This window comes from Pseudomonas fluorescens (assembly GCF_000968015.1).
In the GTDB taxonomy this organism is placed as follows: Bacteria; Pseudomonadota; Gammaproteobacteria; order Pseudomonadales; family Pseudomonadaceae; genus Aquipseudomonas; species Aquipseudomonas fluorescens_W.
Genome location: NZ_LACH01000039.1, coordinates 1 through 57,671, shown reverse-complemented (window position 1 = coordinate 57,671; position 57,671 = coordinate 1). Strand labels below are relative to the sequence as shown.

Below are 57,671 nucleotides of genomic sequence, written 5' to 3'. Positions count from 1 at the left end.
AACGCCTGACAGCGATCGATGCCCTCGTGCAGTTGGCTGATCCTCAGTTATCAACGCTCGTGCAAGAGATGCAGGCACACTCTGAACGCTGGCCAGAACGGCTCATTCGTGGAGCCGTAATCGAGCTTTTCCCTGTCTATGTGGGGCCCGAAGTGCTGGTGCAATTGCTAGCCAGCCTACCGGTGCCGACGAATCCGGAAAGAGGGCGAATGGGCTATTTGACACGAACGATACAGGACGCCAGCCTCAGCGACGATGAACTCCGGCGGCTGTTTGATGCGATCTCGGCACTGCTCGATGAAAGCGTGGCTTGGTCAGAAGAAAAACACCACATCTACGTGTCCCGTCCTGATCTGATTCCAATGCTTGCGATTACAGGCCTGCGGCTCTCTACCTTGGGGCAGGGTACTCAAGAGGTGGTCGAAGGACTCGTTCTCGCCATGGCGTTAGCCTCATCGCTTCATCTTCGTGGCGAGTACTTCAAAACGATCGGATCGCTGTTTGCCAGTGCTCCCTCGCAAATAAGAGCGCTTGTTTTTTCCTGCGAAGACAACCTGCGGCAACGACTGAAATTTCAAAACGATCCGTGGCAGCGGCTATTCGCCTTGAATTCGTTTGGTGCCATATACCTCAATCACGCTCAGGACTCGGCCTGGATTCTTGAAGCCCTATCTGATAGCACGCGAGCTCTCGACAAGCGCCAACTGATGTTAGAAGCGTCCATTCGATACGCAGCTGACCCCACTCTGGAATGGGCGAACCATGTAGAAACGCTGAGACCCAGGGTAGGTGACAACTCGATACTGTTGGCACAGATAGATGAAGCATTACTGCCACGACCGAAATCGGTACAAGAAATGACGTTTGAGGCGCGCGATGCGCAACGCAAGCGCGCTGCAGAACAACGTGCCGAAGTCGACCGTCAGTACTGGATAGACTTTTGGCAGCGACTGATCAACGATCCAGAGGAGGTGTTGGACTCCTCTATCGGCGCGCGTACGTTGAAAGAGCTGTGGGACCTCATGGAGAGAGCCTCTGGATCAAACCAGACGTCTGGCTGGGACAGACGTTTTCTGGAACAGCACTTTGGCACCTCGGTTACCAATCATTTGCACGCCAGGATGCGTACGCTATGGCCGACACAATGTCCGACCTTACCCATGGATCGACCGCAAGACGAAGTCCAAGTTGTTCAGGTTCGTTGGCAACTTGGACTGACGGCGTTGTGGGCGGATGCCGAAGATCCGAATTGGGCAGTAAGAATCAGCGAAGCACAGGCACGAATTGCTGCACATTATATTCCACTGGAATATCAGGGCTGTCCCGGCTGGATAGAGCAACTCGCACACTCGTTTCCTGATGTCGTCCAGAGCATTATTCGCGTGCAGTTGCGGTGGGAGCTCGATAGAACTGCCGATCTTGGTGATTATCCCTGGTCATTAAACGTCATCAAAAACTCATCGACTGGTGTCACTCAGCTCTTCATTCCTGATTTGCAAATCTGGTTGAGCACCTATACACAGCCAACCGAGACCGACGACAGTGGTCTTGGTGTTTGGGGGCGGCCAAAGACGGTCTTGACGATACTCATGGACCACAGCATCGGCAACGACCGAGACGTGCTTCGCGCTACTGTTTTGGAAAAACTGCAGTTGGCCACCGTACCAGTGTTCGTTCACCTGTGGCTGTCTGCACTTTTCGCCTTGGACCCTGAAGCGGCTACCCTCGAATTGACACGACTTCTTCTACAAATAGTCCCGGCGGCCGAGGGACCCGGGGTCGACTTTTTTTCCAGTGTGTTTGGAGGCCGATGGAGCGGATGGCCTTTTGATCTGGGTTTCGAGCGTTTCACCATCAGTCAACGCGTACGGTTATTGAGACTTGCCTATCAGCATGTCCGTCCCAGCGATGATTTGCGGAGAGAGGGGTCGTACACGCCTACACCGCGAGACGATGCGCAGCAGGCGCGTAATACGCTCCTAAGTGCTGTGCTCACGCTAACAGGCCCCGAGGCCTGGGCCGCTAAAATGGAATTGGTGGTCGATCCGCTCTTTGCGCATTTCAGAGACAGGCTTGCACTCTTGGCCAAGCAGAAGGCAGCGGAGGAAATGGACAAGGCTGAGATGACTGAGGACGAAATTTCGCTTTTGGATAACATCGGCGAAACCCCTCCCAAGACGCGAGATGAAATGTTTGCCTTGATGCAGGACAGGTTGGACGATATTGATGATCTCCTGCTGCAGGATGCGTCGCCGCGTGAAGCTTGGGCGAATATCACTCTCGAAAAACTCATGCGCAGGGAAATTGCGCGGCGGTTGAAGGACACTGCGAACGGGCTTTACACCATTGATCAAGAGGGCGCGACCGCCGACGAAAAGGAGACGGACATCCGAATGCGTTCAACGTCTGGCCAGGAAGCGACTATTGAGTTAAAGGTCGGTGAACAAGGCTGGTCCGGTGCAGTGTTGCGGAGCACGTTGCGCGATCAGCTGTTAACCAAATACATGGCAGCTGACCGTTGCAAAACCGGTTGTCTGATGGTCACCGTGGCGTCTTCGCGTCAATGGCAGCACCCCGACACACACGCCATGATGAACCTTGAGCAATTGAGAACCTTGCTGGAGGAAGAAGCCGATAAAATTATGGAAGAAATGGGGCACGAAGTCAGGATTCTTGTGAAGGTCCTGGATCTTCGATCGCGACTAGGTACGGGATCGATCACATAAACCAGGGAAGAATAGAGTCTTTCTCATCACCGGGTGTACTGGCGCCACACCTTAAGCGCGACACTAAGGGGGAGGCCTACTTCGAGACACGCGTGTTCAGCTAATTAAAGCGAAAAAAGCAGAATGCCCTCGACGAAGGTAACGTTATGACAGAATGTGCAAATTGACCCCATTCACCAGGGATAGGTATGAGTTTTTTCGATCGTCTGTTCGCATTTCGCCAGAACGATGTACGCTCGCCTTTCGAGGATTTTCTCACTGAGCTGCTAGCCGAATGGCTGCGTCAGGTGACCCTGTCTGGCAGAATCACCGAGGTGCTGACCGGCTTATTCAAGCTGAAACCGGGTCAGTTAGGTAACCAAGTCGACCTTAATGACCTCGTCTGGGAAACGCAGCATGTCATTGGCCCCGGACACCGGGCAACAGGGAAACGACCGGACCTTATCGGGCGCGGCCAGGATTTTTTCCTAATCGTCGAGAACAAGATTGCAGCCGGCTTCACTCAGTACCAAGACACTTTGGGTGATGCCGATCAACTATCCCTATACGAATCTTACAGAGAGGATCGGACAGAGCCCTACGGCGGTCTTGTCCTGATTACACACTCTACACTGCCGCCCGCCCAGTGGAACCGTGAGACGATCTACTGGCGTAGCGTTGAACGTTACCTGCGAGCATTCGCGGGCAACTGCCCGACTGTAAAGCCCACCGCGTTGGACTATCTGACCCAGCAATTGGCTTCGTTCCTTGGAGAGAATGGCATGAGCGGCACCCGCATCGCACTTGAAGACATTACCGCCTATCCCGCCTACCAACGGCTCATTGATGGACTATTTGGGCTTGGCAGAATCGCCGATAACCGCCTGAAAGTCTCACTCCAGAAAGTGGATTTGCAACAGCTTAAAGCTCCGCACGGGGCTGGCATCGGCTACTTTGCCGCGCCCGAGTTCTTTGGTTGGGCGTTAAGTAACGGTGGCAATAAACTGCATGAAGCCTATCTTACGCTTTGGAGCGGGATCGTAGCAGGCGAGATTTATGACCACGTAAAACCCGCTACTGCTGGCATTCCAGACCTTTCAGTCGGTATCGGAGCATGGTGCGTCGAACCCATCACCGAAGAAGATGTGACCTTCCTAAATGAGCTACTCGGCAACTTGAACCTCCGCTCTGCAATACGGTGGGAGTTAAATCTCTACCCGCGCACAGGAAATGGCCCTGTGATCTTGCTGTCAGCCCGACGCTCACTGGTCGACGTGCATGTCCAAGCTGTCGGCGGCGACCTAGACGATATTGCTGGCGAGTTCTTCCTTATCCACTGTTCGGCATTGCTCCAAGAGCTTTCAATGAAGTTACCCGAAAGCAGCAAAAGCGTTGACCAACACCTCTTTGATCTGACCACTGCTAAATAACTCGGGTATTCAGGCTAGCCGAGTTTAATACCGATGAATCGGCTCGCATTTCCTAAGCAAAACTGAATGTCTGCTTCGGGCCGTCCTCTGCCTGTCTTCACTACAGATTGTGCTAGCCAAAACGAATACAAACGATTGGTCAGCACAGATTCAATTGAACGGTCAGCGACAATGCAAAAGGATGGTCACGTCCATGCATTTCCACACCTGACGAATGCCTGCTGTGACGGACACTGGCCTGCACGTTCCGCCTTTCACGCACTAAGAGCTGGAAATTGCTGGCACCAGCGGCTTAAGCCATCTTCAATACTCAGAACGCAGTGCGGACGCTCTCACGACCTGAAGGCGACCGATGTTTCTCTCGATAATGGAATTTGCCCAACGTATGGAAAGCATCAATCACACGGCCCGCCAAGACCGAGCCATTGAAGACTCCCAGGCCGATGCTTTGGAGCGCAAGCCTTTCGTCGCCAGTCTCGTGAGAACTCTGGTGCATACGGAGCTCGATGCTGACGGCAAGGTCACCACTCGAAGGGCGACAGGTTTCGTCGTTGGCCTCACGGGGGAGTGGGGGCTGGGTAAGTCCAGTGTGCTCAACATGCTAAGCGAAGAGTTCCGAACGATGGACGAAGTCGTCGTGGCGACGTTGAACCCCTGGCTATTCAAGGGGCGAGACGAACTCATGCAGGCGTACTTCAACAGCCTCAGGGATGCACTGGGCCAAAGTACAAGTGAGAAGGCGAAAGCGCTTCAGGGACAGCTGGAACGTTATAAAACCGCCATCGAGGTGGCGGGATCAACCGCCGCGGGGATCGTCGACATCTTTATTGGAGGAGGGGTGACCACGGTCTTCTGGAAGAGATGGATCGTCCAAGGATTGAAGGGCCTTTTGAAGCCAAAGGATCTTTCAGTAAACCAAGAGCGAAAAGCATTGGAGACGAAGCTCGGACAAGAGAATGTGGCTGTGGTTGTGTTGATTGACGAGCTTGACCGCGTAGAGGATGAAGAGGTGCGCGCGGTGGCCCAACTCGTCAAAGCAGTGGGAGATATCAAGGGTATTTCTTACCTTGTGGCTTACGATCCAGAGCGCGTGACTCAAGCCCTAGGAAGGGGAGATAGCGCAGAGGATAGACGACGGACGGGGGAAAGCTATTTGGAAAAAATCATCCAATTCGCCATTCCGCTGCGACCTCTATTCAATGACGATGCAAGGGCATTACTGCAAGTATCGTTGCGCAACAATGGAGTTGTCCTGCCAGTAGCCACTGCGCGGCACCAGACCGAAATATTCGATGAGCTGCTTCGTGTCGTTCGCACGCCGCGTGAAATTAAGCGGCTGATTGGCGCGTTCTCGGTGCTGGAGGAAATGCTGCGTGACGAAATCTGCCCCTACGATCTCCTCGGATACTGCTGGCTAGTGGCGAAGTCGCCAGGCTTGCGCCAGCTGATCGCAGACAACGTGCAGGAATTAGTCGATGATCCAGGTCTTGAGGAGCTTAGCCGGCGAATGGCCTATCGCAGAGAGAGCGATGACTCTGCGGAGACGTTAGTCGGAATTCTAGGCAACGTTGCCAGCGCTCATCTGGCGATCATTTCTCTCATGTTTCCGCGCTTTCAAGCTGATCGTCAGCTGTCCGAAGATCATTCAGATGGCAACAGAATTGCTAAACGTAGAAATCTCATCCGGTTGCTCTACCTTGGCAACCCTCCCGGGACGTTGTCCAGGAGGGATATAGAGGCGCTTTGGTCGCTTGAAGACCCCGCCACTTTGGCCCATGAGCTGCGTCAGCTCATCCAGGGAGATCGGATCGACGATTTACTGGATCGAATCGAAGATCTATTGCCCGCGCTGCCACGTTCCGGCGACTGCAATTTTTGGGTGGCCATGTCTCACGCGCTAACCCGCACTCATGACTGGATCACCGACCAAGACTCAACGGGAAGGTTGGTTGATGATTCGAGCACATTGCTTTGGCGACTAGCGCGAGCAGTGCCAGATGGCCGTCGTCACGTTAGAGCTGTCGTCGAGTCGCTGATACAGGCGGGGGATTTGTTGATCGCCCCCTGGATCCTCCGCAAGCACTTGTTTGCCCACGGGCTGACGCCATACCCTGTACAAAGCAATAACGACGAGATCTACAACCAGAGTGAGACTGTCGCTCTTCAGCAACGGGAAATTCCCCGCTACCGCGCGGCAGTGGTTGATGGAATTGTTTTGCGACGACTGCCGGATACCGAGACGTTTTATTGCTTGATTAACAGCAGGCAGTGGGATGAAACCCTGAGGTCAAGTCTGACTTCCCAGCTGAATAGTTGGGAAGCGGTCAGTACCTTTGCCGCCCTGATCACTCCTCCAGGCGTAAGAACGTCTCGCAGCAATCTTGAAGAGATGTTGGACTTAGAGATTTTTTCACCTGTGATCGCAGCTATGCTCAATGACAATAGATCGGCTGGAATTGAATGGCTCACAACCTCGGTCCGTCGTCTCGCGGCGATGATGGACGGACGTGACCCAGATCATGGACCATCCGACGATGTCGATCAGGATTTGGCAGACGGTTGAGAGCGAGTGGGAGCGTTTGGGTGAAGACCTTTGTTTTCCACGACGGAGTCATCGTGAGGAGGGCACCAGAAAGATTGGCGCTGTCTCGCGTATCGCGTGCGTGGATGCAAAGGTGTTGCCAGATCCAGTCATATCGGATTGAGACGGCAAAGCGCTTTGATTGGCGCCTTGAATTCGGTATGGGAGGCCAGGAGCTGATCGGTGGTGTTGCTCATACGGGTCTCCCCGAGTCGACACCACCATAATTCGCGCTCACGACCGAGTTCAACTTTTGTGAGGTCGCTCACCTGCATTAGGTGTCTTCATCGATTTCGTCCTCATCGGATGGATGCGGCATAAAACTGTTCATTGCAACGGGCTGAGCGTTCGATGCAACCCGATCTCTGAGTGCGGCGACAAATTCATCTACAAAGGCTTCCACCATCGCCGTGTGTCTCTTTGACGGATTATGGTAGGTCCGGAGAATACGAACGCGCTCCAAAGCCTCATCAAGGCATTCTTGGCTGCCACCTACTCGCATGTCTTTTTCAAGCGACTGAACGATCGATTGGGCATGCGTTCGAAGTTCGTTTAGCCGTTCCGTGCGATCCTTCACGAGATAAAGCCTATTTAGGGCAAAGACGTTGATCGCCGCCAAGCCTCTGGCCTGCGTCCGGTCGTCAGTGGGCCGAGGGAGTACGACGCTATAGTGCCCCTCTCGCGACCATTCAAAATAAGGTGCGGGGTTCTCAGCGGTGGGATCAATAAGCAAAGCCTGTTCCGCGTCAAGATCCGAAGCCGTATAGGTAGCACGCAGCCCCTGGATGGGGAACTGGTTTGCCTTTCCATAAGCTGTTCTAGCAGTAGTAGCCTGAAGCTTTAAAACATCAGCAACCGTTGCATGTTGCGCAACAAGGTGGTTGTACCTGCTCTGATTGCAGTGCTTGCAGGATGCGAGAAGGTTGGTCCAGGAATGGGTTAACCACCAATATCCATCGTGTGTACCATCTTCGGTAATCCCACCCTTGGGCCGAAAATGCTCAATGTCTACATCGTCAGAAAGGTAACCCTCACAGTAGGCACACTTATTGTTGAACAGACGACGTAACGTGGTGGTTACATCCCCAGCACTATACTCAGTGAATGTATAGCTTGTGAGCTTCTCTCCGGCCACCCTCGCTGATGCGGTGTAGTACCGCAACGCCGCTTCTTTTTCTCTTCTTACGGCATCGCTTGGATCTTTCAATGAAGAGGGTTCTGGCACCGAACTACGATCTATAAAGCGCATTTTAGCCTTCCCATTCTTCGGTAAGCGCCTTAATGACCGCATCGACGGCCTCTTCCCGAAGCTCGGGAAGCACATCGCCTTTTTTGGCCTCTCGTTGCTCAAGATATTTCATGAGAGCCTCCTGGACGACCTGTTCGCTGACGCTGTCGCCTAGGACCAATCGATTGATCAACTCTTCTGTTTCCTTCGCCGGCGCGACTTCCAAGTTTCCCTCAGGCGATCTCCGGACGACGTCCCCTGCTAACCGAGCAAACTCAATGGAGGTAGAGGGATCAGTTGTGCTGTTAAGGCCAAAGTAATCTGAGGTAAAAAGCTGTTCAGCGGTCATGCTCTTAAAGCTTGGTAAATCTTCCACGGGCTTGATAAAGCTATCCGAATCCCGGCGCAATACGATCACTTCCGGATCATCCATGCCGCGAAGACACAACGGATCATGTGTCGTAACGATAAACTGAACACGCGGAAATACCCGCCGTAGCGCAGTCATCACCTGCATTTTCCATCGAGGGTGCAGATGGGTCTCCAACTCGTCAATCAGTACAACGGCTTGGGCCTGTTCAATGTCGTCCCAGTGGTCCAACAACTCCCGGATGATATCGACGGTCATGACGAAGACGGAACGGTAGCCCTCGCTGAGCGAGTTGATCGTCGTAGTACGGCCATTGGCACGTACCGCCAGGTCATCGCCATAACGTATCAACTCATCCTTTTCATCCAGAGCAAGTACGATTCGCAGCGCGGCGGCAATCGTATTGAATGTTGAGCCGGTCTGTTCTGCAAGCCAGGCGCCGGGGTAGGGGATTGTTGCTAAGGGATTGAACAGCGTTCTGACGCGCGCCGCAGCCCCGTCGGGCAAATGTTGCTTCTTGTAATCAAAAAAACGTCGAGGACCATAGCCAATAACTACTGTTGCAGGGCTATCAGAGCCTCGGATCTCACGCAGCTCGGGCGCGTAGCTAAACGACGCCACGTGCTCTGAGTAGTGAAAACCGATACTCACATCGACCAGTCTGTTTTCAAGCTGATCATGGCGGCTGGTGTCGACGCTGTGCACGAGGTCGGGAATATATTTTCGAAGCTTTGCAGCTTCCTTGCGACCTATAAGCGCAAGGGCAATTGCGCACAAGACGCTGGATTTTCCAGTGGAGTTCTCGCCCAGAATCATCAGTGAGGGCCATCCGGTGCTAGCCCGCCGGCTGGAGGCCATCGTGAGGGTGAGGTTTTCGAGCGCTTTGAAATTTGAGATCTTTATCGTCGAGATCTCACCTTCCTTCATTTTGGGTTGGTAGACATCGTCGAGTCCGTCATCTTCCGTGATATCGAACTTAGGGGGAGACGTGAGCACTCGCTGAGCCTCGCGTTGAAGCTCATCCAGCACACCCGGCAACTGCATCCGTTCTTGTTCAGAAGCTCTCGTCCAAGCATCGATAAAGCCTCGACTGAGGCTGGAGCCGTTCCCTCGTATGGGGGGGCCGTTAAATGACCACGCCTTGGAAATTTTCTTGATAACACTTAGCAGAGCGCCCAAATGTTCTGAATCAGGATCAAGCATCACGCTCAGAGGGGCTTCCTTACCTTCGAAAACCAGCGAGTCAAAGAACTCCTGAATGCGCAGCCTGCGGGCAGACACCAATTCGTCTCGATTTAGACCGAAGACTTCGATGGTTGCCAACCCTTTTTTTGAGTTCCCAACGACTAGGCCGTTGGAATGAAAGTCGAGGTCTTTACTGGGCTCATCATAGGTAGGATCGAGCAGTAACGGCACTTCGTATTTTTGAACGTCCTCAAAAGATGCCAGATAGGGAGCCCTGACGCCGACGACCGGAAACTGATCCAGCTTGGCTTTTGCGCAATATTCACAGGTGTAAAACAAGTTACGCCATTCAAATGCTAGCCAGAGGTAATAATCTGAATTCACCTTCGTCGAGTCGTAGACCGAACGTAAAGGGCGCATGTGCAGGACACGACCGTAGGACACTGTACGTGTCTCACAGAACGCGCACTTATTCTGAAACAAGCGCCGCAGGTCGTTAATCAAGGATGTGTCAAAGAACAGCTCCTCGTTCAAATTGTCTCGACGCTGCAAGCGATCCCTTTGATCTCGACGCAGATACGCAAGAATCTTTGCTTTTTCTTCGTGTACGCGGGGCGAAGTCAGGAATTCGGGGGGCGAAACGGGTCGCAAAACTTTGCGCATAAGCTGTCCCTGCTAGGTAAACATACGGTAGCTATTAGCTATCACTGCGTTCGATGATGCGATGGTACAACGCACGCAATGCATCGTCGAGATAGGCGGGTTGTTGTGAAATACGGGTGAAGAAAAGCGCTTTGCCCCGCAACGCATACTTCAGAAATCAATCGCACGAACCATCAAGGGCGGGGCGGCAGTTTCCCTAGGCCAATACTTCAATAAAATCGTGATACGCGCGGTGCAAATCAAGCGCACAAGGTAGAGGATCTCTTGTGTGCAGTATCTTCAAAGTTGCTCAACTGCCCCGTTGGCAACCCCAAGCGGAGTCAGACGGTTGCCGACGATTAGTTTTACTCAGCGAGCTCGATCCATTTCAACACGGGCGGATAATTGAAGGCATTGTGCGCGTAAGCCTGGAGTTCGGCAGGAATAGAGATACCGTAGCGCCGTAAGCGAAGGAGGACCGGAGCGTACATTGCATCCACGATGCCGAAAGAGCCGCATAGAAATTCGGTAGAGCCACTGCGCTCGAACAGAGAAGTCCAAATGCTGTAGATTCGCGCTATGTCCGTTTTGGTCTGTTGGGTGAGCGGATCAGGGGTGTCGCCAGTCGAAATGTGTGGCGTTACGCTTTTCACATCACCATGGAGTAGGGGACCTTGAACAGATCTCGCCAGCTGCAATTTTTGATGATAAATATTGGTTTCTGCCTGCTCGCCGCTTGTAGTGATTCTCAGGGCGAACTTGAGAAAAAAGTGGTGTTTCACGCAGCTTTATTTCCTGGCATAGGCGATGTCAAAACGTTGAGAGTGTCAGATCTGTCTACCACGAAACCCAAGACCTTCGAGGGTGTGTGTGGCACCGCATTCTACGATCTGGGAAATGGTCGCCGGCAACTGCCCAGCCGGTTCATCTTGTATGTGTCGCCCTTAAAGACAGTGGTCATGGAAGACGATTATATGATCGGGAACCAGCCGAGTTTTGCCTCGAGTTGGACGAAACTTTGCGCAGGGTGATGCCTTCCACTGGGTTGAGGTCATTGCGTACAGCTTTCGACCTCAAACGGGCCGGGCTGTCTTGATCAATTGAGCAAATAACCCGGTAACAAACCGAGCTTTTTCGCTCTCATACGAGCCAAAGCGTACACCGCACGCACACGTGGCATCGGTGCTCCGGCCAGGTCGGCGACAGAAACCAGAGTACCCAAAATAGCCTCGATTTCGACGGGTTTATACCCTTCGACGTCTTGCAGCATCGATGTCTTGACCGTTCCGAGCTTGCGAGTAATGGCAATGCGTTGCCGTGAATCAATCTCGGGTGAGATATTTAACCGATGTCCAAGCTCCAACACCTCATCCATCATTTCGATGAACAAATCGTTGAGCAGTGGATCATCGATCAACTCATCAGTAGAGCTGCCGACCAGGAGACTGACTGGATTGAAACACGCATTTCCGAGCAGCTTTAACCATATTTCCTCACGTATGTTTTCGCAGATGTGGGCATCAAAACCCGCATGGTGAAACATATTCGCGATGTCTGAAAGTCGCCTGCTGGTGTTCCCAGCAGGCTCTCCAAAAGCGATCTTGCTCCCGGACATATGCTTGATCACGCCAGGACTCAGAACCGTACACGACGGAAACACCACGCAACCGAGGACAGCGTCCGTAGGAAGATTTGCTTCGATCACGCCCTCAGGATCGACAGCCTTCAAACGCGTTCCTGATAACGCAGCAGAGGACTTTAAGAAGTACCACCAAGGCAACCCATTTATCGCGGGTATGATCACCGTATGCGGGCCGATCAGGGCCTTTGCGCTTTTGACGGCGATAGGTAATGAGGGTGCCTTGACGGCGAATATGACCAAGTCTTGAGTTCCAAGCTCCTCAGGCTCCGACGTCACTCGAAGTGGGGCGATCAAAAGATCATGACCCGTCTGCAGACGCAATCCATGCTCTCGTATACCCATTGTTCTGACGGCTTAGATCAGAAGCTGACTTCGCTTGATGTAGGGGATGGGTTGAAGGAGGAGGTGACTGATTTGCTCCTTCTGTGGAGGAGCTGTGATGCCTCTCTGAAAGTCCGACTGCGTCGCGTCAATCTTTAAAAAAACCGCCCTGCCAAAGTACGGCATAGAAGCAGGGCGGCCCACAGGGTAATCAAAATAACGCGTGATTTCAGGAGATGCCTCGATTTCTCGTGGCGAAAGTGAAATTAGCACCTATAGATGGTGTATGCAATCTAAATGGCGAAAATTTCTAGACCCGGATTTTTCACCCTCCATACCGGCCAGCCTCATCCAGACGGGATGAAAATTCATGCTTTGGGCGGCTGACCGGGCCACAAGGCGGGCGTGGGTATCGATGCTACCGAGGAGACATCGGTTCATACGCTCTTCCTCCCGTGTTGTTCGAGCAGCGTATCGCTGCTGTTTTGACAGAGGCCAAAGTCGAACATGTTGAGTCCTCTGGCATTGGCCGGTGAACTGGCCGATGGGTGTTCACGATCAGAAGGCGTACCCGTGGCGGATTCGCTCAAGCGCCTCTTTGGCCACTAGATATCCAGCTTCGCTGTGAGCGTGCTCCAGCGGGGTGAATCCACCGAATTCTGATTTCGGCTGATTCAGCCAATTCTCAGCCTTGGCTTTGTCGCCAAATACTTGCTCGGCATGAAGCTGAATCTGTTCAATAAAATTCATATCCGGCTCTCATGGATCGCGCTCACGACTTTCTCTTTACCGTGTCCCTGGCGTAGCCACAGGCGTGCTGGCGCAATATTCACGGAAAGCCGTGATGCCCCGTTTGATAATCAATATGGGTTTAATCATGTACCGGTAGGCGACGAACAGATTCAATGCGAGCCAGAGCATTTGATACAGAGAGCCATGAAAACCGCCGTGGTGCACGCTGTTTTGCCAGAAGCCGTAGGCGACGAAGATTGTAAAAATGGCGACCGCCAAAGGAAGAATACTGAGCCGCCCCATGGACACGATGACGAAGGGTGTCGTGACAACCGAGCGAACCGGTTCACCTTCGATTTGCATGGCCCAAATCCTGTTGACGTTATCTTTGCCAGGCTGGTACGTCACCCGAATGGGCTTTCCCACATCAATGTGCGCGTCCAGGACATCGGGAATTTCGAGAGACTCCAGTTTCTTACCGTCTATTTTCCAATAATGGTAGCTGACCATATCGCCTCCCAATCCTCTCGACTTTTCGTTCAGCCGGCCATCGACGATTTTCATTTCCTGCATTGAGAAGATCCCCTTGTGAGTAGTTGGGCGTGATATCAAAACGACGCCATCGACGGAATCCTAAGTAACTCTTAGTAAGCGGTCAAACAAAATCTAAGACTCTCTTAGTCTTTGGACCAAGAGAAAATGTCTACGTTTAGTAAACGTCTGAAAGAGGCGCGCAAGGCGAGAGGTTTTTCACAGGAGCGTTTGGGCATCGACGCTGGTATTGAGCCGGCGTCAGCGTCTGCCCGAATGAATCAGTACGAAAAAGGTGTTCACCAACCAGGGGAAAGCACCGTGCAGCAGATTGCGGCGGTGCTGAATCTGCCGCCAGCCTATTTTTACTGCGAAGATGACGAGATGGCGCATCTGCTCCAGTGCTTTCACTGCCTGAAAAAAGACGACCGAAATCAAGTTCTCGATTTAGCTGAACGGCTAGCTTTCAGCCAGTGATGTCTGTGGAATTTATCATCCAGAGAGAGCGGGGACGGCATGAGTGTCGTGCAGGCACTCAAGGCATTACTGGCACTCGAACGCGGACAACGGTCAAAAGCTCACATCACCCACTACGGTTCAAGCAGGTACACAGATAACCTGTCGGCAAACACGTTTTTGGTTGCCTGCACTGACTCAGGAGAGCCTGGTCAGATGCAGGCTGACGATTAGGCAAGTTGCCTCACGCTTTAATCACCTCAAGTAGTCCTGCATGCCAAAAAACAACGGTGGCTTAACCGGGGACATTGCTTGGAGCCTTTGCGGACACCACGGATCTACAGAATAAGGTTAGAGGCCATAGTCGAGAAGTCGCTGTGCTTGAGGTTGACACCAGCTATCTGACCAATGACGAGTATGCTCAGGCGCCTCACTTTGTCAGACGATTATGTCTGAGCGTTTTCCGCAGTCGTGGCTCCTGGCTAATCATTCAACATCGCAATTGGAGCGGATAAATCAAGCGCTTCACCGCCGTCGCCTGAAATTTTCAGCACACCTGTGAGACCGTGTGGGTGCCAATGATGGCTACACTCCAGCTATGGCACTGAAGACACAACGTAATCACCATAGACTTTCATTCGCCTTGCGTGGGTGTGTCATTATTCTTCAAATGAGACCATAGCGCGATTCGATACCTTCTGGCATGCGCGATGGCGCCTTCTACGAAGCTGTATGCGCGGGAAACTAACTCAAATGAACAGTTGCTTTTTCTCGACCTGTTAGCGCAGGGACTGGGTTCGACAAGGGCAGTACAGTAAACACCATTTTTTGGACATAGCTTTGCAATGGCTTAATTCAGGCGTTAAGCGAGCTCTCATCGAACGGTGACGTGATGAGCATGAGGGTCGCCAGTGCTACCACCGACGCCGCCTAACCAGACGCCTGGCATGTACGAGGTCGTGTGAAGTGTAGGCTTCATCCGGGAGCAGCGATGGCTCCGGTCGAGCAATGTTTTCTGGGAGGGGAATTTGTGATGAAGTTATGCTTTGTCGTAATGGGTTATGGCAAAAAAACCGAGTACGAAACCGGGCGTACGCTTGATCTCAATGCAACGTACGAGACGATCATCGAGCCTGCTGTAACCAGCCGTGGCTTGCGATGTGTCAGAGCGGATGAGGTTATGCAATCTGGCCTCATTGACGTGCAGATGTACGATATGCTGCTCAGGGCTGACTTAGTCATCGCAGATATTTCAACCGGAAATGTCAATGCGGTTTACGAACTAGGCGTGCGCCATGCACTGAGACCCAATTCGACGATTGTCATGAGCGAGGACAAGGGCAAGCTGTACTTTGACCTTAATCACATCAGCACATTTCAGTACTCTCACTTTGGCGAAGACATCCTGGCTCGCGAGGCTAAACGTGCAGTGCAGGATCTTGGTGATCTTATTGAAACGGTCATGGCTGCCCAAGCCGTCGATAGCCCGGTCTACACCTTCCTGCCCAAGCTTCAGCGGCCCCGTATGACGGATGAGCAATTTGAAGAATTGATTGAAGAAGCCGAAGCGGCCCAGCAAAAGCTCTCCCAGCACATGCGTAAAGGCGAGCGATTGATGGGGCAGAGCCAACAACATTTGGCGAGTATTCAGTTTGCCGCGGCGCGCGACATGAAGCCTGGTGAGCCGGACATTCTGCAAAAGCTTGCACTCAGTACTTATAAAGCGGGGCTACCCACCAAAATTGCAGCGCTACGGGCAGCCATGGATGTGTTGCGTCCTCTGAATCCTGAAAACTCGAACGACCCAGAAACCGTTGGAATTGCAGGCGCTATCGCCAAACGCATTTGGCTGCTTGAGCAGGACAGAGCTTCACTGGATGCTGCCATTGCGTATTACCGGCGAGGGTTCGAGGTCAAGCGCGACTATTACAACGGTGAAAACCTTGCGCTTTGCTTCGAGTTTCGCGCTCAGATTCAAACGGAAGAGGCCGAAAAAGTATTCGATTTCATGTGTGCGAGAAAAATCCGAGAGGCGATTTTGAGGATTTTGCTACCTGCGTTGGAGTCTCCCGACTTTATCGAGCGCAGAGATAAGCGCTGGGTGTATGCAACGCTTGCCAATTGTTATTTCGCCACAGGTGACACCGTACAAGGCAGCACGTTTGAGCTCCATTTCAAAGGAGCGGCTTCCGCGGCTTGGGAAATTGAGACCTATGAGGCAGGCAAAAACGACTTGTTGGCGATTGAGCCGGCTCGACAGGCCGCCTTGGCACCGGTTCAGGAATAAGCTAGAAGGCGTTTTCAGAATGATCATTTTTACGCAATCAGATGAGGTTCAGCTTGATGGGGTTACCAAGAACATTTGTGGGATTTAGTAGCACTGATCGCAATATGTATGAGTTGATGGGGGCATGGAGAAAAAATAGCCGGTTCGAGTTCAATTTTGCAGACTTTCAACTGAACATGGCGATCAACTCGGAGGATGAAGATTACATCAAGCGCAAGTGTCGAGAAAGAATCGACATGGCTGGGACCTTTGCATTGTTGATCGGCAAGGACACTCGATCGAAACATAAGTATGTGCGCTGGGAAATACAGGTTGCGATCGAAAAGGGCTGCAACCTCATCGGCATTAATATTGATGGGAGACGCGAATTAAATACCGACCTTTGTCCGCCCATCATGCAGGGTGTAGGGGCCGTATTCGTCCCATTCTCGCCGGATATCATCGCTTATGCCCTTGCCAACCCAACGAACAGCGATCGAGGCGATTATTTCTTTCGTCCAGAAATTTACCGGCAACTGGGCTATGAGGCGCGGTAATGCAGCATTCTGATTTTCCAGGTCTGTACCAAGCCGCTGATAAAATATCAGATGAAGCTCAAAAGCACTTTCTGACAGCACTGTTGGCGAATCTCACGCTATTGGTAGCTGCCGCTGCGATGTCTGTTATCAACTATCCACACTGGAGCGTTGCAGCGTTACAGGCTGCATTGCTGGCCGGTGCGTTGGCCAGTTCGGTTTACCTGGCAACACAAAGGCCCGAACGACTTTGGTATTCAGCTCGCGCGGTGGCCGAGTCGATTAAGACCGTAACGTGGCGCTATGTGTCCCGAGCAGAGCCCTTTCATGAGGATGACGACACGGCGAAAAGGCATTTGCTGGAGAGGTTAACGCAGGTGATTCGTCAAAACTCCGCGGTATCGGACAAGTTGATCAGCCACATTTCGGCGCAGCAGATTACAAACAAAATGAAATCGTTGAGAGCTGACGGGTTCGAAACACGGCTCAACACGTACGTGACGCATCGAATCAACGATCAGTTGAGTTGGTATTCGAGCAAAGCCAACTCCAATGCCCTCGCGGCGAAGGTTTTTTTCATTGCACTCATCATCGTAAATGCCACAGCGCTTCTCTGTGCGCTCGCCAAAATTGCAAATGTTGGCTACGCCTATTTTCCCACGGATTTACTGATTGCGATCGCAGCGGCCCTTCTTACCTGGATGCAGGCGAAGCGCTTCACCGAGCTGTCAGCGTCGTACACGCTTACCGCCCATGAAATCACGCTTATACGAGAACAAGCTGAGGGGCTAAGTAACGACGGGCATTTATCCACATTCGTAGGGGACGCGGAGAATGCGTTCTCCCGCGAGCACACTCAATGGGAAGCCAGGAAGGACAAGTGATGCCGTCCAAGCATTAAACGGTCACTAGAAGAGCAGGGCGCCATGCTTTTTCGCAGACGCCTTGCTTGACGAATTGCTATTTTAACTCACCAGAAAGGTCTGACCAGGGAACCATTTTGATCTTGTGATCAGATACCCAGACTGGCGCCGCACCTTGAAGTTGTTTGCCGGAATGCACGGCAACAACCTTCTTGCCAAGCTCCAGGCTTTTCTCAACCTCCCATTTCACCCATTTGCTTTGGGCGGTTTCTTTGGAAACAAAAACGACCGTGATGGACGCGCGATTGATGCGCTCGGTAATTTTGCGCTTGATGTATTCCGCCTGTTCACTATCGTAAGGCTCGCGTACCGAGTGGTCATTGAACTCAATGTCATTGTTTTCATTTTTTGCCTGACCACGCAGCAGATTGACCTCATCCATGTCTTCTGTGGCAAAGCTGATGAAAACGTTGCGCTTACCCTCATTCAGCGCGGCCTTGGCTTTCTGTTCCAACGCCTTCACATCACCGAGCCGGCTCCATCCACCCGTGCTGCTACCGCCCATTGCTAAGTTCCTCAAATTTGAATTCGTTGCAGGCAATGCAATTGCCGCAGGGCTGCTCTTCACCCAAATGACAGGAATAGGTCTGATCGATGCCTTTTTCAGCCGCAAGCGCAACTACATCAGGCTTTGTAAAGGATGAGAGCGGGGCGAGTACCTTGATCGTTCGACCCATGCATAAAGTTATCATGCGCTCTGCTTCGGCAAGGAATCCAGAGGTTTGGTCTGGAAACAGGCTGGTGCTTTCGTGGAGCAATCCAATGGAGATTGCATCTGCGTTTTTCTGTTGGGCATAAGCGGCGGCTGTCAGCAAAAACAGCATGTTTCTGCCTGGGGTGAAAGCATCGTCAATGATATGCAGGCTAGGGTCTGTAAGGCCTGAGCGTATCAAGCGGCCATAACCGGACAGGTCAGCAATTTCAGGTTCCACAAGACCGAGCTTATGCATGGCGAGCTTGCAGGCGGCGAGCTCACGGTTGAGTGCACGCTGACCGTAATTCACGAACAACGGAAAAATCTGCAGTCCTTGTTCCTTCGCCAATTGAGCAACCAGCGTGGAGTCCAGCCCTCCAGAAACGAGTGTTACGATGCTCATCCTAAAATTGCCTCCTGCTTTTGGTTTGCAACGCGCATCACGATCCATATCGCCCAATCGAGTAAGCCGACTGGACAATCCAGTTCCTGCGCATGTTCACGAAGCTTGTTTTCGTGCCTGCCGTACTGATTCAGTCCGGATATGGACGCTTGCGCACCCGAATAAATGCCTTGGGCCGTCATATAATTCAGTACATGGCGATCAAGAATTGCCAAATCATAGGTCACCCCACAATTGCGCAAGAACATGCTGGCTTGCTTGGGTCCCATGCCGGACGCGTGTGCAACCAACCACGCGCGAACGTCATTGACATCACCGCTGATCAAGGCGCTCAGCGATCCGCCGGCGTTTGTCACGGCGACCCAAGTTGAAGCTAGGTAACGGGCTTTTGCTCGTGGAAACCTGTAGCTTCGCTTTTTGCCTTCAACTTCAAGCGGGGTGCTTAGCAAGACGAACAACTGTTCAGCCAAACGTTCTGAGCTTTGCTCATCGCAGTGCAAGTAGCCTTGCTCATCAATAGCATCGGCAGCAGCCATGGCCAGAGAATAAGGGACCTGACTGCTTAAAATGCAGCACGAAAGTTCCCACCAAAGGTGGCGCTCGTCGGACACCATGCCCGTCTGGATGCGCGTGCGAATGTCCGGACAGACGGCAGCGACGGCCCGGGAAAGTGCTTCAGCGCTGTAAGGGGTCATAGAAATATTCCTGGGAATAGCTTTCGAAGCTCGGCACTTTTTATGCCGGTTACGCCCATGGCGAATGCTTCTTCGCGGCCTCTCGAATACATGTCTCGCATGACTCGACCAAACTCCCCATAGTACTCTAGATTGTGGAAGGCTACCTTGCCTGCGTATCCGATATCTTCGTCGGCATCGACCACATCCATAAAGTCACTTCGAATTCTTTTCGTTCTGAAAAAATCGTAATGTTGAAAATGATGAAGCCGCTCTGATTCGGGGTCTACGGCAAATCGACACCATTCAAGACCGTCAAACGTGTCGGCCCCCGCTGCGGCCAGCACCGCGATGCTCCAAGGATTCCCCGTGCCGAGCAAGTGAATGGACTGGTAGTAGGGCAGCTTGTCCAGCTCATCCCTGATTTGCCTGACAGTCAAAGCTCGCTGAGCCAGCCCTGCACCAAGCTCTCGCTCTGGAATGGCAATGATCGGCGGGCGCAGATGCTCTGATATTGCTTTGACGATGCGAGGAAGCCGCGCAAGCCCTTTTTCATTCTGCTTTACGTGAATGATCGGGAGCATTTGCGCTGCGGTGTGCTTCGCATCACGCTCCACGGCCTTGACCACCTGCCTGACCGCGATATCGAAATTGTCACTGGGCTTCATATTGTCGAAGCAGAATGCCCAATCATGAGGCGTGCTCAGCAATACCTGTTTTAGGTGGGAGGGTTTCCACTGCGTGTCATCTAGGCGGTGAGCTTCGTAATTGCCCGAATCGATCAGCACAAACCCGCCGTTTTCCCGGTAAGCGCGTATTTCCTCGATCATCGAGGACTTTGATTCCGAATGAATCAAGTCATACGCCGATACAAGCATGGAGGAGGTGGCGTGAACTCTCAGTGCGGACAATGCGTCCAGTGGGTCGAACTGGGTCTCATGCGACGAAACGGACATGAAAACATTGGGCAATGGCAGCGCGCCGCCGGCTAAGCCAGTCAACCGAGCAGGTTTGGCACGAGGAGGGACGACGAGTCCTATTTTTTTCTGCAGCAGTTGAAAGGTCGGATGATCAGCAGCACCTGGCCATAAGCGAAAATCAACACTGCTGAAGTGCCCGTAAGGGTAGGGCGGGTCGCTGTCATCCAAAATGAGCGGGATGATCTTCTTCTGATATTTTTCCGCCAGGCTGAGCTCCCCTGTGACGGCCGGCTTGCTCGCAAAAGACGAGTATAATGCGACCACACATTTGGCTTCCTGGATGTTTTCCTTGATCGCAAGGTTGAAGTCGCCAACGATCAAATCGTCCATCCACACGGTCCAGGAGGTAACAAGAAAATCTCGTACCTTCACCGCGGTTTCACGGTTTTCTTTGGCATAAATGATGTAGACGTCTGCCATGAATCAATCCGGCCTCAGCTGGTTACATTCCGTTGCATGACCCGCAGGTGATGCCAATTATTGTTTTATTTCAACGTGGCGCTACGGCTTCTTCAGCAGCCCATGCAGCGAAGTAAATTGCCGTTGTAAAATCTTCGGTGATGAGTGTCGCGTAATGCAGATCGAACGCGTCCATGGAGTGCTCATTAAGGATAATGACAGGCACAGCATTAGCAGCATCCTGGGTGATTCGGGTCCACGCCTGCGCTGACAGTTCGTTGTTGATGATGAGCGTTGCATCCGCGCTCTCTTCTAAAGAAGCAGGGTTTAACTCTGGTGCAAGCACTTCTATCCCCAGTTCACGCAACGCGCACCTGGTTTCTTCCATCAGATAACGTTGCCCCAGCGAACGGATGGCCCCTTCAAGCCGCACTTTGCCACCTTCCCCAGGTGACACAGGCTGGCGCAGTCGTAGGGACGGCTCATCAAATTCGAATGTGAGGGTGTCACAATAGACGGACACAGACCGCGATGCTAGATCCGCGGCCTCTGCGGGAGACAGGTTTTTCTCTGCCCAATAAACAGCGAAAACAGCGCTAAATACGTCACCGGTTCCGAGTTTGAAAACTCTATTTGAACGGTAAGCCGGGACATGCGTTACCTTCCCTGTGGCTTCGTAAATTGAGGCGCCACGTGTTCCGCGCTTGACGACAATCGCACAGGCCCTTTCTCTCTGTAAGACGAGTTGTGCGGCTGTCGCCAATTCGTCGATGCCGGCGATGTGTCTCAATTCCAGCTCATTCATCACCAAGGCAAGTTCGTTGGCCGTCGAGCCATTTGCCCAAAAAGACGGAGGATTGCGCCAGGTTTGAGGGTCATACACGGCTCGATTTGCCGTTACAACAGCGTCGCCTTCGATAAAACCGAATCGCAACACCGCATCGCCTGTGACCAGGATCGAACCTTTGACTTCAATATCGCCACGCGGTGGTTCGATGTGGGGAAAGGAAAGGGGGTGAAAGTACGCAAAAACAATAGCCGAAGCACGGGGCTGCACATTGACGACAATCCCTCTGGATCGAATCTCAGTGACGGCTGGTTGATCAGCGAGCGACGCAAAGGTAGACAGTTCTACGTCGGGCGACAACGTCATGGCTGCCAGAGCTGCCCTGACGCCTGATCCCATTGTGCTATCCCACGACGGTACCTCGCACAGTTCTCGATACAGTCCCCCGACGATATGCATCCTTTGCCTCCGGCTTTTTTTTGTACTGCGTCAAATATCTGCAATGTACCTGAGGCTAAAAGGCGTATTGCGCTGTTGAAAAGCAAAATTCCATCTGCCTTGGCACAACCCTTTCTGATCGTCTGAAATCGATGACCCGCGCCACCCAGGCAACATCATTAGCACCCATGCTGTTCTCGTCTTTGAAATTCGTGATGGGCAGATTAGAGAAACGCGCCCGTAGCCTCATCTCAAACTCCATTGTGTCGGGTCGATTGTCATTCGAGACGTCAGCCCTCTGGATACCCATGCCCGAATGTTGATCGCGGACGCATTCGTCAAGGCCATCGCAAATTATAGGTGTTTGAATGTTACTATATCCCGTTTCAGGCGTCTTTTTTTTCGCACGCAAGTACTGCGCATAGGCCCGACGGGGCCGAGCTGTGGGTTTGGTTTTTACCGGCAAAGCTCGCTTACTTTGTAACCCTTATCCAGCAGTCTAAAAGCCGCGCAACTCGGCGCTAAATCCATTGCTCGAAGTATGCAGAAGGTGCTTCGCTACGCCCGGTCCGTGAGTGTCTCGCCATTGGACGCAGGCTGACCAGTAGGCCTCATATGCCTTGAACTCTTGCGGGCTTAGCTCAGCGTAGGAGGAGAGGATCTGACAGCAGCGTTTCCCGAGCTGTTTGAATTCCTGAGGTTGCCTCCCAGCGAGAATTCCAAGGGCCAGGATTGGTAGTAGATGATTGAGGAAATAACTCGCAAAGCTGGACAAAGGTGCACCGTCATAACACTCACTGGTCTCGATAAGGTCGTGCTCGACGCGCATGATTCGTTCTAGCAGATCCTCCAACTCGGAGGGAGTTGCTGTCGCCGTTCCCTGAACAAGCAATGCATTCAACTTCCGATGAGCCAGCTCGGCGTCGATCATCTTCAGCCTGTTCCGGGCGGCAAATGTGTTTAGCTTAGTATGCTTCTCACCTGCGTCGCGCACCTGGGAGACCAACATACTGAGCCAATGCAATTCAAGTTCAAGCTGATACTCGAAAGGGAGATCGTCAGAATCCATCTGGCGGTGGGTATCGAGGCGCATCCGAACATCGGGACCGACATATGCAAGTGCCTCCCGTGGAGGAGTTTCGTCGAACTGCAGCATCGCAGATTCCAACCCTGGCAGTTCTTCTGGCCACGCCTCAGAGTCTGGACTATCGCTTTGCGGAGCGAAGAGCCGTATCAGCGACCAATCCGGCTCTCGCCTTAAACCCCATTTGAGCAATCGGTTTGATCGTCGCTGTCCGGCACCTGACGATAGCGTCGTCAGCAAATACATACCCTCAGCTCTCATATCAACCCGTTCGGCTCCGATAAGACAACTGCTTAACGCACACAGCAGAGCGATGTCTTTGGGTGTACGATCCACCGCTGCTTCAGAAAGAAACCGCTCCAATTCACGCAAGTTAAAGCACAAGAACTCAAAGCCTTGTTCCAATACATCACCTTCCATCCAATCAAGTGCAACCGATGCGACACGAAGTCGATGGCAGTCTAAAAAGCGTGCAGTGATGTCTCCCGCAAGCTTGGGTGATAGGGGCAGGTCCGCGAAACCATTGGCAGAACACCGATAGCCATCAATGGAGCGACGCAGTCGGGCAATGCAGCGCGCTCGAGATAAAGGCGTGCGCGAGCCGTGAACCATCATCTCCCTATTGAGCCTGCTCATTCGACTGGCGAAAAGCGTTACCTGCGTCTCGAGGCGCCGGTCAAGGTCGGCGAACGCTGAACTGAGTTCGTCGGGCAAAGACCAGGCGTGCGAACATTCGAACGCTTCCGCAGACCCGTAGAAGAAGAGACACCTGATAGCAAACTGTTGCTCACGCCGCAAAGCTGTCAGCATCTCCAAGAGAGTCCAAGGCGAGGGAGAATGGCTAGGTGAAAGATAGGCGATCGTCACTCGCGATTCGGCGTGAGCCTTGCGAATCGAGGCGAATAGCTGGCGGTCCACTAATGGTCGATTCTCGTCAAACCACACACTGCAACCGCAGGATACCAATTGATCGCGTAGTTCATGCGCGCTGTCGCCAATTCGGTGGGACAAGAAAATATCGTAGGGGAATTGCTTCATAGACTCCGCCCTGCATGCCTTGAATGAACAGCTACTTGGAAATTCAATGATAAGCGTTGAGGGCGTCGAGGAGATCGAACACGCTGGCTATATGGCTGCGTACGCCGTACGCCCTCGACTCATCAGCTGCCCATAACAGTCTAGCTTGCGGGCGCTGGGCATTCCGAACGGTGGATCCGACGCCTCCCTCATAGACCGATCGATTGCGATCCGATCTGGTGGAATTACCAACCTTCCAGACAAGCCTGTTGCACAGTCATTTACGACAAAGCTTGTCTGCGGGCATCGATAATCCAGAACCGCGCAGTTCTACTATAAAACTTGATTAGGACTCAGATGGAGCCTGTACAGCGACGCGTAGGTATCTTCTGATGAACCGTTATCTTTACAACCATTGATCCACTGCTGTAGCCGAGAATGCTTGATATCTTTCAAGTGCTCGGTGTATGCCTCGTGGACTACAGGTACAGAGTCCAATGTATAGGACTCATTGGCTACAACGAGCTGCTTGCTGTCTTGTTTTGCTTGCCAGATGAGGTAACTAAACATCAATTCCATATGTATCCAGGGCGAATGCGTTTTATCTTCGCCTGCAATGGAGTGCTTCGTTGAAAGCGAACGATCCGTATTCAAGAAGAAAAGAGCTGACGACTTTGCGATCATTTGCTGAAGAGCAGTGGCCAATATCATATAAACATGCGCTGTAGAACGATTGCGCTTGTCATAGTGGTACCGACTCGTGCCTTTAATTTCGCAATGTTTCTCATCTATGGCCTTTAGGAGGTCGTAGGCTGACCCCCAAGCAGTTGAATCGATGAAAGCATGGATACCTTTTTTCTTCAGGTCCAATGCCAACTGGATCGCCAAATCCTGATCTGCATAAGAATGTGAAATGAAAACGTCACACCGATCCAAAGGGAAGAGGTGTTTAGCAACCGTTTTTGCATCAATCGTAATGTTGTCACTAAGCAAGTAGTCTCGAAGATCAATTGCAATACTGTCCAAATTTTTTCTGAATTTTTTTACTGCCGCATCATCTATCCGATACATACTTCGATTCAGATCAATATTAAAACCATAATCCATTTGCATCTATCCTAGATCAAAAGAGCTAGAGGGAGTTTGCCCTGGCGTATTCAAGCTTAAGTTTCTTTCGCTGTTCAGACCAATTTGAAGATCTGTTGTAAAAAGCCCTACATAATCAATAAGTTCGTCATAATCATCACTGATGGAGGATTCAATACTTGCTGCGGCGCCACCGGGGCTCTTGAGTGCAAGAATTTTTGCATTAGGGTGTCGCTGTCTGAATAAAGCATGTTCTTGAAGAACGCCATCTTCTCCGCCAATAAATACGGCGGCTTCAAAACGATGGCGACGAAGCATAAAACTCCTCATCTTTTCCAAGCTTGAAGTGCGATCGCTTGTGGCTTGCGTAACAATAAAATTGGCAAACTCGGTGTTTTCTTTTGGTTGCACCGTTTTAAAGTAATTTGATTGATAGATGGTGACAGCAGCCTTATTTGCTACACCCACTTCCTTGCATGCGGCAAGGATGAGAGGTGAGATTGATGGGTGCCCGCCAAAAACCAGATGCTTACGCCCTAAGACCGTGAACAAAAATGTACGTAATGCAGCCTGAATCAACATTGGGTCACACTGATCGTAGTATTCGCTGTCGGTACGAGGCACGCTTGCGGAAAGGAAAACACTGTTCATGTCGTTAGCCTGTGTGGTGGTCTCTCTGGGTCATTCACTATGGTTGCTGCAGGAGACGAGTGCGGGTCAATAGAGTTTGAAACGCTTGGCCCAGATTCCTCATAGCCAGTCGATAAACTGAAAACCCGCTTCATTCGCTTTTACGAGGCGTACATGTCTATCCAGCTTCTCTGAGAGCCAATCCATTTGAGCACGCCATTTTCGATCCTGAATTCCAATATCGTTATAAATGACGGCGACGGGCGGCACGTGATCTTCCAGCGTGGCCTCGTAAAGGGTTTGGCTGGTTGGCACACCCAATTCTGGATACACCGCAATGCTTTTGCCATTCATGGCCACCATCAACCCTCGACGAGACGAATAGCCTACAATTTTTCCATCGCCGCCCTCGAGCGATTTGGCCAGTGTGCCAATTAGCTTTGAATACCTCAGTGCAACGCTTTTGGTGCGAAGCAATTCCACCTTGTCGAGAATGCTTGCGAGGACATCCTGTGTAAGATGACGATTGTCGATAAAATTGGTCTCCGACAACTGTACTTCGCCAGTGATAACAGCGGTATTGGTTGCGGTTACGCTTGGCCAACCGACACGCAGTATTGCCAGGTCTCTTAGCGATGCCCTGTGGAATTCTGCTTCTGTCCAGCGGCTTTCGAAGTATTCCGGCGTGTCGAGGTAGATGAGCACATCTGAATCACAGAGTCGCTGCCATAGCACCTCCTGAAAATGCTCTCCAGGTAGAATACCGTGGGTGTCCAAGAAAACATCATACTGGCGAGCACATAGCGCCGCGTATACCTGGAGGGCAGCGTCGGTAGACTCCTTACGTCGGTAGCTTAAAAACACTCGCCTTTGCCGAGGTATGAGCGCAGCAGCTTCTAAGAGAGAAAGAGCTAATATGCTGGGGCTTTCACTGAGCAATAGACCGTTAAGCAAGCCTAGTTTTCCAGGGAACTCCGTTGAGAAATTATCCTGACACGATCCGACAGGAATCATAGGAACTCGCTTGTGAATCAACCGCTCGATCACCGCCTCATCGCTTGTGTCGATAGCGGCGCATAAGGCCGCGCAACACCGATCAGCTCTTGGGTTGAAGCCTCTTGGACTACCCTCGAACAACGTGACGTCCTTACCGAGTTCCAAGCCAAGCTCAGCAATACGGTCGCGCAGTTGAGCTTTGATAGCGTCAGCGACGTCTGATGGAAAATCGCCCAGAAGGGCAAGAAAGTAACGTGCGTTGCGGTCGTCCATGAAGCCTCTTCAATTCAAACAATTGACGCCATTAATGGCTATAGGCTATCAGTTTTGTGTGACGGTCGCCTCCAAATTCAAGCTGCAATATCGCTACGCCGCAGATTCATTGATTGGTAAGCACAGTAACAAGATTAGGTCTGGTTTTGGTCGAGTTGGACGCTCAGACACATTTTGACCTTCGCTATCAGCAAATGCTCTGCCACAGCAAACTCTCTGCCACAGCAAATAATTGCAGCAATTTTTTAGACCGAGTTGGACGGCCAAGTTATTCCTTTGAGACGTTTTCCATCTCCATGGCATCTGTGGTGCATTTCACCCGCCTTCTGTGCAGGCTGTCTATCTAGCCAAAAAAGGAGTGGAAGGGCGGCGCAAGCCAAGCCGGAAAATTTACAAAGCAAACCTTTGGCCGTCGACTTTAGGCAGTCCGTCTTCAAAATATTCAACCGACACAACCTAGTTGATGCAATCGACCATGATGAACACCCCCATCAGATACCCACATACGTGCTCAGGGTGAGTGACACCGTCACCCGACCAAACGTCATGAAAGCTCCTCTTGGTGAGCGCCCTAAGACGAAGTCTATCCGAGCATATTTGCTGAGAATTTTATCTGGCTTACCCATTTCTATGGCAATCAGATTATCTCGTTCTTTTCCCACGGCTATGCACGATGAGATCACAGGTCAACCTGATCACCTCCGTATCGCCCGAAATGATGGTTTTAATTTGTCCGCCTCGCTTTCTGTTGTACTCGGAATCTGCATAACAGTCCGTGAGATGGTAAGCAGGAAGCAAATTTTCGAACTGAATTCCGAGACGAGAACAATTACTCAACCAACGTTCAGCTTCGGTGTGTGGCAGGAACCTCTTACTTTGCATATTCTTTCAACACCTCGGTATGTCATCGCATGGCTACTCGTCCATCGCACGATGCACCGAAGGCTCAATAGGCAAGAATGCTGGACTGGTGGTGGGCCGAACCGTCGCTACCCAGCGATTGGCCATAATGTAGCTCATACTGAGGCCACTTCATTTTTCCTTCCATGCGGTGTGGTGACCGCAAAATCTCTGCGAGAGTAGGGTGGTGTAAGAGAAGAAATCTTGTTGCATGCGTCGGTTCTCGAACACTCTGCGTTGCGGTACAGAGGCAGGAGCGAGAGGAATGGAGACACTGCGTACTCTGGCTGCGCTATCTATTGTGGCGAGCTGCATTGGTTTCTGGATATACAAGTCTCGCCACTATTTGCTACTGACGCCGTTCTTTGCGCCTCTTGTGATCAGCGTGCTCTATTTGTGCAGCGCCTACTGGATTTACTTCAACAGCTCGAGCTTTTGGGGGCTATTCGTAGCTTTCGCACTTCCTCAACTGGTGTGCAATCCACTCCATCCTGTACTGAACCGGATAGATTTGGCTGTTGCGCAAAGCCTACGAGACCAAAACGCGGCCGAAGTTTTTAATTCCGGGCTGGCGATCCCGTTTGCGCTTTACCTGAGGCCCTTCAAAGTCACGGATCGCTTAAATTTTTCCGGTGTGTCGGCAAAATGGGGTGGTGTTGATTTGGAGAGTCTCATCGCGAATGCGTGCAGACCTTGGGGGCTGCTTCTTGGACTCGGGCGCGAAGGAGATGCGGTAGGAGCAGGTAAACTTTGTTGCTCCGATGACGACTGGAAGGAGATGTTTTTTCAGTTATCGGAAGCAGCAAAATCCATCATCGTTGTTCCGGGGATCAGTGGTGGATCTTTTTATGAAATTAAATACATCCTCAGCCGAGGACTTCTCGGCAAAACAACATTTTTGATGCCGCCAAAGACCCTGCTCCGAATGTCCGATAGGTCTTTCTCGGCACTCACGACAGATCACGATCCCACTGAGCACGACTACTCGAAGGAATGGGAGGACGTCAGAATATATCTTCAAGCCATGGGAATAATGCTGCCGCTCTATGATCGATGTGGCTCGCTCATCCAGTTCCATGGTAACGAGGGAATGTTTTCACAATACAAGTTTGAAACGGGAGTGCCGTCAGTTAAACACGTGCTTGCGGAACGACTCTCTCATCCGGCTCAATGATGATTGAGATCCGTGGTTTCATCTCGCAAAAAAAAAGCTAACAGGCGACAAGGCGGCGTGAAGGAACTACATTTCAGATAAAGCGAAGAGTTATCATCTATTTATCACGGTAGGTCACAATTATAGTTACCTCTTACAAAGGAGGCTTCATGAACGTTAAGGCAGCCGTCGATGGAATTCGGTCTCAGGGTCGCGCACGCGTGGTGACCTTCCTGGGTTTTTCCGGGGCGGGGTATGAAAACACCGCCCAGACCCGAAAGACGCTTTTGGCTGAGCTGAAAAAATTTGATCCAGCGGACACTATCGTGTGTGCTGGTGCTACCGCCGAAGGCATTGGCATGGTCTATCGGCTCGCCGTGCTGATGGGCTTTCGCACAGCAGGCATTGTTTCATCCGTCGCCGTAGACGAGGGAGTGGAGTTCTCCCCGGAATGCGAGAACGTATTCGTAGTCGACGATAATTTGTGGGGCGGAAGACGAGCCGACGGCCGACTGTCTTCCACATCGCAAGCCATGGTGAACGCAAGCGATGTGATGATTGGTGTAGGCGGTGACGCGATTGCCAAGGTCGAGCTCGATAAGGGGCGCGAGAAGGGCAAAATTGTTCGCTTCCACAAGGCAGACATGAACCACGCGCGAGCAAGAGTCAGCGCAGCCAAGGCTGGAAAACCTGCTCCCCGTGATTTTGGTGGCGCGGCTCAAACGTTGTTCCAGGATTGATACAAGGAGTAAAGGTAATGAGGAAATACGCTGTCGTTTTTGTGCATGGACTAGCTAAAAAGCCTCCAAAAGAAAAGCTTGAAGAAATTTGGCGCTGGGGCCTGGAGCGTGCCGACACACCGGAACCTTTCAAAGGTAACAACCCGGGTATCGATCTTGAGGATAAAGGTGTGCCAAACACCTTCAATTACTACGCTGATGTTTTTTACGGCATCGACTATGAAACGGAATTCGACTCCTACTACGAATCGGAAAGCGACGCCGTAGTTCAGGAACAAAACCTAGGCGAGGTGGCCGGAGAACTCATAACGCCGGTACCCACCGATGCCGAGGAAGCAAAGTTTCTCGAAGAGTTTGAGCGCAAAATGCAAGCGGCGCCGTCTCCCGACGCACAGCTTGACCTTGAGTCGCTGCCAGCGGCGCAAGAGGCTGCGCAACTCGAAATCGCATCTTGGCTTCCACAGCGAGTCAAGCAGGCCATCATCAAGAAGATGGCTATGGAAGCCTATTACTTTCTGTTTAACAAGGATTACACACGCCCCTCCGATGGTGTCACCTTCAAGGTACGTGATGAACTGCGTAAACGCCTGATCGAAGATCTGGAAGCAGCCAAGAAAAACGCGGAAAAGATCGTTCTGGTAACACACAGCATGGGGACGATGATCGCGTATGACGTCATACGCAATTGCAAAGATTGTCCACGGGTAGACGTCCTATTCACCGTCGGTTCGCCGCTGGGCATCACTGAAGTACAGGAACAACTGTCCATTGACGGCACCAAGCGTGTCGATTTTCCACCGGCGCTCGGGCGCTGGATCAACGTTTATGATCCACTCGATCCAATTTGTGGAGCAGACCCAAAGATGGAAGATTACGCCCCGTTCGAAGGTCAAAAAGTGGAGGACGTGCGTGAGAGCAACTGGGGAACTTGGCGCCATACCATCACCCACTATTTTGCCGGCAGGCAGTTTCGCGCGTTGCTGGCGCAAGCACTTGGCTTAAAACACCCATGATCGCTCAGACCGAATCTCAACTTGCCCAAGCGCTCACCTGCAGTGAATATCCTGAAGCGTCAGTGGCGCTCTTGGCTGGCGCAGTGCACTTTCTCGCAGACGAACTCGCTCACGTTGGCAATACAGTGCCTCATCACGGCATTCGCAGTGCCATGGATGTGCTGCGCAAGCACCGCCAATTCGAACACGTCCATGAAATAGGTATAGCCTGGCACGACACCCGGGGCTGTGATCCCGTCATTCAGCGATTGCTCGCACAAGCAATGGTAGAGCTGGGCGCTCTTGAGCGTGCTGATGAGCTTTTGGACGAAGTTGAAAGCGCAGCAGCGACTCTTGCGATAAATGTAGAGTACAAAGCCCAGGAGAATGATCTGTATGCCTTGCGTGGGCGTATTCGAAAACAACGGTTTGTGCTGAATAGCGATCTGAATGCCCTTGTGGAATCAATCGAATGCTATCAACGGCAGTGGCGGATAGCGCCAAGTTTCTTTTTGGGCGGTAACGTACTGGCACTGCGCACACGCCTTCACGATCAGATCGCTCAACCTGTCCAGGAGCTGATCGATCTGGCGCTCGACGTACTGAGCCAAGCAACGTCGGCCGTTAGAAACAATCCCGCCGATCCATGGGCGTTAGCAGCGGCGTCAGAGGCCAGTTTAGCGTTGCATCGGTTTCAGCCTGAGCAAGGATGGTGCGACTGGGCGGAACTATGGTTATACCGGTTCCTATTCCATCCGAAATGCGGTCCGTTCGAGATGGAAAGTTACTCCCGCCAATTACGCGAAATTTGGAACGCTTCACCACTCGAAGAAACGACGGGCGCCGGGCGCCTAGCTCGAATCTTCGAACGCCACGTGTTGCACACGCAGCGCCGTTGGTCTGTGGACGTTCAACATTTGCGCCGACTGCAACAAAACCCTGAAGAATTGGAAAAGAACTTTTCCGGGGAAAAGGCATTCACTGTCAGTGACATTCGCAAAATGTTCGACCTTGTTCCCAATATCGGGTGTGTGACGAGCAAGGAGGGCGTGCGGCTAGGAACTGGATTCCTGATTAAGGGCTCGGTTTTCGGAGAAGAAGGTTTGTTATTTCTCACCAACGCCCATGTGATCAGTGACACGGTGCCGAGAGCCATTCTCTGCGCTGATGCACGGATCACCTTTGAGGTGGAAGCTGACAGCGGTGCGTCGCCCTGTCTCGTGCAGGAAATATTGTTCAGCTCGGAGCCGGGCCAGCTCGGTAGCGTGGAGGAAGCGCCGGGCAAGTTGGATGTCACGATCTGTCGATTGAGTCGTGTTCCGGACGGCGCGCAAGGACTTCCCATGGCCGAGACTGTTCCCTGGCCATCACCCAGGACCAAGGCTTTCGTCGTAGGTCACCCTCGATCGGGAGAATTGCAGTTCTCATTGCAGGACAGTGTTTTGCTTGACGTTTGTACTAAAGAACGTCTCATGCATTACCGAACGCCCACTGATCCCGGCAGCTCCGGAAGCCCCGTTTTTAACAAAAGCTGGGAGGTTATTGCTGTGCACCATGCGGGATCACAGACCTGTCCTCGACTGGCTGGATCAGGCTTCTATGAAGCGAACGAGGGAATCACACTGGATTCTATCCGTCGAGGTTGGAAAGGTGATCTGAGCAACTTGAATCAATGAGACTCGAAACACGTCGTTATTTAGCTGTGCACCAAGTGAAGACCTGAGGTATCTACAGGCTCTTCCGTAAATATGGTAAGGGTTTGGAAGTCCGGATGCATCGGATTTAATAATATGATTTGTTCAGCGGGCAGCACTATCGACGGGATTTTGAGAGCTACACTGATATTTGACTTCAACCACCGACTTCCGAATTCCTTCATTGATTCCGATGGAGGGAGCTGCGCCCAATTTTCCGGCATATCTGCTTGTGACAATACCGTTGCGGGTAGAGATAAATTCAGCTTCGCTCCTACGGCGATCAAATTACGCGTTCCAGTAGGCTCCAAATGAACCATAGTCTCCAAAATTGCCACACAGCGTGAGCTTGCGCAGTAGACTGCGTTGGTTCCTTGGTAGTTCAGTCGACCACCAAAACGTGAGGCCGGCATACTCGAGAAAGCCTCGGAGGCGTATTTGGGAGAAATAATCTTCCATATTTGTAGTTCTTGTTCCTGAACAACCGACGGTAAAGACAGCTTTTTAAGAATTTTTTCAGCAAGCTGAAAAGGCCGCATAGCATTCGCACTGAGATAAGTTAACGTGGGCTGAAGGCCATCTAAATCGGTATCATCAAAGCGTACGGGCAGAACGAAGTCATCTCGGTGGGTCCGCATCGTTGGGCTTACACTGGCAGCAGCACTCCGAGCGATAGAGTCGCAGCGCGCCATTTGAGATCACCCTCGGGAGCGTCACGTGCAAGCCATCGGCCGTCAGCCCCAGCTGGGCGCCGGAGATGGCGTTTGCCGCTCTGTCTCACTACAGGTCAATGCCAGAGGCTTGTTACACTACCTCGTCCCACAAGGTAACGCGCAACTACTTCCAGGGGTTGGCGCACTAGGCGATTGATTGCGGGCCAATAACGCATCGCGGTCTAAGTGAGGCACAGCTTTATTCGGCGGTGCTGTTGATGCGCCGCTTTGCGCACTGCCGCCTCCGCGGCGAGGATCTCAGCGAGTAGCGCCTGCTGTTGGGAGAAATGGCCGAACACCTAAGCGATCACCACGGGAAGGCGACACCTGCATTACGCTGTCGTCGCTATGTGGCGCTCAAAGCAGTCGTGGCGCAAGTCCATGTGCATGGTACGACCCGGCGTCGAATGCGGCGTGCTGCTGCTCGAGCGACAGCCCACAAATCCTCCTTGAGGTCCTGGTTTACAAATCACCCAGCCAGATCGAAGATGCGGTTCTTGGATCTGCCTAATTGCAGTCGTTAGCGGTTGAAGACGATGAACAACTGTACGTCCGCTCTCTCAGTTCAAGGCCGGTGGAAGACCGTTCGCGTCTTCATCTCGTCAACCTTTCGCGATATGCACGCGGAGCGCGACCATCTAGTCAAGGTTACCTTCCCGCGCCTGCGCCAATGGTGCGAAGACCGGCGCCTGCATCTGATCGACGTGGACTTGCGCTGGGGCATTCCGCGCGAGGAGGCAGAGGATGGCAAGGTGCTTGAAGTCTGCCTGCAACACATCGACAGCTGCCGCCCGTTCTTCGTTTGCCTGCTTGGAGCGCAGTACGGCTCGCTTGCGCAGGATGCATCCGCGGTGCTTGCAGGTGTGGAATCACCAGGACCGTACTCAGTGACTCATTTGGAAATCGAAACCGCCGCGCTGCGTTCGCAAGAGCAGGGGCGCGCGCCGGAGGCATTTTTCTACATCCGTGACTCGGCTTCGTTGCCGCCTCCAAGCGATCTTGATTGCGGTGAGGATGAGCGCGAGGCCTATGCGTCCACGTTTTTTCAATCTGCGCCTGCTTCCGGCCAAGTCGACTTGCAGCAGCGGTTGGAAGCGTTGAAACAACGCATTCGTGACGTCTTTGCACCACTGGACCGCGTGCGCACATACACCGGACGGTGGGACAGCCATACTATCGACCCCGCAACGCCTGGCGTGCCTGGGCGGCTTGTCTTGCTCGACGACTTTAGCGAGCAGTTCGAAGCAGATTTGAAGCGAGCCATCGAAGTGCGCTATGCCGATCACATAGCCCAGCAAGAGCGTCCGATGCATGCGGTCGCCGCGGAAGTCGACCGGCAGGACGCGTTCGTCGCGAGCCGGGTTGAGTTGCACGTTCCAGATCTTGAATTGCAAGAGAGAATCGATGACTACATCGCCGGCGATACACCCACAGCATGTTTCGTCTGGGGCGCGGCGGGCAGTGGTAAGAGCGCGGCACTGTGCTATTGGTTTGCACGGCGCGACGATGCGCAAGCGCTTGTGGTGTTTCGCGCGGCAGGTGCCAGCCCATCGAGCACGCGCGTGCCCGACCTGCTCGCGAGCATGTGGTTCGAGTTGATCTCAAAGCTCGGTTCGGACGCAGGCGCCGCATTACCGCCGGTGCCGCGCGACCCCGCAGACATCATGAAGGCGTGGCCCGCGTTCTTGCAGCACGTCGCAGTGGCGGCGCAGCGTAACGTCGTGGTGGTGGTAGACGGCATCGACCAACTCGAACGCACCGCATCGCCCGCGAACTGGATCCCACTGAAGCTGCCGCCTGGCGTGCGCATACTCGTCAGCGCCGCGAGCGACGCAGACGAACTGTTAACGGCGCTGCGCCAGCGCCACGCGCTCGAAATTGCCGTTCCGCTGATGGACGAAGCTCGTAGCCGTGCTCTAATTCGCTTGTTGCCCAACTTGTACGCGAAGTCGCTCGACGAGAGCCAAGTGGCGGTGCTGCTCGCTAACCCGGCCAGCCGCAACCCGCTGTTCCTGACGCTGGCGCTGCGCGAGCTGAAGCTGTTCGGCTCCTTCGACAAGCTGGACGACGCGATCGCTCGCTTGCCCAGGCCTGCGAGAGGCGAGTCGTCGCACGACGCGCTGCATCGCATGTTCGACGCGATGCTGGCGAGGTTGGAGGCCGACGAGCCGCACGCAACTCGTGAGATCGTTCGTACTACGTTCGCTGCAATAGGAGCTTCTCGACGCGGACTGAGCGAACCGGGCTTGTCGGAGTTCATTGCGCAGGTACACCCGGACATAGCCGCCGCCGCACGCAACGCGACGTTGCAGGTTGTGCTGCGGCAAATGCGGCCGTATCTGCAACGCCGGCAAGCGCCGGACGGGGCGCTCATCGGTTTTTTTCACCGCTCGCTTGCCGAGCAGGTCACCACACGCTATCTGCCCGATGCCGCCACGCGTGCCGCGCGCAGAAATACGCTGGCGATATTCTTCGAGCACCGCGCGTGGTTTTTGGACGATGGCCAACCCGATCTGGGCAAGGCCACTGAACTGCCTTTCCTGCGCGGATCGATCGCGGCCGACGAACCGACACTCGAGGCAAAATATGCGCTCGCGTCGCTGATGCTCGAGTGGGAGCTGTGGCACGCGAGGCATCGCGCCGGCATGCTCTACGAACTGGCCGGCGACCTCCAGGATGCGGGCGACCTGCTCGGCAAGGACGACCCGTTAGGCTGGCAGCTTCTGTTGGCCGAGGAAGCCTTGCGCCGCGACATTGATTTCATCGACGCTCACCGCGACGACTATCCACAAGCGCTGTTGCAATGCATGTGGAACAGCTGCTGGTGGTACGACCATCGCATTGCTGGCGCGCATTACGCAGATGGAGGCAGGCACCTATCGCGAGATAGCACCATGGCGCGCTGGGCCGAGGCGGGTAGGCAGGTTGCGGAGCGCTTGTACCCCGGTGGTTTTTGGTTGCGTGAATTGCGCCCACCGCTGTTGCGTCTCGGCTCAACCGTCGACCGGCGCATCACTGGCTTCTCCCACGCAGTGGTCGATATTGCGTGGTCGCCCGATGGGCGCTTCTTTGTTGCTGTGTCGACAAATCCTGCCGTGCGCGTGTTCGACATCGCGAGCGGGCAGGAATGTTTGCGGCTGCACCGCATCGGCCACAAGGTTTTATCGGTAACGATATCGCCCGACTCGCAGCGGTTTGCCCTAGGAATGGCGCCCACCGTGACGCAACAGACCATCATGGAGTTCTCGCTGCTCACGGGCGAGCACATCGCTACGCACAAGGGGCACCGCTCAGGCGTTCACAAGCTGCAATACAGCAGTGACGGAAAGCTGCTCGTCGCATGCTCCGGGGATGGTTCGATCACTATCTGGTCCGTACCGCAGGGTGAACTACTGGATCGAATTGGTGACCCGGTGTCGCAAGCTCACGCAGTCTCAGCGAACGCGTACTTCGACTTCATTCCGGGTACGTCGCGTTTCGCATGGTGTTCAAGGAGCAACGCCATCAACGTGTGGGATTGCGAGGTGAAGTGCGCAGTCAAGCAATTTCGCGTCAGCGCGTATGCAGTCAACAGTTTGCTCGTTTCGCCAGACGGATTGTTGGTTGCCTTCCATTGCGGCTACGACCAAGGCCGCGGGCTGTGGATCTACCGATTGCCAGACGGAAACCCCGTGGCGCGGCTGGACAAGAACAACGGCTACGGCGGCCCCCTCGCGTGGTCGCCCGACAGTGAGCTGCTGGCGATGGCGGACAGCAATGCATTGAATGTGCGAATCTGGCACGCCGCGAGTGGACGGCACGTCGGCGACGTACGGGCACAGCTGAGCAAGATCAACACGATGGCGTTCTCGCCCGACGGGTCGTTGCTCGCGACTGCGTCAGGCAACGACCTCGGACTCGACAGCGAGCACGGCGAGAACCAGTTCGAAGTGCACTTCATTCGCGTTGACGAAGCACGCACAGAGGCTAGCCCCGTAGACCACGAGAACATGATTTCCGCGCTTGTCTACTCCGATGACGGAACGGTGCTGGTGTCGACGGCCAAGACGCCGACGATGTCGTACAAGAACGAGCCATGCGCGGTGCGCATTTGGGATGCGCACACGATGGTCTTGCGGGCAACACGCCAGGTCACCGAGTCGATCGATCGGCTGATCCGTGTGCCTGAGCGGCCGCTTGCCATCACTTGGGGCGGATGTAACCTCGCCAACGAGCAGGATGCGACCGGCTTGCGCATCTGGCATTGGCCGTGCATGCGTACCGTAGCAACGTACAGGTTCGCTGGCTGGGCTGGGGTGGACGTTGCGGCAGACAGCTGCAGCTTCTGGCTGCGGCATAACAGCAAGTCGCAACTGTTCGGTCGCTACGAGCACGCCCTTCCCTCGGGTAAGCGGATGCGCGATGTTCCCGGCGAACCCCTGGCCTTCTCCCGCGACGGTCGAGTCGCAGTCGTATCGGACGGTAGTGGCAAGCTGTGTGTGTTGAACGCACAGACGCTCACTATGCTCGGAGAAACCGCATCGATTCATGAAAAGGGCCGATTTGAGCATGCGTGTTTTTCAGCGACAGGTGACGTACTGGTCCACAGTGACAACTCCGTCATCATGGTTCGCGACAGTGCGTCGTTGAAGGAACTGCGACGTCTTGGCGGCGACAAGCACGTTCGGTTCCTCGGTATTTCCGACGACGAGCAGTGGCTGACTTCGGCACACCGTGACGTCCTCCGTGTGTGGAATATTCAGACCGGCGAGTGCGTGCATGAATATCCCCGCATGACGGATCCTTCCGCTTTCGCGCGCGACCCGATGGCTATCGCGATGTTCGCTGTGGAAGTCAACGGGGAACTAAACGTCCTGCACAGTCCCGGCGGCGCGTGCGTTGCGCGATTGCCGGGCAATTGGCGGCACGTGTGCGCGCATCCGGACGGTAGGACTTGGTCAGCCGCGATTAACACGCATCTGACCGCGTGGCGACTGGAACGATTTGGAGACGAGCTTGTAGTGGACGAGCCGTCGTTCGGCGTACAGGTTGAGGAGTGCAGCGAACCGTTGGTCCCGTCAGGGCTGGTGACGATTCTGCTCGAAATAGCCCGGCGAAAGTTGCGGCGTTGGTTCGGCTAACACTGCGCCCGACGAAGCGTTCTCTATCGCCAAGTGCGGCGCACGATTCCGCGTACTTCCAGTGTCGCTAGGTTGGAACGTCTGAGCGGCTGCCATCGAGGCAATCAGCACTGGATTGAATCAGAGGTGTTTTATGAAACGTAAACTACCGGCAGCAGCATGGATTCTGATCGCCATGGCGCTGGGGATCGTGATTGGTTACATGGTGTTCATCAACTTCCCTGACAAGGAATCGGCGACCAAAGTGGCGGGGTACATCTCCATTGTCTCGGATGTGTTTTTACGCTTGATCAAAATGCTGATCGGACCGCTGGTGTTCTCGACCCTGGTGGTTGGCATTGCGCATATGGGGGATGCCGATTCGGTCGGGCGCGTATTTGCCAAGTCCCTGGGCTGGTTTGTGACCGCCTCGCTGGTGTCGCTGGTGCTGGGACTGGTCATGGCCAATCTGCTGCAGCCCGGCCACAATCTCGGTCTTCCACTACCCGATATTGGCGCCCACACCAACCTGGCGACGTCCGCCTTCACCCTGAAGGATTTCGTCATTCACCTGGTATTGAAGGCTTAACCCGTACAAGCTCAATTGCCACGACGCCCGAAAGCTGTGGGCTCATGGCGTGAAAGAGAGGTAGTAAATTGAAACTTGCCGACTATTCAATTGACGCACTAGAGCAATTACATGGGCACGGCGATGAGCAATATTGCAGTCCCGTGTGCCGCTGTGGCGGTGTTTACGCCGTAGCGCATGCGGACGAAAGAACAGAGCAGCTGCAGGGCAGCCGTTTGTGGCCGCCCTGTAAACGTTATCCCCAGCGACGACTTTTGCGAAAACGGCGTTGTGTTGTTTTCCCAGTCTGGGAACTGGCCTTGCTGCCCTTGCAGATCATGCACACGCGGCCGAAACCGCCAGCACCACCGCCTAGTGCTGGATCGTAATAATCCGTCTTTTCCCTAATTTGGCCGCATTTCGAGCACGGTTTGAGCTCTTTGTTTGCCAAGCCTTGAGCCTGAGACTGAATATGGTTTGGCTACACGCTGGAAAAGGACGCGTGCCTCTTCGTATAAGGACTGCTCGGGTTTGATGTAATGGATTCGTTCGGGGATCGGAGAAACCCATGCGCGCTCAAGCCCAGCAGCCAGCTCCTGCAGAACGAAGTCGATAGCCTTGCGGTTGGTATAAAGCTGGTTAAGCAGCTTTAACTTATAGCCGGCCCCTTTTTCCTCCCTCTGTACCTCAATGGGAAGAAAGAAGAGTGGGTATTGGTTTCCACCGTACTTCACTGCACCGATGTATAGGTAGAGCTGCATCCCGTCACTGGTGGCAACGTAGGTCTCTAGATCGCGGAATTCGTGGTAGGCGTCAGCCGCCACAAACCCTTCAAAGAACGCCATCAGCGCCTGGCGAGTTCCTTCAAGAGTCAGGAACTGTGGGATCGCCTCCTTGAGCGGGGCTGAGTCCTGGGTGGCGAGCAGCTTGGCCAGCAGCTCTGGGAGGACTCGGGATAGGTCACCGCAGACACGATCAACAAGGTCCTTCTCCGCGGCGAATAATGAGTCCATTACCCAGTACGCCTGATTGCGCAGCGGGCCATCCAAGTGAGCGATCAGAGGCTTGATGATGTGTTCGGCGACTTTGCTACCCAAGTGGTTTTGGACTGACTCAACCCATAGTTCCGGGTCATCAATCGCTTTTGCGTAGGAGTTTGCGGCTAACTCTTCCACCGCCGTATGTACAGTTTCTAGGGATGACGCCGGAATGGCATTTACTTGCTCGTGGATCACTTTGCGAAGCACAGCACTGATCGGGCGCGTATAACGCCGTGGGTCAATCGTCAGTGACAGGTCCTCGCTAGATGGGCGCCCCAAAAGATTCCATAGGTCGCGATCCAAGGAGGGGTAGGGCGAGGTACGCATCCCCGATCTGAATCCGGTGTCGGTGGTCAGCACGATTCGGCGGCGCGGAGCTTGTTGACGCTTGAAATCCGAGTCTAAAAAGTCGCGGAAATACTGACTGATCCGCGTAGCGACCGGCCGAAGTTGCTGCCCCAGAGCTTCCATTAGATTCCCCTAAAAACGAACACTGGACTTCGCTGCTCGAAACCCCGTGAAATCGGTATCGAGAGCAATCCAAAAAAATGACAATAAGATGGGCGTCGCAATACTGGCTCTGGCTCGACCGTGCCAACACACTTGCGTTTCCGCTATCGCCCGACATATCGGGACCGCAAGCAGCTGTCTTGCCGGGATTTTGAACAATGGTTCATTGCCTACAACCTTGATTGAGCGCGATTTTCAGATTCAAATGACCAGTCGCTTTTATGGTGTGAGGTCCAAGGCGTCCGGATCATAATGGCGGACATCAGAAATCTGCGGTTTATAATTCATTAGAAATTTACGCAGGGTGACGTTGTAGGTATCAAACCCTGGCCAATAATTATCCCAATAATCATAGTTAAGCGTTACCGCTTCTTCACGCTCAAAGTCATCGAGATGCTCCCAGACAACTTCAAAACGCTTTCTCCAGTTTTTAGCAACCAAAAGCTGTTCGGCAGACTTCGCGTCCATTTTTGCATACTTGATCAGCGCATCGAGTGCAAAGCTCTCATTCAAGAGGTTGTCTGGATGTGTTTTGTTGTGAGCGGTGTCGACAACATCCAATATCCAACCGATCGTTTGAAATCGGCACTTGCGTGCCGATCGGGACTCTTCACTTAATCCATTAATTTCAACCCACGCAAGCTCTTGTCCTTCTCGATATTCAATATGAATGATGTAGCCGGCCATTATCGTTATTCCTGTTTTTATTTTTATAATTCAATCTAACATGCAGTTTTTTGGCCCGCAATTGTTTTTGGGTTGACATTTTTCTGTTTGCAGTTATATAGCAAGGAGGAGGGGAGTTATTACGCAGTGTTGCCACGGCTTATCTGATGGAGAGTGACTTGTGACACTATGGAGAATCCAACAGCCTATTGATTGCTTTAAGAGCCTTGGCCGGCGGACAGCAGACAGCAGACAGCAGATAACTTCTACGGCGTACCAGACTACGACGAAGTGGTTTCCATCACTCCCGAGATTAAGGGAGTCCAGCAACCTGGTGGACGTCATACCCATCCCTCGGATTAGGGCAGACGTTGCCTGAGTTCAACCGCGATCGCGCATTCCGATCCGTTTGACTGAATACCCGCGCGCTTGATCGTGAGAATGGTAATACGTGTCCTGTGTGGTACTGAGGTTGCTGTGCCGTAAATCGACCTGGAGGTCTTTGGCGTCACGCAGCGGTGCGTCGAACGTCGCCGAGGTATGGCGCAACCAATGCGCAGACGCCACCAACAAGCTGTCCATTTCATGCTTCTCACGCCCCTCACCGCGCATTCTTTCCAGCGCTTTGTCGAAGACGATTTGGAGGAGGGCGCGAACCTGTCGATCTGACAGCCCCGATCGACCTCTGAGAGTCGAGATTAAAGGCGTGGACTCATTGCGCTCAGGAAGATCACTGAGCCCTAGAAATTTGCGGTAACGCTTGAGGTAACTTTCGATGTATTCGTCGCGAACAGCGATCTTGCCGGCTTTATTGCCTTTTCCCACCGCGTGGTACCACCAAAAGCCCTCAGCGTCTTGGCGGAAGTCGCCCATGGTGGGCTTCCAGTTCTTCCGGCCCACCACATCAGAGACACGCAGGTACATCGCGAAAAGAGTCGCCAGAATGAAGAGGGTACGTTCAAAACGAACGGGATCATCCTCTGCCAGCTTTTCGGCGGTTTCCAATACGTAATCCCATTGCAGGGGCGTCAAGGCCCGTCCCGAGGTCACGTCGAACGTGTCGTCGGTAAAGCGGTTCGATTTTTTCAGCATTCTGAATGGGTTGGCGGCCGCGCCGCCATCCTCGATCAGAAATTCATAAAATCGACTGCACACCGTAAACACCTGTTTGAGGCTGCTTTCAGTGGTCGTATAAACCGGGCTCGTGGAGCTCGGTTCTGAAGTCGTTCCAACCGCTTTCGCCGTTTTTGAATTGAACGGGAACCACTTTGGATTCGGAATCAGCGCATCCGCCTCCGTGACATGCCCCTCATCGTTAGGGACAAAGCGGCTGCGCGTCACAGGGCCCACCCAGTCCTGGGAAGGTTTGCGACAAAAATCCAAGTAGTCCTGGGCATCCTGACGTTTTAACAGTTGCAGCGGCTTCTTCTTAACCAGTAGCGCCCACAGAAACAGACGCTCGGCCTGAGTGCGGTATGAACTGAAGGTCTGAGCATTGTCGGAAAAGGCTCGTAGGAAGGTACGCACGGCCATATAACCACGGCCGGCCTCCAGTTCCTCGGGAAATGAATCTAAAAAGTCTTTGACGCAGTTAAGTGCGGGCTTGCTGAAACTGAAGTCTTGATCAATAAAGGCCTCGTAGGTTTCAAAAATGGGTTTGGGCGCGCTGAGCATTCGAACCACCGGACACTTTAAACGTTGAAAAGAAACTTCCAGTTATAGCAGTAATCGGAAGTAGGGGAGATGTGTTCCACTGCTTTCTCCTTATTGTTCACATAACGGATTGATGTCGCCAGATAGTAGCCCCCCATTGTCTCGCATGCAACTGCACGACATGGCTTCGCCGCCAATCACTTTATTCTTGACATGTGTAGCGTTTGGCACTAAGCGACAAAACTGCAATATACTTAAGCGTATATTGAGCAGTTATAGCGATCGATAATTTTTATTATGCTTTATAGATAAATTGATTCTGCCCACAATGCCGGTCTAACTGATTGAGCATCGCGTTGCCAGCTCATGTCTTAGACTCAGTTTGTTTCTACAATCCTGCTCAGTCGGATAGCTCACCAGCGGCGCGCCTCGTAATCCTGGCGATGGTCTTTTTCCGCTTTTCCTGGATTGCAGTAAGCTTGCGTGCGGGTGCGCGTCTCTCGTTAAAGGCCTGACGTTGCGCAAATTCTGCACATGGCACCTCTGAAGGCCAGCCACTGTCAACGCTTAGTAGCTGCAGACCCCGGGGTGCTTCTAGCGGCCAAAGGTTTGGGACAAAATCATCAACACCTCTAAGCTCCAAAGCCCTAGCGTAATTCTTGTAGCCCAATGCATTAGCAATCAAATCATGAGCGGCGGACAGCTTAATGCGCCCACCAGATGCCCTCATTAGTTTTGCCACTCTCTTTCCAATCGACTTTATGTTTCCGATTTTAAAGCCCGCTTCCATACTGCACTCAGTGATGATGTCGGAAATCTTTAGTCGGTTATATGTGTACTGTTCATCCTCCATCCAGACCTGACCATTCTGTTTCGCCAAAAATGCCAAGGCGTGTGCCCTCATGTCTTTGGAGGGTGATCTGACGGTCAATTGGTGCGCTGAATTTCTTTCATCTTCAAAGTTATTGGTCATTAGACTATCCTCAGTGTTCTGAAGTAATCGAAAGTGTTACTTCAAAATTTTAGATTGTCAATCGTGCTGCTCAAATACTTAAAACTTGCCGATTTAATTGAATATTGGAAATACGAATTTACTAAACCGGAATGTGGGCTTTCAGGTCAATTAACGTATTTAACAGTTAATTGAGAAATAACGTGAGCGGAGTGTATTGATGTGGTGTTTTAGACTTTCCGCTTTGATAGGGCTTGGCGCGACACTAGACCGTGACGTTGTCGGGAGCTGCTGAATTAATACACGTGGATTGTCTTTAAACGATTGTTGCGCGCTTCCTTGGGACGATCGTGTTAGCCGCCCTGGAAATTTTGTCGCAGGTATCTATCGAGCGGATCAGGACTTGGAATCATGATCGCCATAGGCGCCGGTAATGTCCGTGCATTGATCAAAAACCGTGAGCCCCACGAATTGTGCGACCTGTACGGCATTTTTGCTCCAACAAAGGCACAGGGAATGTCCGCTCATTTCGTCAAAACGGCACGTGGGGAATGTCCGCTGATATTGTCAAACCGCCTCAATTCATTGATTTAAAAGGCTTTTAATGACGCCATTTCAAGCAACGCCTTAAACCTTCATGATCGATCGGGAAAATCCGCTGATTTCGTTAAATGAATAAGCGCGCTGGAAAGTCCGGTGATTAAAGCAAAAAAGCTAAAGCCCCCGATTTTATTGGCCTGCAGGGGGCTCCACTCAAAATTGCGTTCGGGAATGTCCGCTGATTAAGGCAAATCTCGGTGCTTTCCGACGCAGCTTCAAGGCGGGGCCCATTCGGACGCGGTCACTGGCTAATGGCACCTGCCATCGCCCTATGAAGAGGCGAAAGGCTTGATTTGCGGGGCTTCCATGAGATTAGGGCCAGCTTGCCATCGCAAAGCAACCGGCTCTTACCAGGACGCCGGCGCCGGGAATGTCCGCTGATTTCGTCATAGAAAAGCAGCACCGGGAACGTCCGCTCAATCCGTTAAAAAAGCCCGTTAGCCTTTGATTTCATTGCGTTTTAACCGAAGAAGACGCTAGAGATAAAAGTGAACGAGTCCGCTCATTGACGACACCTCGAGAGTGCTGTTCCCGAACGCCGTTAAGATAAAAAAGCTATGAATATCAGTACGTTATCGAATGTGGCGAAGATCAAGGAGTCCGCTGATATCGTTAAAAAAACGATGGCTCGCAGGGATCACGAAGGACAATTAACGTTATGAATCAATTAGTTAATAGGAAAAAGAGGCCGTTTCCGGTGATTTCGCGATTGGAGCAGTAGGCGAAGTTGGCTGAGAGGCCCTTCGAAGAAGTTCCACTCAGACACATCATTTAACATAATATACATTACACGTAACAAGGTGTTTCGAGATTAGCCCGGTTGCACGCAGATTTGGCAGCGCTCAAATCGCCTCAGCTACTCATTCTCCCATCAGCTTCTCAAACAGCTCCGTGTGTTCGGGAAATTGATCGCTAAGCTTTTGCTGACTGCCCATCTCCATATCTGCAAAATCAAATCCTGGTGAAACCGCTTCACTGATCAGACCGTATCCCGCCAGTCCACTTGTAAGCTGCGAAGCTTTCCAGACGCCACCCGGTACATGCAGCTGCAAACATTGTCCGGCGATTATGTCGCTGCCCATCACAACCGTTTTTAATGTGCCGTCCGGAAAAATCAGGCTGTACTGAATCGCGTCTCCCACATGGTAGTAATGCACGATGTCCGATTGGTTCAGATGAAAATGGCCTATCGGTGAATCCTTGGTCAGAAAGTAGTAAATGGATGTCATCAGGTAGCGCCGGCCCCCAGCGGTCTCGACCATCGCGTGGTGATCGGTTTGGAAGGTTCTGCGGTAGAAACCGCCTTCCATGTGGGGTTCCAGGCTCAATGCTGCGATCACAGACTCAGCGCTGGGAATGTGTTCATCAAAGGTGTTGGTCGTCATGTTGATTGAGCCTCCAGCCTTTGAAATAGCGACCATTCATGCATGCACCCTATCGATATCGTCAATGCAATTAATAATAACTATGCTAAATAGCTCTTTAGTAGAGCTAGCCATTAGAGCTTGAACACACGAGTGCTCACTACCCTCGCCCACTAATGTTATTCACGCCGCACTTGTGTTTGCGACACGGGCGGTGCGAATAAACAAGGCGCGCACTTTCTCCCAGAAATTCCCCCCCAATACAAAAAAGCTACCGATCAGCATGAGGTCACCCAGCGCTTGAACTTGCCACAGGTTGGGTCTGAGCCCCGGCCAAATGCTGTCGACGTAGGGTTCAAGAAAGGAGGAAATCAGCGGCACAAAGAACATCACGAGGCCAATTCTATGACGCAATGGGCCCACTTCGACGTCCGTGCTGGGTGCAAGTTTGGACACATAACCGAACAGACTGCGCTTTAACTGTTGGAATCCGGACTTGCCCATGATGGCAATGGCGAGAATCAGCAGGATTTTGTTGCTGATGAACAGTACGCCGGTCAGTGCAGCGATCTTTGAACCCGGCATATCGGCTGCTGCTGCGAGTGGTACCAACAGCCAGGAACCCAGCATCACGCAGATAATGACTATTCCCAACTTGAAGCGCCAACCGGCTGAATGGGGTTCAGCAACACCCGGGGTGGTATTCATAATCGTCGTACCTTTCTAACGGATCACAGTAGATTTGATGGCGCTTAAAAAGCGTAGCAGCCGTGTGCCCAATTGGACGGCTATGCTCCAGTGATCTTTGTTGGTCGGGAAATGCGTGATGCATCCAGGTACAACCCTGCTGAATTGGCCTGGCCGGTTCGTGCTGCTTGGCGTACTCGGCCTCAGTGGCTGCGTACGGCTTGGGCCGGATTTCCAGCCGCCCGGCGAAGAATGGGTCAAACACTGGAGCACCCCTGCCCTCGAGCAATCCAGCCAACGCAGCCCGAACCCGGACATTCGTCAGTGGTGGCAAGTCTTCGCCGATCCGGTCCTCGATCGTTTGATTGCCGAGTCGGATACACACAACTCCAGCCTCAAAATCGCCGGCCTGCGCGTCATGGAAGCCCGCGCCCAACTCGGCATTGCTCAAAGTGGTCTTTACCCGCAGCTGCAGCAAGCCAGTGTCGACAGTCTTTACTTCAACCGCAGGCAATCCGGTGGGACCAACCCGCGAGACAGCCATTTCTGGCAACACAGTGTGGGGTTCGACATAGGTTGGGAACTGGACTTCTGGGGCCGCTTCAGTCGCGCCATCGAGTCGTCCGATGCCAGCTACTTCGCCGCCCAGGCCAACTATGAAGACGTACTCGTACTGCTGCGCGCGCAAGTGGCCGATACCTATTTTTCGCTGCGCACCACCGAAGCCCGTTTGCGTGTCGCCCGGGAAAACGCCAAACAGCAAAAGCGCAACTTCGAGATCACCGAAAAGCTCTTCAACAGTGGCCAAACTGCCGAGCTCGACCTGCAACAAGCCCGGACCCAGTACCTGGGTACGTTGAGCACCATCCCCAATTTCGAAGACCAGTTGCAACGGACCCGCAATGCGTTAGCGGTGTTGATTGGTCAACCGCCCGGCGCGCTGCCGCAACTGGTCGAGAACATGGGACTGATCCCGCTGGTCGACCGTGCCGTGTTGCAGGATGTACCGGCCAACCTGTTGCTGCGTCGGCCCGACGTGCGCGCCGCCGAGCTCAATGTCGCCGCCCAGTCAGCGCTGATCGGTGTGGCCGAGAGCGATTTCTATCCGTCGCTGACCTTGCTAGGCAGCATCGTCTGGTCCACCGACACGCTCAGTGGCACGCCCCGGAATCTGGATTTGATCGGCGGCCCCAGCCTGCGCTGGAATCTGTTCGATCACGGCCAGATCAGCAACAACGTGCGCGTGCAGGATGCGCGGTTGCAGCAGCTGATCGAGGCTTACCGCGACAAGGTTCGCCAGGCGGCACGTGAGGCAGACGATGCGGCCTATGGCCTGATCAAATCCCTGGAGCGCGAAGGCATCCTGCGTCAGGCTGAAGTGGCCGCCAAGCGTTCGCTGGTGCTGGCCAGCGCGCAGTATCGCGAAGGTTATTCGGACTTCCAGCGGGTGCTGGATGCGCAGCGTGCCTTGCTCGAACAACAGGACAATTATCTGGTCGCCCGCAGCAATGCCGTGAGTAATGTCATTGCGTTGTACAAAGCCGTGGGCGGTGGCTGGTACAGCGCCCAGCCGAAAGTTGATCCAGCCACCCGCCAGCAAATGGAAAAACGCACCGACTGGGGCGATCTACTGGAAGAACCCACCACTGAACAGCCTGCCATTCCAATGTCTTACAAGGTAAAAGACCAATGAGTGAAGCCGCCCAGCCCACGCCCGAGACACCTGTCACCCAGGCGCCAGAACCGGCCGCCGACCCGGCAAAAAAAGGCATCAAGTGGGTGCTGCTACTGATCCTCGTGAGCCTGGCCTGGTACCTGCTGGCGGATCGTTTCACCCCCTATACGCAGCAGGCCCGGGTGGGTGCCTTTGTGATTCCGGTCGCCTCTGAAGTGGCGGGCCGCGTGGTCCGGGTGAACGTGCGTAATAACCAGGACGTCAAGGCCGGCGAAATTCTTTTCGAGGTGGACCCGCAGCCGTACCAGATTGCCGTCGACCGCGCGCGCGCCGACCTTGAATCGACCCGCCGACAGATCGGCGCGAGCACCGCCGGCATTGCCTCGGCGCAAGCCAACTTGCGGGCCGCCCAGGCCAATGAGCTCAAGGCGCGCCAGGACAATCAGCGTCTTGAGGGTTTGTATCGCGAAGACCCCGGCACTATTTCCGTACGTCTGCTCGAAGTGTCTCGCGCCAACCGCGAACAGGCTGTGAGTAAGGTCGCCGCTGCCCGCGCCGAAGTACAGCGCGCGCGTGAGCAGGAAGGTGGCAGCGAGGAAGACAACGCCTTGCTGCGCAGTGCCGCCACGGCGTTGTCCAAAGCCGAACTGGATCTGTCCAACACGCAGATTCGCGCTCGCTCGGCCGGATTGATTACGGATCTGCGTACTGACGCTGGGCAATTCGCCGCTGCCGGTAGCCCGGTCATGACCCTGATCGCCATTCACGATGTGTGGATCAGTGCGGACATGACCGAGAACAACCTCGGTCTGGTGAAGCTCGACACGCCGGTTTCGATTGTTCTGGATGCTCTGCCGGGAGAAGTCTTCGAGGGGCGCGTGCGCAGCGTCGGTTACGGCGTCAGCGTGGGGCAGACACCCGCGCCTGGCACCTTGCCCAGCGTGCAGAACAGCCGCGATTGGTTGCGTCCGGCCCAGCGTTTCCCGGTCATTATCGAGTTTTCGCCAGATTCGTTGAGCACGTTACGTGACAGTCGGGGGATCCGTGCCGGTGGGCAGGCCGAAGTCATGGCCTTCCCCACCGAGGGCAATCCGCTAAACCCACTCGGCCATGTGTTTGTGGGGTTCATGAGTTGGCTGAGCTATGCCTATTAAGGGTATGTCGACTCGGCGCACGCCGCGGGATCAACGCGCACTGCGCCTGGCCACCGGTACAGCGTTGAGCCTCGCTGCCAGTTTCGGCCTGGGCTTGCCGATTCCTTTTTTGGCGCCGGTGCTTTGCCTGCTGTTGCTGGCCTCGGTCAATCGCCCGCTGCCGTTCAAGGCCGGACTGGTGCTCGCACTGGCCGCCATGTTGACCACCGGCATCGGCCTGCTTTTGATCCCGATCCTGCGTTATTACCCCATTAGCGGCGTGCTATTGATCAGCGTCGGTCTGTTCCTGGCGTTTCGCTTTGGTCTGCGGGGCGGCAACGCATTGATCATGACCTTCGTGGTGATTGGCCTGACCATGATTTCCTCGGCCGGTATCGCCGACTTCGATCTGGCGGCGACGGTCATCGGCGCACTGGTCAAGGGTTTGCTGCTCGCCGTTGTCGTCGTGGCGTTCAGTCATGGGTTTTTCCCGGATCCACCCAATGCCCCTTCTCCCCCGCCCGCACCACCCCTGCCGGCAGAAGAAGTCAGTCGGATTGCGTTGCGTGCCACCCTGATCGTGCTGCCGGCATTCCTGCTGGCGCTGATCGACCCGGCCAGTTATCTGCCGATCATCCTGAAGTCCGTCGGCCTGGGTCAGCAAAGCTCCACGACGAATGCCCGCATCGCCGGTCGCGAGCTGCTCGGCTCAACCTTGCTCGCCGGCCTGTTGGCGATCCTCTTCTGGAGTGCCCTCAGTCTGTTTGTGCATCTGTGGATGTTCTTTCTGTGGATGCTGCTGTTCGGCCTGGTGCTGGCGCGCAAACTCTACGCCCTGAGCCCGACGCGGTTTACCCCGGGGTTTTGGCTCAATACCCTGATCACGCTGATCATCCTGTTGGGTCAGTCGGTACAGGACAGCGCAGCAGGCAAGGACGTTTACACCGCGTTCGCCATCCGCATGGGCTTGTTCATCCTCGTGACACTGTATGCCTGCCTGATGGTTCATCTGCTCGATCAACGGCGGCAAAATGACGTTCAAGGGTTAACCTGATACCCCTTCCCTTGCAGGCAACTGGTATAGGCCGTTGAACTGGTCGCAGCGCTGGTTTTCTCTTGCGCCCGGCGCTCCTGACGCTGACGCGAGCCCCCGACGACCGCTCCTGCCGCGGCGGTTTCCTTGGCGCGATTCTGGCGATAGTCCTGCTTGACGTCATCGTCGACGCGATCATAAAACTCGTCATGCTGACGTCCGCGTACCTGCGCCCCTGCGGCACCGGCGGCAGCGCCCACAGCGGCCCCCTTCAGCCTTCCACCGGAAGGCGTCGATGCAGTCGAGGCGCTCTGACTGGCCGCGATGTTGTGGCATTCGGTCATGTCCGCCTGGGTTTGTTGCGAACTCTGCCCTTTCATCGGCACGACCGTTTCCGCCCACCCCTGGGTCCAGGAAACCGACAGTGCGATGCACAGGCTAATGGATGACAACCTTTTCATAATGACCTCCGACAGCTCAATACGTCACACCTTGTGATCCTGAGCGTGATTCAGCATAAAAGATTGTAGATCACCCCTTCTCACCCGCCCCCTTCCCTATTCGTGGTCAGCGTGCGGAACTATTTTTCGCGCCAGCACACGCCATGACCTAACCTGAATGGCTAAAGCCGCTGGAGGCATGCCTATGCGTCCCGCATTGAAATTACTCATATTCGTTGTGTTTGCGCTGATGGGGGCGAACATCGGCGCACTGTCGGCGGACGAACTACCCAATACGCCAGGCAACAGTCAGGCCAGCGCTACCGCGACTGTGTCAAAAAGCGATCTGGAAGCCCTGCAATTAAGGCTGGATGAACTTAAACAACAGGTGTCACTGACCAGTAACTACACCCAGTTGGTAGGCTTTCAGGACAACGTTCAGTTGCTCTTCAGTGATGCGGACAAGTTGGCGGCCCTGTTACTTCCCGAACAGGCGCAATTGCAAGCACAACTTAGTGTGCTCGGGACGGCATCCGCCACCAGCCTTGCCGTGGAAAAGTCCGATCTCGTGAAACAGAGGTCCTATCTCACCGAACAAAAAGACAAGGTGGATGCCGATCTCAACATACTGCTGGCCATCAAAGAAGGCGCTACCAACCTCATCACTCAGATTGCCAGCATTCGGCGCACGCAACTGGAAACCGAACTGGCCCAGCGCACCGCCAGCTTCCTCAACCCTCGCTTTTGGTTGCCGCTGTTTTCTCCACTGGAGGAGGATAAACACCGTCTGAGGTTTTTGATCGACCAGTCCAACAGTATCATTCAGTCCGTCTGGCAACCCGGCCGGCGTGCCGTGACCGTCACGTTGTTAGTATTGGCCCTGGCCTTCTGGACGGCAGGGCGAAGACTGGCTGAACGTGGTTTAACCTGGATCTGCATCCATCGAGTACCGGAAGGTCGCCTGCGCAGAAGTTCATTGGCGATAGCGACGGTAGTTGCCACGATGCTGAGTGCAGGTTGTGCAATACAGCTCATCTCCGCTGCGGCTACCCGCCTTCAACCATTGCCGCAGCCACTGGAAGGTTACTTCGAGGATGTCGAGAAAGTCGCTTATGCCTGCGCCCTGATCATCGGCCTGAGTCGGGCCCTGCTGTCTAAACGCAATCCCTCATGGCGGTTGCCTGGCATCGCCGATGAAGTGGCACTTGCAATAAGCCCTTTCCCGGCGCTGCTGGCCGGATCAATGCTGATCCTCATCTCGCTGGTACAAGTCACCAATGCGACAGGTATGAGTTCGCAGATGGTTCTCTTCAGCCGGGGTGTCGTGTCATTAGTCGTCATCATGATTATGGGTGCGCTATTGCTACGCGTCAGTAAAACCCGCCGAGCGATGGTCATTGCCGGAGAACACCCGGAGTCAGGTACTACGCTGGCGGGAGTGATTTATACCGGCGTCAGTATCGCCATGTTGATCTCGGTTTTTGGCCTGCTGGTCGGATACATCTCCCTGGCCCGGTTCATCACTTACGAAATTGTCTGGCTCTATATCGTTATTGCCAGCTTCTATTTGCTGACGCAGTTGTTCAGGGACCTGTGTGATTACCTGTTTTCGCCCAGGCACGCCAGCGGCAAGGCGATCAAACAGTTGCTGGGGATCGGCGACGTACGGCTTGAACAAATCGAGGTTGTTGTGACGGGTATTGGCAGAGCGGCCTTACTGTTGATTGCCGCGATTACAACGTTTGTGGGGGGGGTTGGAGCGACCTTTGGACAGCTGACTGACAGGGTTTCAGCGATCCTCGGCGGCGATGGTTTGCGCAAGCTGAACATCATTCCGGGCAATCTGTTGAATGCGGTCCTCGCACTGTTGATCGGTATTTACCTGATTCGCTCGCTGCGCAGATGGCTGGATAACGAGTTCCTGCCGAAAACCGATATGGACCCCGGCATGGGGGCGTCGCTGAGCACCCTGTTCAGTAATATCGGGTACGCGCTGGTCATTCTGCTGGCGTTGTCTTCCTTGGGCGTCAAATGGACGAATCTGGCCTGGATCGTCAGTGCGTTGTCGGTGGGGATCGGCTTCGGCTTGCAGGAAATCGTCAAGAACTTCGTATCCGGCTTAATCCTGCTCACCGAGCGTCCGGTCAAGGTCGGCGACCTGATCAGCATCAGCGGGGTCGAAGGCGATATCCGGCGGATCAATGTCAGGGCCACCGAGATACAACTCAGTGACCGTTCGATCGTGATCGTGCCCAACTCGCAGCTTATTTCCCAGAACCTGCGCAATGTGACCATGGGCGGCAGTGCCCAAGGAGTGGCCACACTCGAGCTGGTGTTCCCTCTGGATATCGACCCCGAACAAGTCAAAACCCTGCTGTACACCACCTATTACGAACATGAAACCATCCTCGAAAAACCCGCCCCCGTTGTCCGATTCAGCAATCTGAGCCCTGAAGGCATCACATTGACCATCACCGGCTATGTCAGCAGCCCAAGGATTGTCAGTGCGACCAAGAGCGATCTGCTCTTTGAAATCCTGAAGCGACTGAGTGCGGCCGGCATCGAATTGGCCAAGCCTGTTCCCCCCGCGTAACGCCCATCAATAGCCTTCCTGGCGCCTGAAGTGCTCGTGATCACACGGGATCACTGTGAATTTGTGCACTCTCGCATGATACGTTTATTTTCATATCATTGCATTGTGAAATAAAACATGTCATTTATAGCCACGCAAAATCATCAGGACTGATCCACCGCGCCAGATCGGATGGCCTGTACCACCCCAACGCCCCTCCAAGGAGTCAACAATATGAACAAGACAGAACTTCTAGGTGCTCTGGCACTGTGCGCCGCAAGCCTGCTGGCTCACGCCGACGAAGACAGCCTGCGTATCGGTATCGAAGCCGCCTACCCACCCTTCTCTTTCAAGACGCCGGAGGGCAACGTCAGTGGTTTCGATTACGACATCGGCAACGCCCTGTGCGAAGAAATGAAGGTCAAATGCGAGTGGGTCATCCAGGAATTCGACGGCATGATTCCGTCGCTGAAAGTGCGCAAGATCGATGCCGTGCTGTCGTCTATGTCGATCACTGAAGACCGCATGAAGTCGGTCGACTTCAGCAAAAAGTACTACCACACACCCGGCAAGTTCGCGATGAAGGCCGGCAATGTGATCAACGACCCACTGGTTGATCTCAAGGGCAAAAAAGTCGGAGTGCAGCGCTCATCGACCTACGACCGTTTTGCCACCGAGCAGCTGGAAAAAGCCGGGGTCGAAGTGGTGCGCTACGGCTCACAAAATGAAGCCTTCCTCGATCTGGCGTCGGGTCGTCTGGACGCCACGCTCGCCGACATCGTCAACACCGATGAGAGCTTCATCAAAACGCCGGCAGGCAAAGGCTTCGCGCTGGTTGGACCGGACATCAGCGACCCGAAATATTTCGGCCGAGGCGCAGGGATCGCGGTGCGTAAAGGCGACAGCGTGAACGTTGCTCGTCTGAGTACAGCGATCGACGCCATCCGCGCCAATGGCAAGTACCAGCAAGTGATGGCCAAGTACTTCGCGTTCGATATCTACGGCGAATAAGCCTTTGCCCCAACCCCGGCGCCGGCCTTTGCGGGCGCCGCGTTGGGCTTGTCTCGCGCGCCTTGCGGCGCTCGTTTGAGGAACTTCATCATGCTTCACGGCTACGGATCGAGCATTCTCGATGGCGCCTGGCTGACCATTAACCTGGCCCTGACTTCCATGAGCATGGCGATTGCTTTGGGTCTGATCGGCGCAGCCTTTCGCTTGTCGCCACTCAAATGGCTGGCGATGCTGGGCGAAGGGTACACCACCCTGATTCGCGGTATTCCTGACCTGGTGTTGATCCTGCTGATCTTCTACGGCGGCCAGGACCTGGTGAACCGCATCGCCCTGGCGCTCGGTTACACCCGCTACATCGACATCAACCCCTTTATCGCCGGCGTCTGCACCATGGGCTTCATTTTTGGCGCCTATCTGTCAGAAACCTTTCGCGGCGCGTTTATGGCGATCCCTAAAGGTCAGGCCGAGGCCGGCGTGGCGTATGGCATGAGCGGCGGCCAGGTGTTCTGGCGGATTCTGGTGCCGCAGATGATTCGTTTCGCCATCCCGGGGTTCACCAACAACTGGTTGGTGCTGACCAAATCCACCGCGCTGATTTCGGTGATCGGCTTGCAGGACATGATGTTCAAAGCCAAGAACGCAGCGGACGCCACCCATGAGCCGTTTACGTTTTTCCTCGCGGTGGCGGCGCTTTATCTGATGCTGACCAGCGTGTCATTGCTGGTGCTGCGTTACCTGGAAAAACACTACTCGGTCGGCATCAAAGCCGCCGAATTGTGATTGGGAGCAACCCCATGATTCTCGACTACAACCTGATCTGGGAAAACCTGCCGCTGTATTTCAATGGCGCCTTGTTGACCCTCAAAGTCCTGCTGATTTCCCTGGTCTTCGGCCTGGTGCTGGCGATTCCGTTGGCATTGATGCGGGTGTCCCGATCGCCCCTGATCAACTTCCCGGCCTGGCTCTACACCTACGTGATTCGCGGCACGCCGATGCTGGTGCAATTGTTCCTGATCTATTACGGCTTGGCGCAGTTCGCAGCGGTACGTGAAAGCGCGCTCTGGCCATACCTGTCCAGCGCAACCTTTTGCGCCTGCCTGGCGTTTGCGATCAATACCAGTGCCTATAGCGCGGAACTGCTGGCCGGCAGTTTGAAGGCCACGGCTCATGGCGAGATCGAAGCCGCCAAGGCCATGGGCATGTCGCGCTTCACCCTGTACCGCCGCATTCTGCTGCCATCAGCCTTGCGCCGGGCGTTGCCGCAGTACAGCAACGAAGTGCTGATGATGCTGCAAACCACCAGCCTGGCATCAATCGTCACGTTAGTAGACATCACCGGCGCCGCGCGTACGGTCAGTTCGCGGTTCTATCTGCCCTTCGAGGCATTCATCACTGCCGGCCTCATCTACCTGGCCCTGACCTTCATCCTGGTTCGCCTGTTCAAGCTGGCCGAGCGTCGCTGGCTGGCGTATCTCGCACCGCGCAAGCACTAAGGAGCTGTTATGGAGCACATTGAATACCTGCTGCCGTGGAGTGCTTCGGGCACTGAACGGAAACTGTCGCTGTTTCGCTTTGGCAGCGGACCGCGCAAGGCTTACCTCCAGGCGTCCTTGCACGCTGATGAGCTGCCGGGGATGCGCGTGGCGGTTGAACTCAAACGACGTCTGCGGGTGCTGGAAGAACAAGGTCGCCTGAACGGAGTGATCGAGCTGGTGCCGATGGCCAATCCGATTGGCATCGCCCAGATGTTCCAGGCCACCCATCAGGGGCGCTTCGAGTTCTCCAGCGGGAAGAATTTCAATCGGGATTTCCCGGAGCTGACCGACGCCGTGGCGGCGCTGGTGAAAGACCTCTTGGGCGACAATGCCGACGCCAACACCGCTCTGATCCGCCGGGCCATGGCCGATGCCCTCGCCGACATGCCACCACCGACGTCGGAACTCGATGGCTTGCGCCGCCTGTTGCTGCAACATGCCTGTGACGCCGATGTGGTGCTGGACCTGCACTGCGATTTCGAGTCGATCATGCTGCTTTACGCCATGCCGCAAAACTGGCCGCGATTGCGTTCGTTGGCCGCTCGACTCGGTGCCGGCGCCACGCTGCTGGCCGAGGGTGCGGGCGGCAGTGCCTTCGATGAAGCCTGTGCGATCCCTTGGTTGCGGTTGAGCGAGCTCTTTCCTGAAGCCGACATTCCGCTGGCCTGTGTGGCCACCACCATCGAGTTGCGCGGCATGGCCGACACCGAACGCGAACAATGTGTCGATAGCGCGGAGGCCATTCTTGGCTATCTCGCCGAGCAAGGCCTGATCAGCGGTGACTGGCCAGCAGCGCCAACGATCTGTTGTGAAGCGACGCCGTTCGCCGGCGCGCAGTACGCCTATGCGCCGCATCCGGGTGTGGTGAGTTTTCTGCAACCGCTGGGTGCCCGGGTCAGGGTGGGCGATCCGCTGTTCGAAGTGCTGGATCCGCTGACCGATCGCCACAGCATCGTGCGCGCCAGCACCGATGGCATCCTCTATGCCCGAGAACGCCTGCGATTTGCCCAGCCCGGTTTGTGGCTGGCCAAAGTCGCCGGCACCCGCCTTATTCGCCAAGGTCGCTTGCTCAGCGACTGATTTCAGAGAATAAAAACCATGTACAAACTTGAAGTTCAGGATCTACACAAAAGCTACGGCAGCCACGAAGTGCTCAAGGGCGTGTCCCTGGAAGCGAAAGCCGGTGACGTAATCAGCATCATCGGCTCCAGCGGCTCGGGCAAAAGTACCTTCTTGCGCTGCATCAACCTGCTGGAGCAGCCCAACGCCGGCAACATCGTGCTCAACGGCGAACAATTGAAACTGGTGACCAACAAACTCGGTGGGCTCAAGGCGGCCGAACCCAAACAGTTACAACGCATGCGTTCGCGGCTGTCGATGGTGTTTCAGCACTTCAACCTGTGGTCGCACATGAGCGCCCTTGAAAACGTCATGGAAGCCCCGGTGCATGTGCTTGGCATCAGCAAAAAAGAGGCACGGGAAAAGGCCGAGCACTACCTGAACAAAGTCGGCGTGGCACACCGCATGGACGCCTGGCCGGCCCATATGTCGGGCGGCGAGCAGCAACGTGTGGCGATTGCCCGGGCACTGGCCATGGAGCCGGAAGTGATGCTGTTCGATGAGCCGACCTCGGCACTCGACCCCGAACTGGTCGGCGAAGTGCTGAAAGTCATGCAGGACCTCGCCCTCGAAGGCCGCACCATGGTGGTCGTGACTCACGAAATGGGCTTTGCCCGCGAAGTCTCCAATCAACTGGTGTTCCTGCACAAGGGGCAGGTCGAAGAACGTGGCGACCCGCGCGAAGTGCTGGTCAACCCGCAGTCCGAACGCCTCCAGCAATTTCTTGCCGGGAGCTTGAAATAACCCGCCCGGCCTAATGCCAGTCAGTTAAGCAATTTCAGTTGCCGCGCATACTTTGTAGATACCGTCTTG

Annotated in this window: 45 protein-coding genes and 2 pseudogenes (1 of these 47 running past the window's edge); 23 read left to right on the top strand and 24 right to left on the bottom strand. The window is 54.0% G+C overall.

Annotated features, from left to right (window positions below; all coding sequences use genetic code 11):
* From VD17_RS18035 to VD17_RS18025, 3 genes are all read left to right on the top strand, one after another.
* Nucleotides 1–2,726 carry the 3' portion of an ATP-binding protein gene (locus VD17_RS18035; RefSeq protein WP_185753176.1) on the top strand. Its footprint begins 1,624 nt before the window's first position, so the window shows 2,726 of its 4,350 coding nt (coding positions 1,625–4,350); its start codon lies beyond the left edge, outside the window; its stop codon occupies nucleotides 2,724–2,726.
* A 188-nt stretch (nucleotides 2,727–2,914) separates the two neighbouring features.
* A complete protein-coding gene (locus tag VD17_RS31240; RefSeq protein ID WP_052962706.1) occupies nucleotides 2,915–4,135 on the top strand; it encodes a hypothetical protein in 1,221 nt (406 codons plus the stop codon).
* 367 nt (nucleotides 4,136–4,502) lie between these two features.
* Nucleotides 4,503–6,698: a KAP family NTPase gene (locus VD17_RS18025; RefSeq protein ID WP_185753175.1), complete on the top strand. Its 2,196-nt coding sequence runs from the start codon at nucleotides 4,503–4,505 to the stop codon at nucleotides 6,696–6,698.
* Nucleotides 6,699–6,990: 292 nt separating this feature from the next.
* Here VD17_RS18025 and VD17_RS18020 read toward each other — a convergent pair whose 3' ends face one another.
* The 6 genes from VD17_RS18020 to VD17_RS17990 form a co-directional block, all read right to left on the bottom strand.
* Nucleotides 6,991–7,965: a hypothetical protein gene (locus tag VD17_RS18020; protein WP_185753174.1), complete on the bottom strand. Its 975-nt coding sequence runs from the start codon at nucleotides 7,963–7,965 to the stop codon at nucleotides 6,991–6,993.
* Between the two features lies 1 nt (nucleotide 7,966).
* Complete coding sequence (locus VD17_RS18015) at nucleotides 7,967–10,162, bottom strand: AAA family ATPase (RefSeq protein WP_046054957.1); 2,196 nt, start codon at nucleotides 10,160–10,162, stop codon at nucleotides 7,967–7,969.
* Between the two features lie 344 nt (nucleotides 10,163–10,506).
* Complete coding sequence (locus tag VD17_RS31235; protein ID WP_052962705.1) at nucleotides 10,507–10,923, bottom strand: hypothetical protein; 417 nt, start codon at nucleotides 10,921–10,923, stop codon at nucleotides 10,507–10,509.
* Nucleotides 10,924–11,237: 314 nt separating this feature from the next.
* Nucleotides 11,238–12,125: a ketopantoate reductase family protein gene (locus tag VD17_RS18000; RefSeq protein WP_080932026.1), complete on the bottom strand. Its 888-nt coding sequence runs from the start codon at nucleotides 12,123–12,125 to the stop codon at nucleotides 11,238–11,240.
* 537 nt (nucleotides 12,126–12,662) lie between these two features.
* Nucleotides 12,663–12,854 (bottom strand): MbcA/ParS/Xre antitoxin family protein, encoded by a 192-nt coding sequence (locus VD17_RS17995; protein ID WP_046054955.1) that lies wholly within the window; start codon nucleotides 12,852–12,854, stop codon nucleotides 12,663–12,665.
* Between the two features lie 36 nt (nucleotides 12,855–12,890).
* Nucleotides 12,891–13,409, bottom strand: coding sequence for a hypothetical protein (locus tag VD17_RS17990; protein ID WP_046054954.1), 519 nt, complete (start codon nucleotides 13,407–13,409; stop codon nucleotides 12,891–12,893).
* Nucleotides 13,410–13,535: 126 nt separating this feature from the next.
* Between VD17_RS17990 and VD17_RS17985 the strand changes: the two genes are divergently transcribed.
* The 4 genes from VD17_RS17985 (at nucleotide 13,536) to VD17_RS17970 (ending at nucleotide 17,509) form a co-directional block, all read left to right on the top strand.
* Entirely contained in the window at nucleotides 13,536–13,844 is a 309-nt protein-coding gene (locus tag VD17_RS17985; RefSeq protein WP_046054953.1) for a helix-turn-helix domain-containing protein, read from the top strand.
* Between the two features lie 970 nt (nucleotides 13,845–14,814).
* Complete coding sequence (locus tag VD17_RS17980) at nucleotides 14,815–16,110, top strand: DUF4071 domain-containing protein (protein WP_259674571.1); 1,296 nt, start codon at nucleotides 14,815–14,817, stop codon at nucleotides 16,108–16,110.
* A 41-nt stretch (nucleotides 16,111–16,151) separates the two neighbouring features.
* A complete protein-coding gene (locus tag VD17_RS17975) occupies nucleotides 16,152–16,646 on the top strand; it encodes a TIR domain-containing protein (protein WP_311132808.1) in 495 nt (164 codons plus the stop codon).
* On the top strand, nucleotides 16,646–17,509 hold the full coding sequence (locus tag VD17_RS17970) for a DUF4231 domain-containing protein (protein ID WP_046054952.1): 864 nt from the start codon (nucleotides 16,646–16,648) through the stop codon (nucleotides 17,507–17,509). The genes VD17_RS17975 and VD17_RS17970 overlap by 1 nt, the downstream gene beginning before the upstream one ends.
* A 76-nt stretch (nucleotides 17,510–17,585) precedes the next feature.
* Here the strand turns inward: VD17_RS17970 and VD17_RS17965 are convergent, their stop codons facing one another.
* From VD17_RS17965 to VD17_RS17925, 9 genes are all read right to left on the bottom strand, one after another.
* On the bottom strand, nucleotides 17,586–18,053 hold the full coding sequence (locus VD17_RS17965; protein ID WP_046054951.1) for a TIR domain-containing protein: 468 nt from the start codon (nucleotides 18,051–18,053) through the stop codon (nucleotides 17,586–17,588).
* Nucleotides 18,043–18,645, bottom strand: a complete 603-nt coding sequence (locus VD17_RS17960; RefSeq protein ID WP_046054950.1) for a 7-cyano-7-deazaguanine synthase — start codon at nucleotides 18,643–18,645, stop codon at nucleotides 18,043–18,045. The genes VD17_RS17965 and VD17_RS17960 overlap by 11 nt, the downstream gene beginning before the upstream one ends.
* Complete coding sequence (locus VD17_RS17955; RefSeq protein WP_046054949.1) at nucleotides 18,642–19,340, bottom strand: 8-oxoguanine DNA glycosylase; 699 nt, start codon at nucleotides 19,338–19,340, stop codon at nucleotides 18,642–18,644. The genes VD17_RS17960 and VD17_RS17955 overlap by 4 nt, the downstream gene beginning before the upstream one ends.
* Nucleotides 19,337–20,719, bottom strand: a complete 1,383-nt coding sequence (locus tag VD17_RS17950) for a toll/interleukin-1 receptor domain-containing protein (RefSeq protein WP_046054948.1) — start codon at nucleotides 20,717–20,719, stop codon at nucleotides 19,337–19,339. Before VD17_RS17950 ends, VD17_RS17955 begins: the two co-directional genes overlap by 4 nt.
* Nucleotides 20,720–20,789: 70 nt before the next feature.
* Entirely contained in the window at nucleotides 20,790–21,944 is a 1,155-nt protein-coding gene (locus VD17_RS17945) for a carbohydrate kinase family protein (protein ID WP_046054947.1), read from the bottom strand.
* A 478-nt stretch (nucleotides 21,945–22,422) separates the two neighbouring features.
* The gene (locus VD17_RS17940; RefSeq protein ID WP_046054946.1) at nucleotides 22,423–24,045 is read right to left on the bottom strand and encodes a toll/interleukin-1 receptor domain-containing protein; all 1,623 of its coding nucleotides are present in this window, start codon (nucleotides 24,043–24,045) and stop codon (nucleotides 22,423–22,425) included.
* Nucleotides 24,046–24,357: 312 nt separating this feature from the next.
* Nucleotides 24,358–25,131: a toll/interleukin-1 receptor domain-containing protein gene (locus tag VD17_RS17935; protein ID WP_052962704.1), complete on the bottom strand. Its 774-nt coding sequence runs from the start codon at nucleotides 25,129–25,131 to the stop codon at nucleotides 24,358–24,360.
* Nucleotides 25,132–25,137: 6 nt separating this feature from the next.
* Nucleotides 25,138–25,761, bottom strand: a complete 624-nt coding sequence (locus VD17_RS32235; protein ID WP_046054945.1) for a hypothetical protein — start codon at nucleotides 25,759–25,761, stop codon at nucleotides 25,138–25,140.
* 99 nt (nucleotides 25,762–25,860) lie between these two features.
* Nucleotides 25,861–27,009 carry a toll/interleukin-1 receptor domain-containing protein gene (locus VD17_RS17925; protein WP_046054944.1) on the bottom strand — a complete coding sequence of 383 codons (1,149 nt, stop codon included), beginning with the start codon at nucleotides 27,007–27,009 and terminating at the stop codon, nucleotides 25,861–25,863.
* 1,165 nt (nucleotides 27,010–28,174) lie between these two features.
* Between VD17_RS17925 and VD17_RS17920 the strand changes: the two genes are divergently transcribed.
* The 4 genes from VD17_RS17920 to VD17_RS17905 all read left to right on the top strand — a co-directional run bounded on the left by VD17_RS17920 (nucleotide 28,175) and on the right by VD17_RS17905 (nucleotide 32,470).
* The gene (locus tag VD17_RS17920) at nucleotides 28,175–29,083 is read left to right on the top strand and encodes a hypothetical protein (RefSeq protein WP_046054943.1); all 909 of its coding nucleotides are present in this window, start codon (nucleotides 28,175–28,177) and stop codon (nucleotides 29,081–29,083) included.
* Nucleotides 29,084–29,232: 149 nt separating this feature from the next.
* Entirely contained in the window at nucleotides 29,233–29,802 is a 570-nt protein-coding gene (locus tag VD17_RS17915) for a hypothetical protein (RefSeq protein WP_046054942.1), read from the top strand.
* Nucleotides 29,803–29,819: 17 nt separating this feature from the next.
* A complete protein-coding gene (locus VD17_RS17910; RefSeq protein WP_046054941.1) occupies nucleotides 29,820–30,815 on the top strand; it encodes an esterase/lipase family protein in 996 nt (331 codons plus the stop codon).
* Nucleotides 30,812–32,470 carry a serine protease gene (locus tag VD17_RS17905; RefSeq protein WP_046054940.1) on the top strand — a complete coding sequence of 553 codons (1,659 nt, stop codon included), beginning with the start codon at nucleotides 30,812–30,814 and terminating at the stop codon, nucleotides 32,468–32,470. Before VD17_RS17910 ends, VD17_RS17905 begins: the two co-directional genes overlap by 4 nt.
* A 20-nt stretch (nucleotides 32,471–32,490) precedes the next feature.
* Here the strand turns inward: VD17_RS17905 and VD17_RS17900 are convergent, their stop codons facing one another.
* Nucleotides 32,491–33,180: an RES family NAD+ phosphorylase gene (locus VD17_RS17900; protein ID WP_080932025.1), complete on the bottom strand. Its 690-nt coding sequence runs from the start codon at nucleotides 33,178–33,180 to the stop codon at nucleotides 32,491–32,493.
* Between the two features lie 557 nt (nucleotides 33,181–33,737).
* Here VD17_RS17900 and VD17_RS17895 point away from each other — a divergent pair.
* Together VD17_RS17895 and VD17_RS17890 are read left to right on the top strand one after the other, a co-directional pair.
* Complete coding sequence (locus VD17_RS17895) at nucleotides 33,738–38,321, top strand: DUF4062 domain-containing protein (protein WP_080932024.1); 4,584 nt, start codon at nucleotides 33,738–33,740, stop codon at nucleotides 38,319–38,321.
* Nucleotides 38,322–38,454: 133 nt separating this feature from the next.
* A pseudogene (locus tag VD17_RS17890) lies at nucleotides 38,455–38,886 on the top strand (dicarboxylate/amino acid:cation symporter); the annotation flags it as partial.
* 110 nt (nucleotides 38,887–38,996) lie between these two features.
* On the opposite strand, the pseudogene VD17_RS32645 reads toward VD17_RS17890, so the two are convergent.
* From VD17_RS32645 to VD17_RS31230, 5 genes and pseudogenes are all read right to left on the bottom strand, one after another.
* Nucleotides 38,997–39,089 (bottom strand): annotated as a pseudogene (locus tag VD17_RS32645) (CPBP family intramembrane glutamate endopeptidase); the annotation flags it as partial.
* Between the two features lie 183 nt (nucleotides 39,090–39,272).
* A complete protein-coding gene (locus VD17_RS17885; protein WP_046054936.1) occupies nucleotides 39,273–40,379 on the bottom strand; it encodes a hypothetical protein in 1,107 nt (368 codons plus the stop codon).
* A 258-nt stretch (nucleotides 40,380–40,637) separates the two neighbouring features.
* Nucleotides 40,638–41,105: a hypothetical protein gene (locus VD17_RS17880; RefSeq protein WP_046054935.1), complete on the bottom strand. Its 468-nt coding sequence runs from the start codon at nucleotides 41,103–41,105 to the stop codon at nucleotides 40,638–40,640.
* A 360-nt stretch (nucleotides 41,106–41,465) separates the two neighbouring features.
* The gene (locus VD17_RS17875; protein ID WP_046054934.1) at nucleotides 41,466–42,758 is read right to left on the bottom strand and encodes a tyrosine-type recombinase/integrase; all 1,293 of its coding nucleotides are present in this window, start codon (nucleotides 42,756–42,758) and stop codon (nucleotides 41,466–41,468) included.
* A 379-nt stretch (nucleotides 42,759–43,137) separates the two neighbouring features.
* Entirely contained in the window at nucleotides 43,138–43,710 is a 573-nt protein-coding gene (locus tag VD17_RS31230) for a hypothetical protein (protein WP_052962703.1), read from the bottom strand.
* Between the two features lie 390 nt (nucleotides 43,711–44,100).
* On the opposite strand from VD17_RS31230, the gene VD17_RS32230 reads away from it, so the two are divergent.
* Complete coding sequence (locus VD17_RS32230) at nucleotides 44,101–44,283, top strand: hypothetical protein (protein WP_185753173.1); 183 nt, start codon at nucleotides 44,101–44,103, stop codon at nucleotides 44,281–44,283.
* 866 nt (nucleotides 44,284–45,149) lie between these two features.
* Here the strand turns inward: VD17_RS32230 and VD17_RS17865 are convergent.
* Together VD17_RS17865 and VD17_RS17860 are read right to left on the bottom strand one after the other, a co-directional pair.
* Nucleotides 45,150–45,674 carry a cupin domain-containing protein gene (locus VD17_RS17865; RefSeq protein ID WP_046054933.1) on the bottom strand — a complete coding sequence of 175 codons (525 nt, stop codon included), beginning with the start codon at nucleotides 45,672–45,674 and terminating at the stop codon, nucleotides 45,150–45,152.
* 162 nt (nucleotides 45,675–45,836) lie between these two features.
* Entirely contained in the window at nucleotides 45,837–46,361 is a 525-nt protein-coding gene (locus VD17_RS17860; protein WP_046054932.1) for a transporter suffix domain-containing protein, read from the bottom strand.
* A gap of 118 nt (nucleotides 46,362–46,479) precedes the next feature.
* On the opposite strand from VD17_RS17860, the gene VD17_RS17855 reads away from it, so the two are divergent.
* Genes VD17_RS17855 through VD17_RS17845 form a run of 3 tightly spaced genes read left to right on the top strand, consistent with a single transcriptional unit; the run spans nucleotide 46,480 to nucleotide 50,202 of the window.
* A complete protein-coding gene (locus VD17_RS17855; RefSeq protein WP_046054931.1) occupies nucleotides 46,480–48,033 on the top strand; it encodes an efflux transporter outer membrane subunit in 1,554 nt (517 codons plus the stop codon).
* The gene (locus tag VD17_RS17850; RefSeq protein WP_046054930.1) at nucleotides 48,030–49,169 is read left to right on the top strand and encodes an HlyD family secretion protein; all 1,140 of its coding nucleotides are present in this window, start codon (nucleotides 48,030–48,032) and stop codon (nucleotides 49,167–49,169) included. The genes VD17_RS17855 and VD17_RS17850 overlap by 4 nt, the downstream gene beginning before the upstream one ends.
* A gap of 4 nt (nucleotides 49,170–49,173) precedes the next feature.
* A complete protein-coding gene (locus VD17_RS17845) occupies nucleotides 49,174–50,202 on the top strand; it encodes a DUF2955 domain-containing protein (protein ID WP_046054929.1) in 1,029 nt (342 codons plus the stop codon).
* On the opposite strand, the gene VD17_RS17840 is transcribed toward VD17_RS17845, so the two are convergent.
* Nucleotides 50,187–50,642, bottom strand: coding sequence for a YMGG-like glycine zipper-containing protein (locus VD17_RS17840; RefSeq protein ID WP_046054928.1), 456 nt, complete (start codon nucleotides 50,640–50,642; stop codon nucleotides 50,187–50,189). The genes VD17_RS17845 and VD17_RS17840 overlap by 16 nt on opposite strands.
* Nucleotides 50,643–50,826: 184 nt before the next feature.
* Between VD17_RS17840 and VD17_RS17835 the strand changes: the two genes are divergently transcribed.
* From VD17_RS17835 to VD17_RS17810, 6 genes are all read left to right on the top strand, one after another.
* Entirely contained in the window at nucleotides 50,827–53,214 is a 2,388-nt protein-coding gene (locus VD17_RS17835; RefSeq protein ID WP_046054927.1) for a DUF3772 domain-containing protein, read from the top strand.
* A gap of 213 nt (nucleotides 53,215–53,427) precedes the next feature.
* The gene (locus VD17_RS17830) at nucleotides 53,428–54,204 is read left to right on the top strand and encodes an ABC transporter substrate-binding protein (RefSeq protein ID WP_046047038.1); all 777 of its coding nucleotides are present in this window, start codon (nucleotides 53,428–53,430) and stop codon (nucleotides 54,202–54,204) included.
* 90 nt (nucleotides 54,205–54,294) lie between these two features.
* Nucleotides 54,295–54,984, top strand: a complete 690-nt coding sequence (locus VD17_RS17825; RefSeq protein WP_046047037.1) for an ABC transporter permease — start codon at nucleotides 54,295–54,297, stop codon at nucleotides 54,982–54,984.
* A 14-nt stretch (nucleotides 54,985–54,998) separates the two neighbouring features.
* On the top strand, nucleotides 54,999–55,697 hold the full coding sequence (locus VD17_RS17820; RefSeq protein WP_046054926.1) for an ABC transporter permease: 699 nt from the start codon (nucleotides 54,999–55,001) through the stop codon (nucleotides 55,695–55,697).
* A gap of 9 nt (nucleotides 55,698–55,706) precedes the next feature.
* Nucleotides 55,707–56,819, top strand: coding sequence for a succinylglutamate desuccinylase/aspartoacylase family protein (locus VD17_RS17815; RefSeq protein WP_046054925.1), 1,113 nt, complete (start codon nucleotides 55,707–55,709; stop codon nucleotides 56,817–56,819).
* 18 nt (nucleotides 56,820–56,837) lie between these two features.
* Nucleotides 56,838–57,602 (top strand): ABC transporter ATP-binding protein, encoded by a 765-nt coding sequence (locus VD17_RS17810; RefSeq protein ID WP_046054924.1) that lies wholly within the window; start codon nucleotides 56,838–56,840, stop codon nucleotides 57,600–57,602.
* The last annotated feature ends 69 nt before the right edge of the window (nucleotides 57,603–57,671 follow it).

Coding starts and splice junctions, on each gene's coding strand:
- VD17_RS17905 (WP_046054940.1), top strand. CDS start 30,812: ATGATCGCTCAGACCGAATCTCAACTTGCCCAAGCGCTCACCTGCAGT.
- VD17_RS17990 (WP_046054954.1), bottom strand. CDS start 13,409: ATGCAGGAAATGAAAATCGTCGATGGCCGGCTGAACGAAAAGTCGAGA.
- VD17_RS32230 (WP_185753173.1), top strand. CDS start 44,101: ATGATCGCCATAGGCGCCGGTAATGTCCGTGCATTGATCAAAAACCGT.
- VD17_RS17945 (WP_046054947.1), bottom strand. CDS start 21,944: ATGCATATCGTCGGGGGACTGTATCGAGAACTGTGCGAGGTACCGTCG.
- VD17_RS17850 (WP_046054930.1), top strand. CDS start 48,030: ATGAGTGAAGCCGCCCAGCCCACGCCCGAGACACCTGTCACCCAGGCG.
- VD17_RS17995 (WP_046054955.1), bottom strand. CDS start 12,854: ATGAATTTTATTGAACAGATTCAGCTTCATGCCGAGCAAGTATTTGGC.
- VD17_RS17940 (WP_046054946.1), bottom strand. CDS start 24,045: ATGAAGCAATTCCCCTACGATATTTTCTTGTCCCACCGAATTGGCGAC.
- VD17_RS17820 (WP_046054926.1), top strand. CDS start 54,999: ATGATTCTCGACTACAACCTGATCTGGGAAAACCTGCCGCTGTATTTC.
- VD17_RS17885 (WP_046054936.1), bottom strand. CDS start 40,379: ATGGAAGCTCTGGGGCAGCAACTTCGGCCGGTCGCTACGCGGATCAGT.
- VD17_RS17955 (WP_046054949.1), bottom strand. CDS start 19,340: ATGACCCCTTACAGCGCTGAAGCACTTTCCCGGGCCGTCGCTGCCGTC.
- VD17_RS17920 (WP_046054943.1), top strand. CDS start 28,175: ATGGAGACACTGCGTACTCTGGCTGCGCTATCTATTGTGGCGAGCTGC.
- VD17_RS17900 (WP_080932025.1), bottom strand. CDS start 33,180: ATGGCGCGCTGCGACTCTATCGCTCGGAGTGCTGCTGCCAGTGTAAGC.
- VD17_RS17895 (WP_080932024.1), top strand. CDS start 33,738: ATGAACAACTGTACGTCCGCTCTCTCAGTTCAAGGCCGGTGGAAGACC.
- VD17_RS17965 (WP_046054951.1), bottom strand. CDS start 18,053: ATGGGCGGTAGCAGCACGGGTGGATGGAGCCGGCTCGGTGATGTGAAG.
- VD17_RS17980 (WP_259674571.1), top strand. CDS start 14,815: ATGGCTCCGGTCGAGCAATGTTTTCTGGGAGGGGAATTTGTGATGAAG.
- VD17_RS17860 (WP_046054932.1), bottom strand. CDS start 46,361: ATGAATACCACCCCGGGTGTTGCTGAACCCCATTCAGCCGGTTGGCGC.
- VD17_RS18000 (WP_080932026.1), bottom strand. CDS start 12,125: ATGGGTATACGAGAGCATGGATTGCGTCTGCAGACGGGTCATGATCTT.
- VD17_RS17925 (WP_046054944.1), bottom strand. CDS start 27,009: ATGGACGACCGCAACGCACGTTACTTTCTTGCCCTTCTGGGCGATTTT.
- VD17_RS31230 (WP_052962703.1), bottom strand. CDS start 43,710: ATGACCAATAACTTTGAAGATGAAAGAAATTCAGCGCACCAATTGACC.
- VD17_RS31240 (WP_052962706.1), top strand. CDS start 2,915: ATGAGTTTTTTCGATCGTCTGTTCGCATTTCGCCAGAACGATGTACGC.
- VD17_RS17840 (WP_046054928.1), bottom strand. CDS start 50,642: ATGAAAAGGTTGTCATCCATTAGCCTGTGCATCGCACTGTCGGTTTCC.
- VD17_RS17845 (WP_046054929.1), top strand. CDS start 49,174: ATGTCGACTCGGCGCACGCCGCGGGATCAACGCGCACTGCGCCTGGCC.
- VD17_RS32235 (WP_046054945.1), bottom strand. CDS start 25,761: ATGAACAGTGTTTTCCTTTCCGCAAGCGTGCCTCGTACCGACAGCGAA.
- VD17_RS17830 (WP_046047038.1), top strand. CDS start 53,428: ATGAACAAGACAGAACTTCTAGGTGCTCTGGCACTGTGCGCCGCAAGC.
- VD17_RS17880 (WP_046054935.1), bottom strand. CDS start 41,105: ATGGCCGGCTACATCATTCATATTGAATATCGAGAAGGACAAGAGCTT.
- VD17_RS17910 (WP_046054941.1), top strand. CDS start 29,820: ATGAGGAAATACGCTGTCGTTTTTGTGCATGGACTAGCTAAAAAGCCT.
- VD17_RS18020 (WP_185753174.1), bottom strand. CDS start 7,965: ATGCGCTTTATAGATCGTAGTTCGGTGCCAGAACCCTCTTCATTGAAA.
- VD17_RS17810 (WP_046054924.1), top strand. CDS start 56,838: ATGTACAAACTTGAAGTTCAGGATCTACACAAAAGCTACGGCAGCCAC.
- VD17_RS17825 (WP_046047037.1), top strand. CDS start 54,295: ATGCTTCACGGCTACGGATCGAGCATTCTCGATGGCGCCTGGCTGACC.
- VD17_RS17985 (WP_046054953.1), top strand. CDS start 13,536: ATGTCTACGTTTAGTAAACGTCTGAAAGAGGCGCGCAAGGCGAGAGGT.
- VD17_RS17975 (WP_311132808.1), top strand. CDS start 16,152: ATGAGGTTCAGCTTGATGGGGTTACCAAGAACATTTGTGGGATTTAGT.
- VD17_RS17950 (WP_046054948.1), bottom strand. CDS start 20,719: ATGGCAGACGTCTACATCATTTATGCCAAAGAAAACCGTGAAACCGCG.
- VD17_RS17855 (WP_046054931.1), top strand. CDS start 46,480: ATGCATCCAGGTACAACCCTGCTGAATTGGCCTGGCCGGTTCGTGCTG.
- VD17_RS17835 (WP_046054927.1), top strand. CDS start 50,827: ATGCGTCCCGCATTGAAATTACTCATATTCGTTGTGTTTGCGCTGATG.
- VD17_RS17970 (WP_046054952.1), top strand. CDS start 16,646: ATGCAGCATTCTGATTTTCCAGGTCTGTACCAAGCCGCTGATAAAATA.
- VD17_RS17960 (WP_046054950.1), bottom strand. CDS start 18,645: ATGAGCATCGTAACACTCGTTTCTGGAGGGCTGGACTCCACGCTGGTT.
- VD17_RS18025 (WP_185753175.1), top strand. CDS start 4,503: ATGGAATTTGCCCAACGTATGGAAAGCATCAATCACACGGCCCGCCAA.
- VD17_RS17875 (WP_046054934.1), bottom strand. CDS start 42,758: ATGCTCAGCGCGCCCAAACCCATTTTTGAAACCTACGAGGCCTTTATT.
- VD17_RS18015 (WP_046054957.1), bottom strand. CDS start 10,162: ATGCGCAAAGTTTTGCGACCCGTTTCGCCCCCCGAATTCCTGACTTCG.
- VD17_RS17865 (WP_046054933.1), bottom strand. CDS start 45,674: ATGACGACCAACACCTTTGATGAACACATTCCCAGCGCTGAGTCTGTG.
- VD17_RS17935 (WP_052962704.1), bottom strand. CDS start 25,131: ATGGATTATGGTTTTAATATTGATCTGAATCGAAGTATGTATCGGATA.
- VD17_RS17815 (WP_046054925.1), top strand. CDS start 55,707: ATGGAGCACATTGAATACCTGCTGCCGTGGAGTGCTTCGGGCACTGAA.
- VD17_RS17915 (WP_046054942.1), top strand. CDS start 29,233: ATGAACGTTAAGGCAGCCGTCGATGGAATTCGGTCTCAGGGTCGCGCA.